Annotated in this window: 57 protein-coding genes (1 of these 57 cut by a window edge); 24 read left to right on the plus strand and 33 right to left on the minus strand. The window is 52.1% G+C overall.

From position 1 onward, the window contains the following. Window positions 1-83 precede the first annotated feature (83 nt). The gene (yniD, locus tag FDW97_RS01110) at window positions 84-191 is read left to right on the plus strand and encodes a small membrane protein YniD (RefSeq protein WP_087856702.1); all 108 of its coding nucleotides are present in this window, start codon (window positions 84-86) and stop codon (window positions 189-191) included. A gap of 165 nt (window positions 192-356) precedes the next feature. On the opposite strand, the gene FDW97_RS01115 is transcribed toward yniD, so the two are convergent. Then, entirely contained in the window at window positions 357-1115 is a 759-nt protein-coding gene (locus tag FDW97_RS01115; protein ID WP_038640176.1) for a YdiY family protein, read from the minus strand. Window positions 1116-1402: 287 nt separating this feature from the next. Here FDW97_RS01115 and pfkB point away from each other — a divergent pair, with 287 nt between their 5' ends. Next, window positions 1403-2332 carry a 6-phosphofructokinase II gene (pfkB, locus tag FDW97_RS01120; RefSeq protein WP_038640174.1) on the plus strand — a complete coding sequence of 310 codons (930 nt, stop codon included), beginning with the start codon at window positions 1403-1405 and terminating at the stop codon, window positions 2330-2332. 270 nt (window positions 2333-2602) lie between these two features. Then, window positions 2603-3463 carry a fructosamine kinase family protein gene (locus tag FDW97_RS01125; RefSeq protein WP_069324267.1) on the plus strand — a complete coding sequence of 287 codons (861 nt, stop codon included), beginning with the start codon at window positions 2603-2605 and terminating at the stop codon, window positions 3461-3463. Between the two features lie 56 nt (window positions 3464-3519). Here the strand turns inward: FDW97_RS01125 and FDW97_RS01130 are convergent, their stop codons facing one another. Continuing rightward, entirely contained in the window at window positions 3520-4056 is a 537-nt protein-coding gene (locus tag FDW97_RS01130) for a YniB family protein (RefSeq protein WP_087856703.1), read from the minus strand. A gap of 167 nt (window positions 4057-4223) precedes the next feature. Here FDW97_RS01130 and hxpB point away from each other — a divergent pair, with 167 nt between their 5' ends. The 4 genes from hxpB to tcyP all read left to right on the plus strand — a co-directional run bounded on the left by hxpB (window position 4224) and on the right by tcyP (window position 8003). Beyond that, the gene (hxpB, locus tag FDW97_RS01135) at window positions 4224-4892 is read left to right on the plus strand and encodes a hexitol phosphatase HxpB (RefSeq protein ID WP_069324269.1); all 669 of its coding nucleotides are present in this window, start codon (window positions 4224-4226) and stop codon (window positions 4890-4892) included. Between the two features lie 139 nt (window positions 4893-5031). Then, window positions 5032-5793 carry a 2-dehydro-3-deoxy-D-gluconate 5-dehydrogenase KduD gene (gene kduD, locus FDW97_RS01140; protein ID WP_137350535.1) on the plus strand — a complete coding sequence of 254 codons (762 nt, stop codon included), beginning with the start codon at window positions 5032-5034 and terminating at the stop codon, window positions 5791-5793. An 83-nt stretch (window positions 5794-5876) separates the two neighbouring features. Continuing rightward, entirely contained in the window at window positions 5877-6476 is a 600-nt protein-coding gene (locus FDW97_RS01145) for a metal-dependent hydrolase (protein ID WP_087050648.1), read from the plus strand. Between the two features lie 135 nt (window positions 6477-6611). After that, entirely contained in the window at window positions 6612-8003 is a 1392-nt protein-coding gene (gene tcyP / locus FDW97_RS01150) for a cystine/sulfocysteine:cation symporter (RefSeq protein ID WP_006684833.1), read from the plus strand. Between the two features lie 61 nt (window positions 8004-8064). Here the strand turns inward: tcyP and cedA are convergent, their stop codons facing one another. Continuing rightward, window positions 8065-8328: a cell division activator CedA gene (gene cedA / locus FDW97_RS01155; protein ID WP_071600734.1), complete on the minus strand. Its 264-nt coding sequence runs from the start codon at window positions 8326-8328 to the stop codon at window positions 8065-8067. Between the two features lie 192 nt (window positions 8329-8520). On the opposite strand from cedA, the gene katE reads away from it, so the two are divergent. After that, entirely contained in the window at window positions 8521-10779 is a 2259-nt protein-coding gene (gene katE, locus FDW97_RS01160) for a catalase HPII (RefSeq protein ID WP_137350536.1), read from the plus strand. 37 nt (window positions 10780-10816) lie between these two features. Here the strand turns inward: katE and chbG are convergent, their stop codons facing one another. The 7 genes from chbG to osmE form a co-directional block, all read right to left on the minus strand. Then, window positions 10817-11575 carry a chitin disaccharide deacetylase gene (gene chbG / locus FDW97_RS01165; protein WP_137350537.1) on the minus strand — a complete coding sequence of 253 codons (759 nt, stop codon included), beginning with the start codon at window positions 11573-11575 and terminating at the stop codon, window positions 10817-10819. Window positions 11576-11587: 12 nt separating this feature from the next. Further along, entirely contained in the window at window positions 11588-12943 is a 1356-nt protein-coding gene (locus FDW97_RS01170) for a 6-phospho-beta-glucosidase (protein ID WP_137350538.1), read from the minus strand. Window positions 12944-13066: 123 nt separating this feature from the next. Next, window positions 13067-13906 carry a transcriptional regulator ChbR gene (gene chbR, locus FDW97_RS01175; RefSeq protein WP_003030617.1) on the minus strand — a complete coding sequence of 280 codons (840 nt, stop codon included), beginning with the start codon at window positions 13904-13906 and terminating at the stop codon, window positions 13067-13069. Between the two features lie 13 nt (window positions 13907-13919). Further along, entirely contained in the window at window positions 13920-14267 is a 348-nt protein-coding gene (gene chbA, locus FDW97_RS01180) for a PTS N,N'-diacetylchitobiose transporter subunit IIA (protein WP_038640158.1), read from the minus strand. Window positions 14268-14321: 54 nt separating this feature from the next. Further along, a complete protein-coding gene (gene chbC, locus FDW97_RS01185) occupies window positions 14322-15680 on the minus strand; it encodes a PTS N,N'-diacetylchitobiose transporter subunit IIC (RefSeq protein ID WP_006684840.1) in 1359 nt (452 codons plus the stop codon). Window positions 15681-15762: 82 nt separating this feature from the next. Continuing rightward, window positions 15763-16083: a PTS N,N'-diacetylchitobiose transporter subunit IIB gene (chbB, locus tag FDW97_RS01190; protein WP_003030620.1), complete on the minus strand. Its 321-nt coding sequence runs from the start codon at window positions 16081-16083 to the stop codon at window positions 15763-15765. A gap of 301 nt (window positions 16084-16384) precedes the next feature. Further along, window positions 16385-16723 carry an osmotically-inducible lipoprotein OsmE gene (osmE, locus tag FDW97_RS01200; protein WP_006684842.1) on the minus strand — a complete coding sequence of 113 codons (339 nt, stop codon included), beginning with the start codon at window positions 16721-16723 and terminating at the stop codon, window positions 16385-16387. 199 nt (window positions 16724-16922) lie between these two features. Here osmE and nadE point away from each other — a divergent pair, with 199 nt between their 5' ends. Together nadE and cho are read left to right on the plus strand one after the other, a co-directional pair. Next, complete coding sequence (nadE, locus tag FDW97_RS01205; protein WP_137350539.1) at window positions 16923-17753, plus strand: ammonia-dependent NAD(+) synthetase; 831 nt, start codon at window positions 16923-16925, stop codon at window positions 17751-17753. Window positions 17754-17879: 126 nt separating this feature from the next. Beyond that, the gene (gene cho, locus FDW97_RS01210; protein WP_069324271.1) at window positions 17880-18767 is read left to right on the plus strand and encodes an excinuclease Cho; all 888 of its coding nucleotides are present in this window, start codon (window positions 17880-17882) and stop codon (window positions 18765-18767) included. On the opposite strand, the gene ves is transcribed toward cho, so the two are convergent. From ves to FDW97_RS01245, 7 genes are all read right to left on the minus strand, one after another. Continuing rightward, window positions 18727-19302, minus strand: a complete 576-nt coding sequence (ves, locus tag FDW97_RS01215) for an environmental stress-induced protein Ves (protein WP_069324272.1) — start codon at window positions 19300-19302, stop codon at window positions 18727-18729. The genes cho and ves overlap by 41 nt on opposite strands. 296 nt (window positions 19303-19598) lie before the next feature. Then, the gene (gene spy, locus FDW97_RS01220; protein ID WP_006684847.1) at window positions 19599-20084 is read right to left on the minus strand and encodes an ATP-independent periplasmic protein-refolding chaperone Spy; all 486 of its coding nucleotides are present in this window, start codon (window positions 20082-20084) and stop codon (window positions 19599-19601) included. 347 nt (window positions 20085-20431) lie between these two features. After that, window positions 20432-21397, minus strand: coding sequence for a succinylglutamate desuccinylase (gene astE / locus FDW97_RS01225; protein WP_137350540.1), 966 nt, complete (start codon window positions 21395-21397; stop codon window positions 20432-20434). Continuing rightward, window positions 21390-22733, minus strand: coding sequence for an N-succinylarginine dihydrolase (gene astB, locus FDW97_RS01230; RefSeq protein ID WP_137350541.1), 1344 nt, complete (start codon window positions 22731-22733; stop codon window positions 21390-21392). Before astB ends, astE begins: the two co-directional genes overlap by 8 nt. Further along, entirely contained in the window at window positions 22730-24208 is a 1479-nt protein-coding gene (astD, locus tag FDW97_RS01235) for a succinylglutamate-semialdehyde dehydrogenase (RefSeq protein ID WP_137350542.1), read from the minus strand. Before astD ends, astB begins: the two co-directional genes overlap by 4 nt. After that, window positions 24205-25239 carry an arginine N-succinyltransferase gene (gene astA / locus FDW97_RS01240; RefSeq protein WP_137350543.1) on the minus strand — a complete coding sequence of 345 codons (1035 nt, stop codon included), beginning with the start codon at window positions 25237-25239 and terminating at the stop codon, window positions 24205-24207. The genes astD and astA overlap by 4 nt, the downstream gene beginning before the upstream one ends. Continuing rightward, entirely contained in the window at window positions 25236-26456 is a 1221-nt protein-coding gene (locus tag FDW97_RS01245) for an aspartate aminotransferase family protein (protein ID WP_085049504.1), read from the minus strand. Before FDW97_RS01245 ends, astA begins: the two co-directional genes overlap by 4 nt. A 444-nt stretch (window positions 26457-26900) precedes the next feature. Between FDW97_RS01245 and xthA the strand changes: the two genes are divergently transcribed. The 7 genes from xthA to FDW97_RS01290 all read left to right on the plus strand — a co-directional run bounded on the left by xthA (window position 26901) and on the right by FDW97_RS01290 (window position 34030). Continuing rightward, entirely contained in the window at window positions 26901-27707 is an 807-nt protein-coding gene (xthA, locus tag FDW97_RS01260) for an exodeoxyribonuclease III (RefSeq protein WP_137350544.1), read from the plus strand. A gap of 223 nt (window positions 27708-27930) precedes the next feature. Further along, the gene (locus tag FDW97_RS01265) at window positions 27931-28587 is read left to right on the plus strand and encodes a TVP38/TMEM64 family protein (protein ID WP_170973240.1); all 657 of its coding nucleotides are present in this window, start codon (window positions 27931-27933) and stop codon (window positions 28585-28587) included. Continuing rightward, window positions 28584-29294: a TVP38/TMEM64 family protein gene (locus FDW97_RS01270; RefSeq protein WP_137350545.1), complete on the plus strand. Its 711-nt coding sequence runs from the start codon at window positions 28584-28586 to the stop codon at window positions 29292-29294. Before FDW97_RS01265 ends, FDW97_RS01270 begins: the two co-directional genes overlap by 4 nt. 31 nt (window positions 29295-29325) lie before the next feature. Further along, entirely contained in the window at window positions 29326-30495 is a 1170-nt protein-coding gene (locus tag FDW97_RS01275) for an ABC transporter substrate-binding protein (protein WP_137350546.1), read from the plus strand. After that, complete coding sequence (locus FDW97_RS01280) at window positions 30468-32003, plus strand: thiamine ABC transporter permease (RefSeq protein WP_137350547.1); 1536 nt, start codon at window positions 30468-30470, stop codon at window positions 32001-32003. Before FDW97_RS01275 ends, FDW97_RS01280 begins: the two co-directional genes overlap by 28 nt. Continuing rightward, window positions 32003-32635 (plus strand): ATP-binding cassette domain-containing protein, encoded by a 633-nt coding sequence (locus FDW97_RS01285; protein ID WP_085049508.1) that lies wholly within the window; start codon window positions 32003-32005, stop codon window positions 32633-32635. Before FDW97_RS01280 ends, FDW97_RS01285 begins: the two co-directional genes overlap by 1 nt. Window positions 32636-32722: 87 nt before the next feature. After that, complete coding sequence (locus tag FDW97_RS01290; protein WP_137350548.1) at window positions 32723-34030, plus strand: sulfurtransferase; 1308 nt, start codon at window positions 32723-32725, stop codon at window positions 34028-34030. Window positions 34031-34074: 44 nt separating this feature from the next. On the opposite strand, the gene FDW97_RS01295 is transcribed toward FDW97_RS01290, so the two are convergent. Together FDW97_RS01295 and FDW97_RS01300 are read right to left on the minus strand one after the other, a co-directional pair. After that, on the minus strand, window positions 34075-34698 hold the full coding sequence (locus FDW97_RS01295) for a CDP-alcohol phosphatidyltransferase family protein (protein ID WP_137350549.1): 624 nt from the start codon (window positions 34696-34698) through the stop codon (window positions 34075-34077). Further along, window positions 34691-35260: a carboxymuconolactone decarboxylase family protein gene (locus FDW97_RS01300; protein ID WP_137350550.1), complete on the minus strand. Its 570-nt coding sequence runs from the start codon at window positions 35258-35260 to the stop codon at window positions 34691-34693. The genes FDW97_RS01295 and FDW97_RS01300 overlap by 8 nt, the downstream gene beginning before the upstream one ends. 79 nt (window positions 35261-35339) lie before the next feature. Here FDW97_RS01300 and FDW97_RS01305 point away from each other — a divergent pair, with 79 nt between their 5' ends. Continuing rightward, on the plus strand, window positions 35340-35753 hold the full coding sequence (locus FDW97_RS01305) for a pyrimidine (deoxy)nucleoside triphosphate diphosphatase (RefSeq protein ID WP_162620741.1): 414 nt from the start codon (window positions 35340-35342) through the stop codon (window positions 35751-35753). Here the strand turns inward: FDW97_RS01305 and FDW97_RS01310 are convergent. Then, a complete protein-coding gene (locus FDW97_RS01310) occupies window positions 35713-35973 on the minus strand; it encodes a YnjH family protein (RefSeq protein ID WP_170973239.1) in 261 nt (86 codons plus the stop codon). The two genes, FDW97_RS01305 and FDW97_RS01310, sit on opposite strands and share 41 nt — an antisense overlap. Before the next feature lie 252 nt (window positions 35974-36225). On the opposite strand from FDW97_RS01310, the gene gdhA reads away from it, so the two are divergent. Beyond that, complete coding sequence (gene gdhA, locus FDW97_RS01315) at window positions 36226-37569, plus strand: NADP-specific glutamate dehydrogenase (RefSeq protein ID WP_038640089.1); 1344 nt, start codon at window positions 36226-36228, stop codon at window positions 37567-37569. A gap of 89 nt (window positions 37570-37658) precedes the next feature. Here the strand turns inward: gdhA and topB are convergent, their stop codons facing one another. The 3 genes from topB to FDW97_RS01330 all read right to left on the minus strand — a co-directional run bounded on the left by topB (window position 37659) and on the right by FDW97_RS01330 (window position 41321). Then, window positions 37659-39605: a DNA topoisomerase III gene (gene topB / locus FDW97_RS01320; protein ID WP_038640087.1), complete on the minus strand. Its 1947-nt coding sequence runs from the start codon at window positions 39603-39605 to the stop codon at window positions 37659-37661. Between the two features lie 4 nt (window positions 39606-39609). Continuing rightward, the gene (gene selD, locus FDW97_RS01325) at window positions 39610-40653 is read right to left on the minus strand and encodes a selenide, water dikinase SelD (RefSeq protein WP_038640086.1); all 1044 of its coding nucleotides are present in this window, start codon (window positions 40651-40653) and stop codon (window positions 39610-39612) included. A gap of 116 nt (window positions 40654-40769) precedes the next feature. Further along, on the minus strand, window positions 40770-41321 hold the full coding sequence (locus tag FDW97_RS01330; RefSeq protein WP_038640085.1) for an NAD(P)H nitroreductase: 552 nt from the start codon (window positions 41319-41321) through the stop codon (window positions 40770-40772). A gap of 174 nt (window positions 41322-41495) precedes the next feature. Here FDW97_RS01330 and sppA point away from each other — a divergent pair, with 174 nt between their 5' ends. Then, window positions 41496-43352 carry a signal peptide peptidase SppA gene (gene sppA, locus FDW97_RS01335; protein WP_121528952.1) on the plus strand — a complete coding sequence of 619 codons (1857 nt, stop codon included), beginning with the start codon at window positions 41496-41498 and terminating at the stop codon, window positions 43350-43352. On the opposite strand, the gene FDW97_RS01340 is transcribed toward sppA, so the two are convergent. Further along, complete coding sequence (locus tag FDW97_RS01340) at window positions 43349-44440, minus strand: GlxA family transcriptional regulator (RefSeq protein WP_038640083.1); 1092 nt, start codon at window positions 44438-44440, stop codon at window positions 43349-43351. The two genes, sppA and FDW97_RS01340, sit on opposite strands and share 4 nt — an antisense overlap. Beyond that, entirely contained in the window at window positions 44437-45372 is a 936-nt protein-coding gene (locus FDW97_RS01345) for a DMT family transporter (protein ID WP_226809221.1), read from the minus strand. The genes FDW97_RS01340 and FDW97_RS01345 overlap by 4 nt, the downstream gene beginning before the upstream one ends. A gap of 200 nt (window positions 45373-45572) precedes the next feature. Between FDW97_RS01345 and ansA the strand changes: the two genes are divergently transcribed. Beyond that, window positions 45573-46589 carry an asparaginase gene (gene ansA, locus FDW97_RS01350; RefSeq protein WP_038640081.1) on the plus strand — a complete coding sequence of 339 codons (1017 nt, stop codon included), beginning with the start codon at window positions 45573-45575 and terminating at the stop codon, window positions 46587-46589. A 14-nt stretch (window positions 46590-46603) separates the two neighbouring features. Further along, window positions 46604-47242, plus strand: a complete 639-nt coding sequence (gene pncA, locus FDW97_RS01355) for a bifunctional nicotinamidase/pyrazinamidase (RefSeq protein WP_371414779.1) — start codon at window positions 46604-46606, stop codon at window positions 47240-47242. A 37-nt stretch (window positions 47243-47279) separates the two neighbouring features. Here pncA and FDW97_RS01360 read toward each other — a convergent pair whose 3' ends face one another. From FDW97_RS01360 to FDW97_RS01395, 8 genes are all read right to left on the minus strand, one after another. Beyond that, a complete protein-coding gene (locus FDW97_RS01360; RefSeq protein WP_137350551.1) occupies window positions 47280-48638 on the minus strand; it encodes an MFS transporter in 1359 nt (452 codons plus the stop codon). Window positions 48639-48778: 140 nt separating this feature from the next. Beyond that, window positions 48779-49537: a DeoR/GlpR family DNA-binding transcription regulator gene (locus FDW97_RS01365; protein WP_032943120.1), complete on the minus strand. Its 759-nt coding sequence runs from the start codon at window positions 49535-49537 to the stop codon at window positions 48779-48781. 135 nt (window positions 49538-49672) lie between these two features. Continuing rightward, window positions 49673-50656 carry an aldo/keto reductase gene (locus tag FDW97_RS01370; RefSeq protein WP_137347181.1) on the minus strand — a complete coding sequence of 328 codons (984 nt, stop codon included), beginning with the start codon at window positions 50654-50656 and terminating at the stop codon, window positions 49673-49675. A gap of 9 nt (window positions 50657-50665) precedes the next feature. Continuing rightward, the gene (locus FDW97_RS01375) at window positions 50666-51613 is read right to left on the minus strand and encodes a carbohydrate kinase family protein (protein WP_137350552.1); all 948 of its coding nucleotides are present in this window, start codon (window positions 51611-51613) and stop codon (window positions 50666-50668) included. A 4-nt stretch (window positions 51614-51617) separates the two neighbouring features. Then, window positions 51618-52454, minus strand: coding sequence for a ketose-bisphosphate aldolase (locus FDW97_RS01380; RefSeq protein ID WP_038640077.1), 837 nt, complete (start codon window positions 52452-52454; stop codon window positions 51618-51620). A gap of 19 nt (window positions 52455-52473) precedes the next feature. Continuing rightward, the gene (locus FDW97_RS01385; protein WP_137350553.1) at window positions 52474-53517 is read right to left on the minus strand and encodes an NAD(P)-dependent alcohol dehydrogenase; all 1044 of its coding nucleotides are present in this window, start codon (window positions 53515-53517) and stop codon (window positions 52474-52476) included. Window positions 53518-53534: 17 nt separating this feature from the next. Further along, entirely contained in the window at window positions 53535-54914 is a 1380-nt protein-coding gene (locus FDW97_RS01390; protein WP_085049516.1) for an MFS transporter, read from the minus strand. Between the two features lie 26 nt (window positions 54915-54940). Further along, window positions 54941-56017: a zinc-binding dehydrogenase gene (locus tag FDW97_RS01395; protein ID WP_085049517.1), complete on the minus strand. Its 1077-nt coding sequence runs from the start codon at window positions 56015-56017 to the stop codon at window positions 54941-54943. A gap of 295 nt (window positions 56018-56312) precedes the next feature. Between FDW97_RS01395 and FDW97_RS01400 the strand changes: the two genes are divergently transcribed. Together FDW97_RS01400 and yajD are read left to right on the plus strand one after the other, a co-directional pair. After that, window positions 56313-57566, plus strand: coding sequence for a glycoside hydrolase family 18 protein (locus FDW97_RS01400; RefSeq protein WP_137350554.1), 1254 nt, complete (start codon window positions 56313-56315; stop codon window positions 57564-57566). A 94-nt stretch (window positions 57567-57660) separates the two neighbouring features. Further along, window positions 57661-57671, plus strand: the start of a protein-coding gene (gene yajD, locus FDW97_RS01405; protein WP_137350555.1) for an HNH nuclease YajD. It continues 334 nt past the right edge of the window; 11 of the gene's 345 nt are visible here — the first part of the coding sequence; it begins with the start codon at window positions 57661-57663; its stop codon lies beyond the right edge, outside the window.

Here is a 57671-nt window from a genome sequence, read left to right on the forward strand (position 1 = left end):
TGTATGATGTAAATCAATTCACTGACACCCTGACGTCTTTGTTACACTTGCCGAAAGTCATCGAATATGAGCGGGAAAGAACTATGCCAACAAATCGCTTTGCGAAGAAACACTGGAAAATAGTTGTGATTCTGCTTGTTATTTGTGCGGCCATGCTGATGCTGCGTTGGGCCGCAATGATCTGGGGTTAAATTATTGGCACCGGCAGTACGGTTCCGTTTATTTATCTATTAAATAGAATTTACCTGAAAAATAGCGCGTTATTGGTACGTGGTAAAAATAAAACGTAGATTAAATATTAAATAAACTTAACTTTAATTGGGAAAACCGGGCCAATTATTTGACCCGGCTTGTCATTACATACGATAACCGAGCGAAACAGTCGTTCGACGATCGGTATGCTCCGGCGCCGTTGCCGGCGGTTCAGAGTTCCAGGTCACGTTGTAAGCCACCTTTAACCCGAAGTGTTCATTGATGGCAACGTTCAAAGCCGTTTCAGAGTTGAGTGTCGTATCGTCAGCACCGAATACCGATACACCCTGAGTAAATTTGGTGTTATCCGTCATCTGCCACGCATACGCCCCGGACGCATAGCCCAACGGCTGCGTTTCGGTGGTGCCATCAGTGTGCTCGTCATAACGAACACCAGGACCGAATTCAAAACGGAAGCTGTGCACCGGCCCATTAAGGAACTGACGACCGTAACCTGCGGTCAGTACGTCACGCTCGCGATAACCGTTGTAGCGGTCGGTCAACCAGCTTGCCTGCCCAAAGAGATAGTCATAGTCGGTCATGTTGTAACGACTACGGCCCCCTACGGCATATTTCTCTGATGAACGCTCATCATTTGAGGAGGTGTTGCTGGCATTTCCCCACAGAGACCACGCTGTAGTTTGACCATACCAGGTCATGTTGGTGTCTGCAGTTAAAGAAGAACTTTTTGTGTTGCCTGACTGGGCGAGATATCCCGCGTTCAGGTTACCTTCAAAGGGTTTTTTCGCGCTGGAAGGATCATCCATGACAGTAAAAACGGAATCATCGGCGGCAGCATGCATTGACGCAAGCAGGCCTCCCATCAGCATGAATGCTGTGGGCACTGTCTTCAAAAGCTTCATTTATTAAGAGTCCGTACAACAAAAAAAGAGACCATAACGGTCTCGGAAACTTTCATATGGATCAATGACAAAAGACCCTTGAAAGGTAACAAATTATAAAAAGACTCGAATAACATAGCAATAAATTCTTATTTCATTTTTTGAATAAGAGCGTTCTTAAATCGATATTTTATTTATATAACTTTGACCCGATAATTTTAAATAAAGATATGAAAAATCATGTTGTTAATTACTTCACTTTCGGGATGTTAAGTGCCAGACTGAAGGCAGCCTAACAGGAGGTAAAGATGGTACGTATCTATACGTTAACACTTGCGCCCTCTCTCGATAGCGCAACAATTACTCCGCAAATCTACCCTGAGGGTAAACTTCGCTGTACCTCGCCGGTTTTTGAACCCGGTGGCGGCGGTATCAACGTCGCTCGTGCAATAGCGCATCTTGGCGGTACTGCGACGGCTATCTTCCCCGCGGGCGGGGCCACGGGTGAGCATCTTGTTGCATTGCTCGCCGACGAAAATGTTCCCGTCTCTACAGTCGAAGCCAAAGACTGGACCCGCCAAAATCTGCACGTCCACGTTGAGTCCAGCGGTGAGCAGTATCGCTTCGTTATGCCCGGGGCTGCGCTGACCGATGATGAGTTCTATCAGCTTCAGGATCAGGTGCTGGAAATTGAGTCCGGCGCGCTGCTGGTGATTAGCGGCAGTTTGCCGCCTGGCGTACAACTTGAGAAGCTGACCCGACTCGTTACCTCAGCACAAAAACAGGGTATTCGCTGCATCGTCGATAGCTCAGGCGAGGCGCTAACGGCGGCGTTAGCCATCGGCAATATCGAACTGGTCAAACCCAACCTTAAAGAACTGAGCGCGCTGGTGAACCGCGAACTCACCCAACCTGATGACGTGCGTAAAGCCGCGCAGGAGATTGTGCAATCGGGTAAAGCACATCGCGTCGTGGTCTCTCTTGGGCCACAAGGGGCGCTGGGCGTTGATCGCGACACCTGCGTCCAGGTGGTTCCACCACCGGTGAAAAGTCAAAGTACCGTAGGCGCAGGCGACAGCATGGTCGGCGCCATGACGCTTAAACTGGCTGACAACGCACCTTTTGACGATATTGTTCGTTTCGGGGTTGCCGCCGGTAGCGCAGCAACCCTGAATCAGGGGACGCGTCTGTGCGCTTTGGACGATACGCAAAAAATATATGCATACCTTGCGCAGTAATGCCACCGTCCCCCTTCTTACCAGGAAGGGGGATTTTCCGGTAAAACTGTCGGCATGGTTGTTATACGTCTATGATAAAAAATCACGTGATTACAAAGAAGTGAATCATGTGCAAACAGACGTCTCCACAACTGTGCGAGATGAAGAAGAACGACAAACATTAAGTGCCTTTCCAGCGATGACGCGTCCGTGGTGTGCGTCAGTTCGTGTTTTTTAACCGCATTCTTGCGCTAACCTTATGATCTGGCAGACAACATGGGGAGAGACATCATGTGGCAGGCTATCAGTCGTCTTTTAAGCGAGCAATTAGGTGAAGGCGAAATCGAACTGCGTAATGAACTGCCCGGCGGAGAGATCCACGCCGCATGGCATTTACGCTATGCGGGGCGCGATTTTTTCGTCAAATGCGATGAAAGAGAGCTGTTGACCGGCTTTACGGCGGAAGCCGATCAACTGGAGCTACTTTCCCGCAGTCAAACCGTATCTGTACCGAAAGTTTGGGCGGTAGGCGCAGACAGAGATTACAGTTTCCTGGTGATGGACTTCCTCCCTCCCCGTCCGCTTGACGCGCACAATGCATTTATCCTCGGCCAACAGCTTGCGCATTTGCATGAATGGAGCGATCAGCCGCAGTTCGGACTCGACTTTGACAATGCGCTCTCGACCACGCCGCAACCCAATGCCTGGCAACGTCGCTGGTCAACTTTTTTTGCCGAGCAGCGCATTGGCTGGCAACTGGAACTCGCCGCTGAAAAAGGTATTGCGTTTGGCAATATTGACGCCATTGTCGAGCATGTTCAGCAACGCCTCTCGTCCCATCAGCCGCAGCCGTCTCTCCTGCATGGGGATTTGTGGTCGGGAAACTGCGCGCTCGGCCCGAACGGTCCTTACATCTTCGACCCTGCCTGCTACTGGGGAGACAGAGAGTGCGATCTGGCAATGCTGCCGTTACATACCGAGCAGCCGCCGCAAATTTATGATGGTTATCAGTCCGTCTCGCCGCTCCCCCTGGATTTTCTTGACAGACAGCCTGTCTACCAGCTCTATACGCTGCTGAATCGGGCTATTCTGTTCGGAGGGCAGCATCTGGTTGTGGCGCAGAAAGCGATGGATAGGTTACTGGCGGCTTAACAACGCGCTTATCAGGCCTGACGTTACACAATGCGGCAGGCCTGATGTTTCAACGCTTACAAAAAGCCCAGTAATGAGAAGAAGAAGTAGCCGATGACGATAACGATCACCGGCAATATATACAGCGGAAAAATTTGTAAAAAGATCGTATGGTGCGGTACCACGATACGTGATTCAATTTGTGCGCGTGATAACCCTTCACTGCCTTTGGCCTGTTCCAGAATCAGTTGATCCTCAACACCTTCGCGTAAAAAACGCGCCTGACGGCTCATTCTTGCACCTGAATCCTGCAACGCTAAGCCGACAAAAATCAGGATGAAAATCAGCCAAAAAACGAAATTGAGTCCACTTTGAAAATCGGGTGTCGGCGAGTTATACCAAAATACGTTAAGAAAGGGGGTGTTCACCCGCATCATGTCGATCATTACATGGGCAAAATCGAGCATCACCGCATTAATCCCCTCCTGCTTTTCGCTGTGCGCATACATAAACTTCAGTACAGAAACCAGTGTTGAAATCAGCGCTGGAATGAAAATCACCCATCCCACCAGCCTTTTCAAGACGGCAATGCGTCCAGCTTGTTGATACGTCATGAGTTCCCCTTGATAAAGACGTGTCATTTTGGCCTAAGTTTACCCGTTGATAACCGTTTTCGCCTGATCTTTAAAGGCGGTATAATAGAGAATTAGCCATAATGAACGCTCAGAGCCTGTTATGACTGGCTCGAAATCCCTTTTATCACCCTAAAGGAGAGGTTGTGATGTCAACCCCGCGTCAAATTCTTGCTGCAATTTTCGATATGGATGGATTACTGGTCGATTCAGAACCGCTCTGGGATCAGGCCGAACTGGATGTGATGGCAAGTTTAGGCGTTGATATCACTCGCCGCCATGAGCTTCCCGATACCCTTGGCTTACGCATCGACATGGTGGTTGATTTGTGGTTTGCGCAGCAACCGTGGAATGGCCCCACACGTCAGGAAGTGACTGAACGTATCATCACGCGGGCTATTGCGTTAGTTGAAGAAACAAGACCGCTGCTGCCTGGCGTACGTGAAGCCGTGGCGTTGTGCAAATCGCAGGGACTTTTGGTCGGGCTGGCATCCGCATCACCGTTGCATATGCTGGAAAAAGTGCTGACCATGTTTGGTTTACGCGACAGCTTCGATGCACTGGCCTCCGCAGAGAAACTTCCCTACAGCAAACCGCACCCGCAGGTGTATCTCGATTGCGCAGCGAAACTGGGCATTGATCCTTTGAGTTGCGTTGCCCTGGAAGATTCAGTCAACGGCATGATCGCCTCGAAAGCGGCTCGCATGCGCTCTATCGTGGTGCCTGCACATGAAAATCAGGACGATCCTCGCTATGTACTGGCCGACGTAAAACTGTCCTCGCTCACCGAACTTACAGCCGTTCATCTGCGCGGCTAATCCTCTCACGGGCAATGCGAATCATTGCCCGTGAGATTGTTTTTTTAAAACGGTGTTTCATTTTAATTGTATTTCTGCTCAGCCTCTCCTATTCTTTCCGCATGGTAAAGTGTGAATGGAATGAATAATTGAGGTGAATATGATTCAGGACGCTTTTCGTCTCGCAGGTAAAGTTGCCATCGTCACCGGATGTGATACCGGCCTTGGACAAGGTATGGCACTGGCGCTGGCTGAAGCTGGCTGTGATGTGGTCGGAGTGAATCGTAAAACCCCGCATGAAACCGCAGAGAAAATTAACGCGCTCGGTCGACGTTTTATGGCGATTCAGGCCGATCTCAGCCAACAGGACGTACTCGCCAGCATTGTGACACAAACGGTGGAGGCATTTGGTCGGATCGATATTCTGGTCAATAATGCGGGCACCATACGTCGCCAGGATGCGCTGGACTTCAGCGAAAAAGACTGGGATGACGTGATGAACCTGAATCTCAAATCCGTGTTCTTTCTGTCGCAGGCCGTGGCGCGCCAGTTTGTGGTGCAGGGTAACGGTGGGAAAATAATTAATATTGCCTCAATGCTCTCATTTCAGGGCGGGATCCGCGTTCCTTCCTATACCGCATCGAAAAGCGGTGTACTGGGTATCACCCGCCTGCTGGCTAATGAATGGGCTGCACAAGGTATTAATGTCAACGCTATTGCGCCAGGCTATATGGCGACCAATAACACGCAGCAACTACGTGAAGACAGCGAGCGCAATCAGGAGATTATCGATCGTATTCCAGCCGGACGCTGGGGAAAGCCAGACGATCTGAAAGGCCCGGTCGTTTTCCTCGCAAGTTCAGCCTCTGACTATATTCATGGTTATACGCTGGCCGTGGATGGTGGTTGGCTGGCGCGGTAATGTCGCACTTGTGACAAAGGGTTACAACGTCACCTCTTCCGCCTACTGTATAAAACCCCTATACTGTATGAATCGACAGTTTATTGGGTTTTATCATGACGGCGGAAGGCCACCTTCTTTTTTCTATTGCCTGTGCGGTATTTGCCAAAAATGCCGAGCTAACGCCCGTTCTTGCGCAGGGTGACTGGTGGCATATTGTTCCTTCAGCCATTTTGACATGTCTGCTACCGGATATCGATCATCCAAAATCTCTGCTCGGACAGCGTCTGAAGTGGATATCGAAACCCATTGCCCGCGCATTTGGCCATCGCGGGTTTACGCATAGCCTGCTGGCAGTCTTTGCCCTGCTGGCCACGTTTTACCTGAAAGTCCCTGATACCTGGATAATTCCAGCTGATGCCTTACAGGGCATGGTTCTCGGTTATCTCAGCCACATTCTGGCCGACATGCTGACCCCGGCAGGCGTCCCCCTGCTTTGGCCCTGTCGCTGGCGCTTTCGCCTGCCGATCCTTGTGCCGCAAAAAGGGAATCAACTGGAGCGATTCCTGTGTATGGCGCTGTTTGCCTGGGCCATCTGGATGCCACAGACCGTACAAGAAAACAGTGCAGTACGCTGGTCATCGCAAATGATAAATACGCTACAAATGCAGTTTAATCGTTTCATAACGCACCAGGTTGACTAATAAATCAGCCGAAATGTCATTTTTGGCATAAACAATTCCATTTGAATATAAGAGGCATGTCACAGTTCTGCTAATCTTGCGCCAACTGAATCACCATCGTACGGTGATCCGCATAATAAGATCAGGAGAACGGGGATGAACTTTCCATTAATCGCGAACATTATCGTGTTCGTAGTGCTGCTGTTCGTGCTGGCGCAAGCCCGTCACAAACAGTGGAGTCTGGCAAAAAAAGTACTGGTCGGTCTGGTCATGGGTGTGGTGTTCGGCCTCGCGCTGCACACCATTTATGGCTCCGACAGCCAGGTTCTTAAAGATTCCGTACAGTGGTTCAACATTGTCGGCAACGGTTACGTCCAGTTGCTGCAAATGATTGTTATGCCGCTGGTCTTTGCCTCTATTCTCAGTGCCGTTGCGCGTCTGCACAACGCCTCTCAGTTAGGTAAAATTAGCTTCCTGACCATCGGCACGCTGCTGTTTACCACGCTGATTGCCGCGCTGGTAGGTGTTCTGGTGACCAACCTGTTCGGCCTGACCGCCGAAGGTCTGGTACAAGGCGGGGCTGAAACCGCACGCCTGAATGCCATTGAAACCAATTATGTTGGCAAAGTAGCCGACCTCAGCGTTCCGCAACTGGTGCTGTCGTTCATCCCGAAAAACCCGTTTGCCGATCTGACCGGAGCGAACCCGACGTCAATTATCAGCGTGGTTATCTTCGCAGCATTCCTCGGTGTAGCCGCACTGAAACTGCTGAAAGATGACGCCCCAAAAGGCGAGCGTGTTCTGGTCGCTATCGATACCCTGCAAAGCTGGGTGATGAAGCTGGTCCGTCTGGTTATGCAGTTAACGCCGTACGGTGTTCTGGCGCTGATGACTAAAGTGGTTGCAGGCTCCAACCTGCAGGACATCATCAAGCTTGGCAGCTTCGTCGTCGCTTCGTATCTCGGTCTGGGCATTATGTTTGTGGTACACGGGATCCTGCTGGGAGTTAACGGCGTTAGCCCGCTGAAATACTTCCGCAAAGTCTGGCCTGTCCTGACTTTCGCTTTCACCAGCCGTTCCAGCGCCGCGTCCATCCCGCTGAACGTTGAAGCACAAACCCGTCGTCTGGGTGTACCTGAATCCATTGCCAGTTTTGCCGCCTCTTTTGGCGCCACGATTGGTCAGAACGGCTGTGCCGGCCTGTACCCGGCCATGCTGGCGGTGATGGTCGCCCCAACTGTCGGTATTAACCCGCTGGATCCCATGTGGATTGCCACGCTGGTAGGTATCGTGACCGTGAGTTCCGCAGGCGTTGCGGGTGTGGGCGGCGGCGCGACCTTTGCCGCGCTGATCGTTCTGCCTGCCATGGGTCTGCCGGTAACGCTGGTCGCGCTGCTGATCTCCGTTGAACCGCTGATTGATATGGGTCGTACGGCGCTGAACGTTAGCGGCTCCATGACTGCCGGTACGCTGACCAGCCAGTGGCTGAAGCAGACCGACAAAACGATTCTGGACAGCGACGATAACGCCGAACTGGCGCATCGTTAAGCCTGTTTGCTGATAAAAAAACCACCGGCGTGTAATGCTCCGGCGGTTTTTTTATATCCAGTTAATCGCTCAGTTCATTTTCCTGGCGAATCTGATTAGCCCAGCGTTGCGCTGATTCCGGAACCGTAAATGCAGGCGAACGCTGAAACGACTCCCCCATTAAGACAAAAGCGACATATTTACCGCGCAGTATCCATACGTCACGAAACGCATCCATTTTAACCGCATGCTCTGGCGGAGCAGGCTCCACACGGGGCACGTAGCTAATAACCGGACGATTTTGTTGGCGAAGAGGTTTCATAATCAGTTGTTTCACTAAAGACAAATTCTAAAAATCAGAAAACCGTTATCTTAGCCGATTTTCCCCTCCCGCGTCCTGCCTTGCGTGCGCGGTTTGCCTGTCTCATCGCGCTTTACTTCCCCGGTATATTCCTGCAGGGCTGAGTGAGTGGTCTATAGTTAAAGCTTTTGACAGCAACAACGACCCTTTCAGCGATGAATACAGGAGACGAGTTTAATGTCACAGAAAGATAAGCATCCGCTCCATCACACTGCGCCGGTTCATGATGCCAGCGAGTCCAAACCCGGTCTTGATTCCCTGGCGCCAGCAGACGGTTCACATCGTCCAACGCCTGAACCCACGCCTCCGGGCATGCAACCCACCACGTCCGGCAGCTTAAAAGCGCCTGACATCAGAAGTGACAAACTCAACGCGCTGGACAGTTTTCGCAAAGGAAGCGAAGAATTTGCCCTGACCACCAATCAGGGCGTACGCATTGCAGACGATCAAAACTCGCTGCGCGCCGGAAATCGCGGGCCAACATTACTGGAAGATTTTATCCTGCGAGAAAAAATCACCCATTTTGATCACGAACGTATACCAGAACGTATCGTTCACGCCCGAGGGTCAGCCGCGCACGGTTACTTTCAGTCCTATACCGATTTAAGCGCAACGACAAAAGCCGATTTCTTGTCCGAAGAAAACAAGATAACACCCGTTTTTGTCCGTTTCTCAACAGTCCAGGGCGGCGCAGGCTCAGCGGATACGGTCAGGGATATTCGGGGATTTGCGACAAAATTTTATACTGAAGAGGGCATCTTTGATCTGGTAGGAAATAACACGCCGATCTTTTTTATTCAGGATGCACATAAATTCCCGGATTTCGTCCACGCCGTAAAACCGGAGCCACATTGGGCCATCCCACAGGGCCAAAGCGCGCACGATACCTTCTGGGATTATGTCTCATTGCAACCTGAAACCCTGCACAACGTGATGTGGGCGATGTCTGACCGGGGGATCCCGCGCAGTTATCGCACGATGGAAGGTTTTGGCATCCATACTTTTCGGCTGATTAATGCGCAGGGGAAAGCCACTTTCGTCCGCTTCCACTGGAAACCGCTGGCTGGCAAAGCTTCTTTGGTATGGGATGAAGCACAGAAACTAACGGGTCGCGATCCTGATTTCCATCGCCGCGATCTGTGGGAGGCAATTGAAGCCGGCGATTACCCGGAATACGAACTTGGCCTGCAGTTAATTCCGGAGGAAGATGAGTTTAAATTCGATTTTGACCTGCTCGACCCGACAAAACTCATCCCGGAAGAGCTGGTTCCGGTTCAGCGCGTCGGTAAAATGGTACTAAACCGCAACCCGGACAATTTCTTCGCGGAAAACGAACAGGCGGCATTTCATCCCGGTCACATCGTTCCGGGCATCGATTTTACCAATGACCCTCTGTTACAGGGCAGACTGTTCTCCTATACGGACACACAGATTAGTCGCCTGGGTGGGCCCAACTTCCATGAAATCCCGATCAATCGCCCTACCTGCCCGTACCATAACTTCCAGCGCGACGGTATGCATCGCATGGATATTGATACCAATCCCGCCAACTATGAACCTAACTCCATCAATGACAACTGGCCACGAGAAACGCCGCCGGGGCCAAAACGTGGTGGATTTGAGTCGTATCAGGAGCGCATTGACGGGAATAAAATTCGTGAGCGTAGCCCCTCTTTCGGCGAATACTATGCCCACCCTCGCCTGTTCTGGCTAAGCCAGACACCAATAGAGCAACAGCATATTATTGGCGGATTCAGTTTCGAACTCAGCAAAGTGACCCGGCCTTATATTCGCGAAAGAGTGGTCGATCATTTGGCGCATATTGATACCACTCTGGCGCAGTCCGTGGCCAGCAACCTCGGTTTTGAACTGACCGAAGAGCAAACCCAGATCTCCCCTCCACCGGACGTCAACGGGTTAACCAATGCGCCTTCGCTTAGTTTATATGCGGGATCAAAAGGTGATATCAAAGGCCGCGTGGTCGCCATTCTGCTCAATGATCAGGTAAAGGCAGACGATCTGCTCACCATTATGCAGGCCCTGCAGTCGAAAGGCGTTCATGCCAGGTTGCTCTATTCCAGAATGGGTAATGTGGTTGCCGACGATGGCTCCGTCCTGACGATCGCGGGTACCTTTGCCGGCTCGCCGTCGCTGACGGTCGATGCGGTTATCGTTCCGGGTGGGAATATCGCGGATATCGCCATGAATGGCGATGCGAAATATTACTTACTGGAAGCGTATAAGCACCTGAAACCAATCGCCCTGGCAGGAGATGCTCGCCAGCTTAAAGCTGCATTGAATATCACAAATCAGAGTGAGAAAGGCGTGGTAGAAGCGGACAGTGCAGACGCACAGTTTATGGATACCTTACTGACACTGATGACTGCGCATCGTGTCTGGTCGCGAGCCGGAAAAATCGACGCGATCCCTGCCTAAAAAAATGCGGCGCATAATTGCGCCGCAAACTCAGGAATTACACGTTCAGAAAACTGCCAAGACGATAACCGCGCTCCGCAATAGCATATTTCAGTGACGAAGACGTCAGTACGTCAAGCTCAGTTAAGCGGGGGTAACAGTAGGCACTTTGACGAATAGTGTCATCGATAAAGGCTGGATGGCACATGACTTCCAGTGAGGACTCTCCCCGGTCTGCTGAGGCATCCAGCGTTTGTAAAAACAGCGCCTCAGAAATCGCTTCGCCATAAAACTCGCTGCTGAATCCCTGGGAAGAACGCAACGTGTCGGGTAAATCAGACGACTGGCACACCGTCTGACGATCGATACGCAACGCAATCCCTCGTTCGGCTGCAAAGCTCGCGACAATGGGGAAAATCTGCGGGAACATATGCACATGGTGATGGCTATCCAGATGCGTCGGTTCCCGCCCAAACAGGTCTATAAAACGCTGATACTGCGCGGCCAGCTCTTGCGAAATTTCATCCAGCGGCAAAGCATCTTCTTCTGCCATTTGCCAGATCCATTTCCCCAGCAATCCGTCACGCGTAAGGCCTGGCATTGGCGTCAACGGTCTGCCCAGCGTCAGAACAAAGTGCATCCCGACGGCAAGTGCAGGTATGTCACGACTCAGTTGTACCGCATGGTCAATCGCCGCGCCATTTACCAACGCCGTCGTCGAGGTGACCACGCCATTGCGGCAGGCTTCAACAATGCCGTAGTTTTGGCCTTTACTCAGGCCAAAATCATCCGCATTCACAATCAGTACGCGTTCCATAGCCGACCTCAGTTAGTGTTGTTCGCTTTTCAGTTTCTCGATGCACCCGGCGAAATTTGGCAGCCATTGTTCATGCGCCAGAATCAATTCACGCGCCAGGACTTCAGCGTCGCGGTCAGAATGCACCAGCGGGCTCAGGTTCAGCGCCAGCAGCACATCATTTAGCTCTCCGCTCAATGCCGCATTGCTCGCCGCCACTTCAAAGCCTTTAATGGTATAGATAAGACCGAGGACTTTCTCATCAAAATGAGTAATACGTGGGTGTGGCGTGGCGCCGTTGCGTCCCAACGTGCAGGTCATTTCTACCGCCCAGTCCGCAGGAATGTTATCGACATGCCCATGGTGCGGAATGTTGACATAATGTTCGGTCTGCTTATCGTTGTAGATAGCGTTGATCACTTCACAGGCCGCGTCGGAGTAATAAGCGCCACCGCGCTGTTCCAGCTCCTTCGGCTTAACGTTCAGCTCAGGATTTTTATAGAGATCAAAAAGTTGTTTCTCAACTTTCTGTACCACCTGAGCGCGTGCCCCGCCCTTATAGTATTCGCCCATCTCAATCGCCAGCATCTCTTTTGGCTTGAAGTAGTAGAGCAAGTAAGAGCACGGCAGTAGTTTCAGCGAACGAATCAGTCCTTCACTAAACGGCAGGTCAAAGATGTTCTTCACGGTAGACGCTTTCAACTCGCCCGATGCGACGCCGTCCAGCAGTTCATCAAAACATGACACGCCGTTCACCAGCACATCTTTGATAAAGACCATATGGTTCAGACCGAACAGATCGATAGATAAATCATCGCTCTCTTTCAGCGCCAGCACATCGCTAATGAACATTTTCATGCCGACGGGAATATTACACACGCCGATGAATTTCTTAAAATTAGTATGGCGATAGACCGCTTCAGTCACCATCCCTGCCGGGTTAGTAAAGTTAATCACCCACGCATTCGGGCACAGTTCTTCCACATCTTTTACAATGTCAAAAATAACCGGAATGGTACGCAAACCTTTGAACAGGCCGCCCGCACCGTTCGTTTCCTGTCCCAGATAACCGTGGCTCAGCGGGATACGCTCATCCTTCTCACGGGCTTTAAGTTGTCCTACACGCAGTTGGGTGGTAACGAAATCAGCATCTTTCAACGCTTCGCGGCGATCCAGCGTTTTATACAACTTCATCGGAACGCCAGCTTTGTCGATCATCCGCTGGCAAAGGTCAAAAATAATGTCCAGCTTCTCTTTACCACCCTCTACATCAACCAGCCACAATTCAGAAACCGGTAATTCGTGATAGCGCTTAATAAAGCCTTCAAGTAACTCAGGGGTGTAGCTGCTCCCGCCACCGATAGTGACGACTTTTAATTTCTGGCTCATACGTTCTCCCTTCAGTGTCAAAACACTGACATGTATTATGCTCAACCCGTTTGTCAGGTATAGCGTGGCTGTCCCGACGCTATTTAGGGCAAGCTATAAAAATGAGTTATTGGAAAATAATATCTACTGATTAAATTCAGTTAATTTCTTACGATAGCTATTTGGCGTAAACGACGTCAGCTTTTTAAATGTTTTAATAAACAGGCTTGGACTACTGTAACCAGACTCATAAGCAATATCCGTTACAGAATAGTTAGTCATTTCCAGCTGTTTTTTAGCAAAATTAATGCGAATTTCATTAATGATCTGCATCGGCGTTTTGCTGTAATAACGCTGGGTCGCGCGGGTCAGATACTCCTGGGATTTCGCGGACAGGTGTACCATATTTTCCAGCGCATTCTCGCTAAACTGCCGTTTATCATGCATAGTCTCGACGGTGGTTTTGAGCCACTGAGGAATATCATCCAGCACCTGCTCTTCGCGATGATGGCGCAGCCGATTAATAATATAGAAGGTGACCACTTCTACAAATTCATCGAGTCCGCTCTCACGAAAGTTCAGTGATGCAATAACCGTTTCAATGTAGGTAAGAAACGAGTTATTCGCCCGATAGACCTGCGATGCAACGAAACAAAACGGCAGCAGCGGGTGGTAGTGCTGTTCAAAAAAACGTTTACTGATACCAACGTTAAGGATCCTTGTCGCACCGAAATCATAGAAACTCTGGTGATGCGATCCCAACGGGATAAAAACAAAGTCCCCGCGCTCAAGCAATACGCGTTTACCGTTGATTTCCTGATAATAGCGTCCGGTTAAAACCAGCGTAAATTCATAGTAGTCATGTTGATGCAGCCCACTGATGCTCTCAGTTTTGTTATAGATGAACACATGGAAATTTTTGCCATTAAACAGCTGCTGTTCATAGACGGTTTTGATTTCCGGTGCGTTAATCTGTAGCTGCATTTTGCACTCCTCGCTATTTCAGCTTCTCGTGAAGTTCAATCAGTTCAGTGACCAGCTCGCGCGCCAACATCGAGGTCATCAGATGATCCTGTGCGTGGACCAGCACCAGGCTGACTTTCATTTTACCTTCGCCCTGATCGCCTTCAATCAGTTTTGTTTGCACGAGGTGCGCTTCGTTCAGCGCCAGGCGAGACTGGTCCATCATGGTCTTCGCTGCTTCAAAATCCCCCTGCTTGGCCATTTTGAGTGCGCCGTATGCCAGGCTACGCGCCTGACCAGAATTAATGATGAGCCCCATCACCACTTCTTCAAGTTCTTCTGCTTCTGACTGCGTGTCGACGATATTCTCGATATCCAACATACTTTTTTCCTCTGGTTCAGTCCGGCATGACCGCGAAGCCACGCCGGATTAAATTTAGAATTTCAATGCGTTAGCGATATCTTCTTCGCTTTCTTCTTGATCAATAACGTTCTGAGCTTTGTTGGCTACTACCACGAACGGCAGGTAAACCAGCGTTGCAATACCGAGGTTGAACAGCGCGACCAGCAGAGCGGCGACGCTACCGTTGGTGTTAAAGAACGCGCCCAAACCGGTTGGCATAGTCCACGGTGCGATGTTGGTAATCGGTGGAATAATGCCTGAGTAGTAAGCTGCCAGCGTAATCGCCGCCAGAATCGGCTGAACCAGAATGAACGGAATAAACATAACCGGGTTCATGATGATCGGCAGACCGAACAGGATAGGTTCGTTAATCTGGAAGAGACCTGACGGCAGTGCCAGCTTAGCAACCTGACGATAGTCAGGACGACGCGATGCCAGGAAAATAGCGATAATCAGACCCAGCGTTGCCCCGCTCCCCCCAAGGAAAATATAGGAGTCGAGCATCGGTTTCGCCCAGACGTGGAACGTCTTACCGGCTTCCAGCGCAGCGTCTACGGAACCAAACTGTTGGTAGATAGAGATATTTTCCAGTGCCCATGGCGTCATGATTCCGCTGTCCAGCGCGGTCAGCGCCAAAGAACCGTGAATACCAAAGAACCACAGCAGCGGAACAAAAATCACATAGGCCCAACCCACTACGCTACCCAGTGATGCCAGCGGCGTTGAAATGGAATCCATAATGATCTGATGGAAGTTGGTACCCCAGGTGTTCAGCGCCCAGGCGATGATCCCCATAATGGAGAGAATAAGAAAGCCAGGAATCAGCGCAGAGAAGGAACGTGATACGGATGTCGGTACGCTATCAGGTAATTTGATCACCCAATTACGATGGACCACAAAAGTGAACATTTCCGCGACCACCAGGCCGATAATAATACCGGAAATAATATTCGCGCCGCCCAGCCAGTTAGCGCCAACCGCATAGGCTTCACCCACGCTGTACGGTGTGACGGTCATAAATGCGGCGACAGATAACAACCCGGCAGCCAGTGAGTCGACCTTGCGTTCTTCTGCCAGCGCCATGCCGATAAAGAACGGCGCCATCAATGACATGATACCCAGCGTACCGTTATAGACGTTTCCACCAATGCCTTTCAAGCTATTCAGCGTTTCAATAGTTGAAGCATCAAGTCGAATGCCCATCGAATAAAAAAACGACCCCTCCCCAAAGCTCAGGAAAACGTTATTAATTAATACAAACATTGCCCCTGCGAGGGTTAACGGCATTAAACGAATAAAACCGTTTTTGATTGCATTAACGTGCGGCTGCTTTCCAATTTTTACAGCAAAAGGAAGGAGTACCTTTTCAAGTGAAGCAATAGCGTTACTCATAGAAAAATACCCTTAAATACCGCAATTAATAATTGCGGTGAATGTTAATGAAATAACTCTTTGACGGGAAAAATTAAAATAATTAATTTGCTGCGGCTTTTTTAATTGCTGCAACAGCAGCCTTAAGCACGCCTAAACCATCGACTTTGCCATACAGCAGCGAGTCAATCACTTCCACAGGCTTGTTGGGTAACAAACGCTGAATTTCGGGCAACATATAAGCAATTTGCGGACCTAATAACACAACATCGGCCGCTGGGCCTTTTTCTCCGGCCAGCGTTTCAGGAAACGCTTCAATAATAACCGGCACTTCGTATTTTTCGGCCTGAGCACGCATCTTCGATACCAACAATGAAGTCGACATGCCCGCAGAACAAAACAGATAAATGTGTTTCTTTTCCATTAAAACGATCCTCATGTGCGATTATCTGTCAACCAGACACTCCGCAAGCCATAACCTGCATCCATGCTCTGGGTAACCTGCGTCAGCTAAATTACTTTTTTAGGTGGCTGAAACGAGTATACGGGATTGTACCGGTGGATGGTATTTCCTTGACCAACTAAATTGTCTCTCCTTGACCTGTCGTTATGACCCCCCTCACATTTTATGCAAATAATTCGCGGCAATAAATAAGATCGTACGGCACAAAAAAACCGGCGCGATGGCCGGTTGTTCAGAGTGCTCAGGCAATAAACAGTTGTTACTACTTCGCTGCCTGCGGGTCGGTGTCGTATTCTGCGCAGGTCTGGTAGCCAGAGTTAATCACATGACCAGTATCGTCTAAAGCAACGAAATAGGTTTCAGCTTTACCATCTCGTTGACCCAGGATGTAGGTCTGACAGGTCCCGCGCGCATGGATCATGCTCACTTCTGAAGAAGGCTTACCGGCAATCTGCGCGACCTGCGCCCTGCTCATCCCTTTCTTCACATCTTTCACTACGGGCTGAACAAATTGGTCTTTGGTACGATCATAGGCCGTACACCCCGCCAGCATAGTCAAAACAGCCGCTGCACCCAGAATTCCTGTTAGATTCTTGTTCATTTTTTCGTCCTCTTGTTTTTCAGCGTGTTATGTAAGCCTGGAGCACAACAACGCATTTTTCAAGCAATCAGATGATACTTAGGCCGTTTCGGAAAATTCTATTAAAACAAAATGATGTTATATCAGGCCTGCATCCCTTGTCGTTTGGGCCTCAACGCGTTAGCTTTAACATATCATTTTATTTTTCACAGGGGGTTGCATGACTCTGCAGCAAGAGATAATCAAAGCGCTTGGCGCAAAACCGCACATTAATGCAGAAGAGGAAATTCGTCGCAGCGTAGATTTCCTGAAATCATACCTGCAAACCTACCCCTTTCTGAAATCACTGGTGTTGGGCATTAGCGGCGGACAAGACTCCACCCTCGCCGGAAAACTCTGCCAAATGGCCGTTTCCGAGCTCCGCCAGGAAACGGGGAATGACGCGCTACAATTTATTGCGGTGCGTTTACCGTATGGCGTTCAGGCTGACGAGCAGGACTGCCAGGATGCCATCGCCTTTATACAACCGGACCGCGTACTCACCGTCAATATTAAAGGCGCAGTGCTGGCCAGCGAGCAGGCTTTGCGTGAGGCGGGAATTGAGCTGAGTGATTTTGTGCGCGGCAACGAAAAAGCCCGTGAACGTATGAAGGCGCAATACAGTATCGCGGGCATGACCAGCGGCGTTGTCGTGGGTACCGATCATGCAGCAGAAGCGATCACCGGTTTCTTCACTAAATATGGCGATGGCGGTACTGACATCAACCCAATATTCCGTCTGAACAAGCGCCAGGGTAAACAGCTGCTTGCTGCGCTGGGTTGCCCGGAGCATTTATATAAGAAAGCTCCCACCGCCGACCTTGAAGACGATCGCCCTTCTCTGCCGGATGAAGCCGCATTGGGCGTGAGCTATGACAACATCGACGATTATCTGGAAGGAAAAACGCTGGATGCTGAAATAGCTGAAAAAATCGAAGGTTGGTATCTGAAGACTGAGCACAAACGTCGCCCCCCCATCACCGTGTTTGATGATTTCTGGAAAAAAGCATAATTTTTTCTGCCTAAGGCCGGGTAGCGCCCCTATTGCTGCTCTCCGGCCTTAGCAGCCTGATCATGCCGCTTTTTTAATCGCCCCTCAGCTGTTATACTGGATGGATAACCAGCAGCGGAGTGAAAAGTGGTACGGCGTCAATCAGCCCCTCGCCTGACATTAGAGGCAGCAGCAATTTATGAATACCCCGAGCATCTGCGCCCATTTTTGAGTGCGCTTCCCGCGGTGCCCGGCGTCTATCTGTTTCATAGCGAAAGCGACACCCTGCCGCTTTATATAGGCAAAAGCGTCAATATTCGCAGTCGCGTGTTGTCACACCTGCGTACCACGGACGAAGCGGCAATGCTGCGCCAGTCCAAACGCATTAGCTGGATTTGTACGGCTGGAGAAATTGGCGCCCTACTGTTAGAAGCGCGGCTTATCAAAGAGCAGCAGCCTCTGTTTAATAAACGGTTGCGACGCAATCGTCAGCTTTGCGCCCTGCAGCTTACCGACCAGACTGTTCAGGTTGTTTACGCACGAGATATTGATTTCTCCCATGCCCCCAATCTGTTTGGTTTGTTTGCCAATCGCCGTGCCGCGCTACAAACATTGCAAAGCATCGCCGATGAACAGCAACTGTGCTACGGCCTGTTGGGGTTGGAACCCCTGAGTCGCGGGCGCGCCTGCTTTCGCTCAGCGCTAAAGCGCTGCGCCGGAGCGTGCTGTGGGAAAGAGAGCCCGCAGGCGCATCATTCGCGTCTGCTTGAGGCGCTGGAAAGAGTGCGCGTCATCTGCTGGCCATGGAACAATGCCATTGCGCTGCAAGAAACCCGCGCTGAAATGACTCAGTACCATATCATCAATAACTGGTTTTGGCTGGGCGCCGTTGCAACGCTGGATGAGGCGACAACCCTGGCGAGAATGCCGGCTGGCTTTGACCATGATGGTTACAAAATTCTCTGCCGGCCTGTTCTGTCTGGCAAATATGACATTATTGAACTGAATCCGGAGAGTATCCCGGCATCCAGTTAATCTCGCTGAACAGCAGTTTCCCCTCGCGCTCCAACAGGCGCAGGGTGTGTTTACCGTCGTGCCAGCTCGCGCCCTGATCGGCCGTCAGCAGCTTCTCACCCAATTGCCAGGCGCCACTGATAACAAACACGACGCCGCCACGAGAACCAAAGGTCGTAAAAGTGCGATCGGCAACTCTGACTTTCGCCTGGCAAACATCTCGTCGGGTCATGATATTAAAATCCATCGACATCCGTCCTTCCGTCAGCTTTGCTTTTACTACCTTGTCACCAGCAAAAGTAAAAGGTTGATGCTGCTTCAGGGTGTGAGTGAAGATGTTCGCCTCTTCCAGGGTCACTTCACCTCCTTCCAGCAAGGTAATCACGCGTTCTACGCCCGGGAAAAGAGAAAACTCTCCGTTTGCTGCAAGAGAGGCGATACTCGCCCGCCAGTGAAAATCGCGTGTTGCTGGCGGAAAACAGCAAATCTCTCGCGTTTCTCCCGCCCCATTGCGCCACAGACTGACCGGCATTTTGCGGATATCGAAATATTCCATCACCCCTCCAGAAAGGCGTAGCACGTCAACCTGCCGTGAACAGCCAGCCATAAATCATCATTGTGATATTTACCCTGCAGAGTATCGTTATCGGCAACAGGGTTGATTTGCCTTAGTGCTGAATAGGGTATTTTGCAAAAAAATTAACGCTTCTCCTGGCGGGAAAGAAAAAACCCCCGATCCTGCCCACATCGTTAAACGTGTTGTGGACAAGAGCGGCGGTCTTGAGTTTGTTGCACACTGTGCGGCGCTGAACGCCGACACAGCATGACTGATTTAGTGTAGACGACTGGCGATTACTCGGCAGCTTCTGGCATTTTACCTTTCTGCGCCGGACGTTCTGTCAGACGCTTCTCAAAATTGGCATTAAACTGCTTTTTCTGTTCCGGCGTCAGAATGTTGTAAATCTTGTTCTGCGTTTCCATGTGCGCCAGCATGTTGGCTTTACGCTGTTCTTCCATCTTCGCAATTTGCGCTTCGGCTTTCGCTTTATCGAAGCTATCGCTGGCGATGATATCGTGCATGGCGCGGCGTTCTTCCAGCGGCGGACGCTTCATCTGATCGCGCTGGCCTTTCATAATTTCGCGAATCTGCTGTTTCTGCGCGTCGGTCAGGTTCAGGTCTTTGAACATCATGTCGTGATGCGGGGCGAACTTCCCGTTGTGATGCATCATTGGTTTGGCATCCGCTGGCGCAGCTGTTGTGGTGTCAGCAGCATGGGCCAGGTTTGCAGCGCCCAGCGCCAGGGTAGAGGCAACAAACAGAGCAGTCAGTTTACGCATAATTTCTATCCTTTCTTTCAGTTATTTTTACGACATTCATGCGACTTTGTGCAATGTGATGTCGTGTTGACGAGATTAACTTTACCGGCTTAAGCGTCAATTAATCAGAGCAACGGTAAAACAATGAAAGTGTAAAAAACAAACATTCATCAATTATGGAGAAAAAAAGAATAAATTGCGCAGAGTTGAAATGAAAAATTACAACCAGATGATTTTGAATGGATTATGAAGAACTATACCTGAACTGTGATTATTAAGAAAGCAACTTACCAGGAATAATCTGTAATAAATCTAAAGCGCACGTAAAAATAAGCCCTCAGAAATAAATCTGAGGGCGATTATATTTATCAAAGTCTTTCTAGCATCAATCCGGCACGTAAACCACAGGCCACATTTGGGTTCGGAAAAAGAACGTATTCAACGTCATGGGTGACGATAAAACGTTCATTTCCGTCCTGCGCCAGTAACGTTCCCTCGGTAAAGGGGGTAAAATTGAGCGTCTGGTTATCCATGTGGAGAATAAAATCGTCGCTACGCCGCGTAATCTGCGAGACCACGCGGTAGCGCAACGGAGATGTTTCTGCCGTAGACACTCGCTCGCCCCGCAGCAGCTGCGCCATCGCATCTGCTGTGCGCGCAAACTGGGTCAGATCGTTTTGCCCGAACGGCAGCGCTTTACCCAGTTCCAGCGTACAGGCCAGCGCGCCAAAATGTTCAGCGCTAAAATGGGTGAACGTACCACCTGGGGTCTGATGGAAAACCAATGCCTCCAGCCCCGCATCCCCCAGCCAACCCAAAAAGTTTTCGTCCCAGGCAACATTGCGTTGTGGCAACACGCCAAAGCGCAAATGCTGTGAGCCGCGAATGGCGGTGTGAAGATCCAGATGCCAGCGCACAGGCTCTTTCGCGCGCGAGTAAAAATCTGCCAGACACAGTTCAAGCTCATGGGCTCTGTGCGTCTCTTCACTCTCGGCAAAACTCTGCCATCGGCCACCAAACATACGGTTCAGATCGCTATGACAATAACGTTTTCCCGCGGCCAGCGCCTGCGGGTTACCGAGAATGACCAGCAGCCGCCATGTTAGCGCCAGCTCACCGTTAAACAGCCTGGTCAGCAATGAATCAAGTATTTCTACCGGCGCGGTTTCATTGCCATGAATTCCCGCAGAAAGCACCAGCGACTGTTCAACCGGCGCAGTTGGTGTCAGTTCCAGTACCCCGTAACCAAGCCATTGCCAGACAAAACCGTGAATTGTGCCCTGCGTTTTCTCAGGTGCGCTACCTGCGAGCGTCAGGGCCAGAAAATTATCCATGGCTCGTTCTCTCCTGCTGGAAGGGATAAACAGAGCCGAGATTGAGCAATTGCGTCAGCGTATCCAACGCTTCACGCCCTTCGCGCAACAACTGCGGATCCGCGAGGTCCGTTGCGACAAGGCGATCGCGATAGTAGCGGTCAACCCAGTTATTCAGCGTATTGAACAGCGTGTCGTTCATGATAACCGCCGGATTCACGGCCTGCAGCTCCTGTGGGGTAAGCACCACTCGCAGGCGTAAACAGGCAGGGCCGCCGCCGTTGGACATGCTTTCGCGCAAATCAAAGACCCGCAGGTCATCGATCGGATTGTCATCTGCAAGCAAGCGGCTCAGATATCGCCACACGCCCGCATGCTCCCGACACTCCTGCGGTAAAACCAGCATCATCGAACCGTCGTCACGACTCAGTAATTGGCTGTTAAACAAATAGGTTGTTACCGCATCCTGCACCGACACCTCCGCGGCAGGGACTTCCAGCGCGGTAAAACCGTCCACCTGACGGCGTAGTTGCTCTAACAACGTTTGCTGTCTGACAAACGCCTGCTGATGACAAAACAGCACCTGACGATTCGACACCGCAATCACATCGTTATGAAACACGCCAAGATCGATAACGTCCGGGTTTTGCTGAGCAAAAACAAGCTGATGCGGATTGACCTGATTCAGTCGGGCTACAGCCTCGCTGGCTTCACGAGATTGTCTCGCCGGATAGCGCCTCGGCTGTGACGCATTCCCCTCTTCACGACCGTAAATAAACAGTTGTACGCCGGGATCGCCATAATCCCCACCAAGGCGGTTATGGTTTGCCGCCCCTTCATCACCGAATAACGCAACCTGAGGCAATGCGCCGTGAATCGCAAAGGTATTTTCATCACGAAAAATCGAGCGTAACAACGCTTCGGTCGTCGGCGCTTCCAGCGAACGGTGGAACTTATTATTCAGATTCGCCACCGTTAAATGCACTTTCCCGTCCAGTGAATCTGCCGAAGGACAGACCGTTGCCGCATTCGCCACCCACATAGGTGATGCGGAGCTGGCGCTGGAGAGCCAGTGCGGCGCCTGACGCGCCACCTTGTCCAGAATCTGCTCATCACTGCCGCAAAAGCCCAACTGACGCAGCGCCGGGATATAGGGACGTTCATGAGGCGGGATCACCGCCTGAGGGAATCCCGCATCCGCCAGCGCTTTCATTTTTAACAAACCCTGCTTTGCCGCCAGACGAGGGTTCGACACCTGAAAACGGTGGCTGGTCGAAGCCTCATTACCAAATGACAGTCCCGCATAGTGGTGGGTGAGTCCCACCAGACCATCGAAATTGACCTCACGCGCTTTCATCGTTTATCCCCGCAAGAGAAATCCAGACCGGGGCTGAGCGCCGACGGCAGGGTTAAGGCCGGAGATTCCAAGCTCGCCATCGGCCAGGCGCAATAATCCGCGGCATACCACGCGCTGGCGCGATGGTTACCGGACGCGCCCACACCACCAAACGGTGCGGTGCTTGCCGCGCCGGTTAACGGTTTATTCCAGTTAACAATCCCGGCCCGCGCCTCCAGCAGGAGCTGATCAAACTGGCTGCGATCGGGTGAAACCAGCCCGCATGACAACCCAAAGCGGGTGTTGTTCGCCATACGAATCGCGTCATCAAAGCTGTCATAGCGCCAGACGCCGAGCAGAGGACCAAAAACCTCTTCATCGGGTACGTTTGCCACGTCGGTCAGTTCAATAATACCGGGGGTCAGCAGCGACGTTCCGGCTTTCACCATGCGTGGCGCCAGCAGCGTGCGCCCCCCCAACGACGCCAGACGTTGCCAGGCATCACAAACGTGCTGCGCGGCCTGTTCAGAAATCAGCCCGCCTAAAAACGGCTGCGGTTCCGCATCCCAGTGACCTGGCATTAGTCGTTGGCTGACTTCCACCAGACGCGCGAGGAACGCGTCTCCCTGCGCGCCGTTTTTAATCAACAGGCGACGGGCGCAGGTACAACGCTGCCCGGCGGTAACAAATGCGGATTGAATGGTCAGATGTACTGCCGCATCAATATCTTCCGGGTTCTCAATGATCAGCGGGTTGTTGCCGCCCATCTCCAGCGCAAGGATTTTTTCCGGCTGGCCGGATAACTGTCGATGCAGCTGATAACCGGTATTGGCACTGCCGGTAAACAGCAGACCATCCAGATCATCCAACGCGCTCAGCGCCTGCCCCGTTTCGCGTCCGCCCTGCACCAGATTCAGCACGCCCGGCGGCAATCCCGCCTGTTCCCACAGCTTTGTCACGGCTTCACCGGTCCACGGCGTCAGCTCGCTGGGCTTGAAAATCAACGTGTTGCCCGCCAGCAGAGCCGGAACAATATGGCCATTGGGCAAATGGCCAGGGAAGTTATACGGGCCAAATACCACCAGCACGCCGTGCGGCCGATGGCGCAACGTCGCCGCGCCATCCGGTAGTTCGCTGTGCTGCTCTCCGGTACGGGCATGGTAAGCTTTCACGGAAATAGCAATTTTATTGATCATCGCCGTCAGTTCAGTGGCGGCTTCCCAGCGCGGCTTGCCGGTTTCCCGGGCGATAATCTGCGTTAGCTCGGCTTTATTGCTTTCCAGCAATGAAGCAAATTTTTCGACAATAGCCTGACGCGCGCTAAAGGGGTGTTTAGCCCAACCGGCAAAGGCGGTGCGCGCAGCACGGCAAGCCTGCATCACCTGAGTCGCGTCGGCATCATTACCTTGCCACAGCACATCACCGCTTACCGGATTCGTTTTCACCCGACGCTCGCCAAGCCCCGTCACCCAGTCGCCGTTTATCCATAATGTCATGCTGTTTTCTCCTCTGCACAAAGACGCACAAAACGTACATGGTCGCCCGCGTGGCATTTCAGGGCGTCCAGTTGCGCCGCCGTCAGTACCAGACGTTGGGTATCCGGGTCAGCGCGAACCAATATGACGCGGAAGTTTTGATAGTTTTCATTAGCGACCAGACAGGCCGGGTAATCGCCGATCGCTGGCTGACCTTCCGCCACTTCCACCAGCCTGCTTTTACGAATAGCGCGAACGCGGTCGATATCGCATTCCAGCGTCGGCCCGCCATCGAAAATGTCGACATAGTTACGGTAGCGAAATCCTTCTTTCTCCAGCACCGCCCGCGCCGGAGCGGTTTGCGGATGTACCTGACCAATTACGCTTTGCGCTTCCTCAGACAGAAAATGGGTATAAATAGGATGCTTGGGCATCAGTTCAGCAATAAAGGCTTTTTGTCCGGTGCCGCAGAGAAAATCCGCCCGGCTGAATTCCATGGAGAAAAAGCGTTTGCCGAGGCTTTCCCAGAAGGGAGAGTAACCGTGCTCATCGATTACGCCGCGCATCTCGGCCACGACCTTTTCATTAAACCGGTCACGAAATGCCGCCATAAACATAAAGCGCGATTTAGACAACAAATAGCCGTTGCCCTCTTTACGCCAGTCGGGATCGAGAAACAGAGAGCAAAGCTCGCTGCTGCCCGTGTGATCGTTACTCAGAAACAGCGTCGGCAGCGCGTTATATACGTTCAGCTCTTTCGAGGCGTGCACCAGCGTGCCAACCCGATAGTTGTACCAGGGATCGTTAAGCCCTACCGCCACCTCGATGGCGCAAATCCCTGCCACGGTTCCGCTGGCGCTGTCTTCAAGTACAAAAACATAGCCTTGCTCACTTTTCGGCAACTCACCACGCCAGGTTTGTAGCGAGCGTTCGATACGCGCCATCAGCGTGGCTTCATTGGCCGGTAGCGAAGTCAACCCACCGCCGGTCTTACCGGCCAGTTGCATCAGCGCGGTGATATCAGCACGTTCAATAGGACGAATCACCATCATGATGAACCTCCTGCTTTAATGCGTTCGCAGGCCAGCGCAAAGCGATCCAGTCCGCTAGCAACCTCTTCTTCGCTGACGTTTAACGCTGGCGCAAAGCGCACCACGTTAGCGCCAGCGATCAGCACCATCACTCCGGCATTGGCCGCCTCTTGCGAGATGAGTTTCGCTTTCCCGGCAAATTCCGCGTTCAGTACGCAGCCGATCAGCAGGCCGAGCCCACGAATTTCACTAAACAGTCCAAAACGTTCGTTAATAGCGTTAATACGCTCCACAAACCAGTCGTGACGCTGCTTAACACCGTTGAGCATATCCGGGGTGTTAACAATCTCCAGCAGTTTGCCCGCCACCGCCGTGGCCAGCGGGTTTCCGCCGTATGTTGTACCGTGCGTACCAACCGTCATCACGCTGGCACAGTCTGCTGTCGCCAATAACGCGCCGATGGGGAAACCGCCGCCCAACGCTTTGGCTGTCGTCAGCAGGTCTGGCGTAACGCCATAGTGCATATAGGCATACAGTTCGCCGGTACGACCCACACCGGTCTGGACTTCGTCAAAAATCAGCAGCGCATTGTGGCGATCGCATAATTCACGCAGCCCCTGTAAGAAGTCATTTGTTGCTGGTACGACGCCGCCTTCCCCCTGCACCGGTTCAACGATGACCGCACAGGTGGTGTCATCAATCAGTTGGCGGGCGGAGTCGAGATCGTTATAGACGGCATGGCGGATATCCGGCGGAAGCGGCGCGAAATCTTGTGAATAAGCGGGCTGCCCTCCGGCGCTGACGGTGAACAGTGTGCGGCCATGGAAAGCATTTTTAAACGCCACGATGCCGCTCTTCTGGCTGCCAAAACGATCGTGAGCATATTTACGCGCCAGCTTTAATGCCGCTTCGTTAGCCTCCGCGCCGGAGTTACAGAAGAAAACACGCTCGGCGAAGGTGGCATCAATCAGCTTTTTCGCCAGACGCAGCACCGGCTCGTTGGTGTAGCCATTTCCCGTGTGCCAGAATTTGCTCGCCTGGTCGTTTAATGCCTCGCGCAATGCCGGATGGGCGTGCCCCAGCGCGTTAACCGCAATGCCTCCCGCGAAATCGATATACTCTTTACCCTGCTGATCCCACAGACGTGAACCTTCACCACGCACCGGAATAAAAGGAGCCGGGGCATATACGGGCATCATCCATTCATCAAAATTTTCACGCGTAATTGACAGAGACATAGCGACCTCAATAGTAAATAAAAGGTTATTTATATGTTAATAAATATAGTGTTTGCGGTGTAAATGTAGATTGCAGGGTTCGTGCCAGCCAGCAAAAAAAGTGCATAAACAAAGGTCGGTGACGGAATATCAATAGGTTACAACGTGGCGATATTCACTTAATGTGCATATAAAGTGAATATGTTTGCGCATCAGGCGACTAAATAGAGGAAAAACCGCAGTTTTATTCAGTTGCCAAATATAATTCTGGAATTGTGATCGTATACGAAATTTATCGGAAATTATTGCTCTGTTCTGACGCGCTTCGCGCCAAAACGGTGCAGTTTTTGCTCCATCGTTAACACCATTGGCAATCATTGTTGGAATCAGGTGACAAGAAGCAGTCAGCCAGCGGAAATTCTGCTACCATCCTTGCACTATTCATCTTGCAAAACGGCAGCGACTATGAAATTTGTCTCTTTTAATATCAACGGCCTGCGTGCCCGTCCTCATCAACTGGCAGCCATTGTCGAAAAACACCAACCGGATGTGATTGGCTTACAGGAGACAAAAGTCCACGACGACATGTTCCCTCTCGAAGAGGTAGCAAAGCTGGGTTACAACGTCTTTTATCATGGTCAGAAAGGTCATTACGGCGTGGCGCTGCTAACGAAAGAAACGCCAATCGCAGTGCGTCGTGGCTTCCCGGACGATGGCGAAGAAGCGCAGCGTCGTATCATCATGGCGGAAATTCCCTCTCCTCTGGGCAGCATTACCGTGATCAACGGCTATTTCCCGCAGGGCGAAAGCCGTGACCACGAAACCAAATTTCCGGCCAAGGCCGCGTTTTACCAGAATCTACAAAACTATCTGGAGACTGAACTGAAACACGACAATCCGGTCTTGATCATGGGCGATATGAACATCAGCCCAACCGATCTCGATATCGGCATTGGCGAGGAAAACCGTAAACGCTGGCTGCGTACCGGTAAATGTTCCTTCCTGCCGGAAGAGCGTGAGTGGATGGAGCGCCTGCTGGGCTGGGGCCTGGTGGATACCTATCGTCATGCTTATCCTGAAAAAAATGACCAGTTCTCGTGGTTTGATTACCGCTCCAAAGGCTTTGATGATAACCGTGGCCTGCGTATCGATCTGCTGTTAGCGAGCAACCCACTGGCGGAGCGCTGCGAAGAAACCGGCATCGACTATGAGATCCGCAGCATGGAAAAACCGTCCGATCATGCGCCGGTATGGGCAAAATTCCGCGTCTGACCTCCTGCGATTTGTCACTCTCCGGGCCTCGCCTGGAGAGTCTGTTTATTCTGTGTAAAATCAATAAATCGACGGTAATACATTGTTGTGTCCGGGAATTTATTATATCTTCGCGCGCACTTTTCGCTGACGAAAACGCTGCATTACACTCGGTTTTACAGGAGAACCCCCATGAAAAAGAAGTTCGCATAACGCAGAATATCGACTGCTGATTGTCACAGTCCTGTTCTGCGTTCTGGCGGGAGTTTTCCATTATTTCGGCCTGACCGACCTGATAACCAATTTCCATCATTTACAAAACGTCATCCGCCAAAGCGGTATGTTCGGCTATACGCTTTACATCTTGCTGTTTATCATCGCTGCGCTGTGTCTGATCCCCGGCAGTATTCTGGTGATCGTCGGCGGTGTGCTGTTTGGCCCTGTGGCAGGGACGCTTGTCTCGTTAGTGGCGGCAACCGTCGCCTCGGCGCTGTCGTTTTTGCTGGCTCGCTGGCTTGGTCGGGAACTACTGCTGAAATACGTTGGGCACACGGCGACTTTTCAGGCAATCGAGAAAGGCATTGCCCATAGCGGATTGGACTTTCTGATCCTGACCCGACTCGTACCATTGTTCCCCTATAATATTCAAAATTACGCCTATGGACTGACGGCGATTCCGTTCTGGTCATTTACGGTGATATCTGCGGTAACCACCTTGCCCGGCATCTTTATCTATACGCTGATGTCGCACGAACTGGCCAGCGAAGGCATGACTCTGGCATTTATCGGCAAACTCAGCGTTGCGGGCCTGGCGTTATTCATTCTTATTCAGGCGGCAAAAGCCTGGGCCAGATATAAACATATCGATCCGTCGTCCAGCCACGAGTGTGCAGGTAAATGACAAAGCTGAACAAAGCGCGATTAACCCACTATTACCGGGCAGGATTGATAGTTGTGCTGCTGCTCGCGCTGATGGCATGGGCGTGGATACCTGGCGTCAGTGATTTTCTCCGGGGCAGCCTGGCGGCGTTTACTACGCTGGATCAACACGCGCTCGAGAACTTCATTCGTTCGTATGGGACCCAGGCTGCGGTTGTATCGTTCTTCCTGATGATCTTACAGGCCATCGTCGCGCCGCTTCCCGCCTTTGTGATTACGTTTGCCAATGCCTCGCTGTTTGGCGCGTTTTGGGGCGGTGTACTGTCCTGGAGCAGCGCGATGGTCGGCGCAGCGCTGTGTTTTTTTATTGCCCGCGTTTTGGGTCGCAGTGCGGTGGAAAAGCTGACCGGGAAAACGGTGCTGAACAACATGGACGCTTTTTTCGAACGTTATGGCAAGCACACTATTCTCATCTGTCGCCTGTTACCTTTTGTGCCCTTCGACCCGGTAAGCTATGCCGCGGGCCTGACCTCGATTCGTTTTCGCCACTTTCTCCTCGCCACCGGCTTCGGTCAGTTACCCGCCACGATTGTCTATTCGTGGGCCGGTAGCCTGTTAACCGGCGGTACATTTTGGTTTGTTACCGGCCTGTTCATCCTGTTTGCCCTGAGCGTGGTGATTGCAGGAGCAAGAAGCCTTTACCTTGAGCGTCAACGGAAGAAAACCTGAGACATACGCCATTTTTAGCAATGGAGATATTATGCGTTACTGCTTATTGTGCCTAAGTTTGCTGCTCTGCCCGCTGGCGGCTTTTTCCCAGGACGCCAGCTGGCAGCAAATCAAAAATGACGCCCGCGGTCAGACGGTATGGTTCAACGCCTGGGGTGGCGATAACGCCGTTAATCAGTATCTCGACTGGGTTAGCGGCGAGATGAAAACGCACTATGCCATTAACCTGAAAATTGTGCGGCTGGCGGATGCCGCCGACGCCGTTAAACGCATCCAGACCGAGGCGGCGTCCGGGCGAACAACCGGCGGATCTGTCGACTTATTATGGGTAAACGGTGAAAACTTCCGCACATTAAAAGAAGCGGGTCTGCTGCAAACCCAGTGGGCGCAGGCGTTACCTAACTGGCGCTATGTTGATACCCGGAAACCGGTCAGTGAAGACTTTGCCATCCCCACGGAAGGGGCAGAATCGCCATGGGGCGGCGCACAGCTAACCTTCATTGCCCGGCGCGATCTCACCGCCCAGCCGCCGCAATCCCCGCAGGCGTTGCTTGAATTTGCGCAGGCACACCCTGGCACAGTTACCTACCCGCGCCCGCCAGACTTTACCGGAACGGCTTTTCTCGAGCAGTTGCTGATTATGCTCACCACGGAACCGCAAGCATTGAAAGTTGCGCCCGATGCAGCCACATTCGCCAACGTTACCGCTCCGTTATGGCATTATCTTGACGCTCTACACCCTTCACTATGGCGTGAAGGCAAAGATTTTCCTCCCACGCCTGCGCGGATGGATGCGTTGCTGAATACCGGTACGTTGCGCTTATCATTGACCTTTAACCCAGCCCACGCGCAGCAAAAAATGGCCAGCGGCGAATTGCCTAAAACCAGCTATAGTTTTGGTTTCTCACAGGGCATGATCGGCAACGTGCATTTTGTCACTATTCCGGCAAATGCTCGCGCCAGCGCCGGAGCAAAAGTCGTGGCAAACTTCCTGCTTTCTCCCGAAGCGCAGTTGCGTAAAGCTGACCCTGCTATCTGGGGAGACCCTTCGGTGCTTGATCCGCAAAAACTGCCCAACCAACAGCGTAACGCACTGCTGGCGTATACCCCGCAAGGACTCCCTGCCGTACTGCCAGAACCACATGCTGCCTGGATAAATGCACTGGAACAAGAATGGCTACGCCGCTACGGTACGCATTAATTCTGTTGCTGTGGGGCATCATGACGGCAGTTTATCTGCCGCTGGTGCCAGCAACGTTCTCTCTGCTAGCCCCAGCGCTTCGCACCACGCACTGGCTGGCGCTCTTTGACGATCCTCAACTCTGGCAGGCGTTGCTGGCAACGCTGGTTTCCGTAAGCCTCGCGGCTCTGGGTGCCCTGACCATTACGCTGTTGGCGATCCTCTTTTTGTGGCCTGGCGCTGGCTGGGCGCGATTGTGCACGCGCCTGCCCTTGCTGCTGGCGATCCCGCACGTCGCATTCGCGACCAGCATGCTGTTGATTTTTGCCGAAGGCGGTATGCTTTGGCAGTGGCTGCCCTTTCTCAACGCGCAACCGGACCGCTATGGAGTTGGGCTTGGCATCACGCTGGCGGTGAAAGAGAGCGCCTTTTTGTTGTGGATCCTCTCAGCCCTGTTGAGTGAAAAACAACTTTCACAGCAGGTTATCGTCCTGGATTCGCTGGGTTACAGCCGTTTGCAATGCCTGAACTGGCTGGTTCTGCCCTCCATCGCCCCTGCGTTAGGCAAAGCCATGCTGGCCGTCGTGGCCTGGTCACTCTCCGTTGTGGATGTGGCCATCGTCCTTGGCCCCGGCAATCCGCCCACGCTTGCTGTGCTTAGCTGGCAATGGCTCAGCCAGGGCGATGCCGAACAACAGGCCAAAGGCGCACTCGCCAGCCTGCTGCTGGTGTTGCTGCTATTTATCTTCGCGCTGGTGGGCTATCTGTTCTGGCGTGGCTGGCAGCGCACAATTCCGGCAGTAAACGGAATACGCCTGCGTTTTACGTCCACAACAATCGCACAGCCGCTGGTACAACTTTTGCTCATCAGCGGAGTAGTATGCACCCTGGTGCTGGCGCTTTCCGCCAACTCTTCATCGCTCAACAGTGAGGCGCTCAGCAATAGTCTGCAACTGGGGCTCATCTCCAGCGTGCTGGGGTTACTGATGCTCTTTGCGTGGCTGGAATGGGGACCGCAAACCGGACACCGTTGGGTCTGGCTGCCCATTATCCTGCCCGCGCTGCCGCTGGTCACCGGACAGTATCTGTTGGCGTTATATACCGGACAAGATGGGCTGATGACGACCATCATCTGGGGCCACCTGCTGTGGGTGATGCCGTGGATGCTGTTTGTGCTCAAACCGGCGTGGCAACGCATTGACCCACGATTGATTTTGATTGCACAAACGCTGGGCTGGACACGAGGTCGCATATTTTGGCGGGTAAAATGCCCGCTGCTGTTACGCCCGGCACTGGTCGCCTTCGCGGTTGGCTTCTCGGTCAGTATTGCCCAATATATGCCAACGCTATGGTTAGGGGCCGGACGCTATCCCACCCTGACCACCGAGGCGGTGGCATTAAGCAGCGGCGGCAGCACGGCTGTTTTAGCGACACAGGCGCTATGGCAGCTTCTGTTACCGCTATTCGTTTTCGTACTGGCGGCGCTTTTCGCCGCGTGGCTTGGCCGCTTTCGACAAGGACTCCGTTAATGCTCATCGTTCAAAGCCTTTCAGTGTACCGGGGCGCGACAACGCTACTGAAAGATGTGAACTTCCAGGTTAGCAAAAGTGACATTGTCACTATTATGGGACCTTCCGGTAGCGGTAAGTCTTCGCTTTTTTCGTGGATGGTCGGCGCATTGTCTCCTCAGTTTCAGGCTTCAGGCGAACTGTGGCTCAACGAACGACGTATAGACACGCTGCCCACCGCGCAGCGCCAGATTGGCATTCTGTTCCAGGATGCGTTGTTGTTTGACCATTTCAGCGTTGGGCAGAATTTACTGCTAGCCTTACCCGCCAGCCTGCAAGGATCCGCCAGACGCCATACTGTTGAAAACGCCCTTACGCGCGCGGACCTGGCTGGATTTTATCATCGCGATCCGGCCTCGCTCTCCGGCGGCCAACGATCGCGTGTCGCCCTGCTGCGCGCCCTGCTGGCTCAGCCTCAAGCGCTACTGCTCGATGAACCCTTTAGCAGACTGGATGCGTCGCTACGCGATACCTTTCGCCAGTGGGTCTTTACCGAGGTGCGCAAGCTGAATATTCCGGTGGTACAAGTTACGCATGACGCGCAGGATGTCCCGTCAGCAGGCCGTGTATTACAGATGGAAAACTGGGCGTGAATGTGGCGATATGCTGCGTTAACGCAAGGTTTTTACTTAACCGGCGGCACAGAATGTCGTCTTCTTTTTTCAACGTCGGGCTATTCGATGAAACGTGTTTCTCAAATGACCGCGCTGGCACTGGCTTTAGGGCTCGCTTGCGCTTCTTCCTGGGCTGCTGAAACAGCACAGACGCTCACCCTCAACCAGTTACAGCAAAAGCAAGGCGCGGCGATCGATACCCGTCAGAGCGCTTTTTACAACGGCTGGCCACAATCGCTCAATGGTCCTTCCGGACACGAACCCTCCGCACTGAATCTGTCTGCCGCCTGGCTCGACAAAATGAATGATGAACAACTCAATGCGTGGGTGAAGGCGCATCAGCTAAAAACCGATACGCCGGTGGCGTTGTATGGTAGCGATAGCGAGATGCAGGCCGTTAAATCCCGCCTGCAGAAAGTCGGTTTTAGCCATATTTCAACCCTCAGCGACGCCCTTGCGGATCCTGGCCGCCTGCAACGTCTGCCGCACTTCGAACAACTGGTTTACCCGCAGTGGCTGCACGACCTGCAGCAGGGAAAAGAAGTGACCGCCAAACCTTCGGGTGACTGGAAAGTGATTGAAGCCGCCTGGGGCGCGCCGAAGCTGTATCTGCTCAGTCATATTCCCGGTGCAGGATACATTGATACCAACGAAGTCGAGAGCGAACCACTGTGGAATAAAGTTTCCGACGCGCAACTCAAAGCCATGCTGGCAAAACATGGTATTCGCCACGACACCACGGTGATTTTATACGGTCGTGATGTCTATGCCGCCGCGCGCGTGGCGCAAATCATGTTGTATGCAGGCGTGAAAGATGTGCGTCTGCTCGACGGCGGGTGGCAAACCTGGTCAGATTCAGGTTTACCGGTGGAACGCGGAACGCCGCCGACGGTGAAAGCGGCTCCTGATTTTGGCGTTGCTATCCCTGCCCAACCACAACTGATGCTGAATACGGAACAGGCTCGCGGCCTGCTGCATCGCCAGGATGCGTCGCTGGTCAGCATCCGCTCGTGGCCTGAGTTTATTGGTACCACCAGCGGCTATAGCTACATCAAGCCAAAAGGTGAGATCGCAGGCGCACGCTGGGGCCACGCGGGGAGTGATTCCACGCATATGGAAGATTTTCATAACCCGGACGGCACCATGCGCAGCGCGGATGATATCGCCGCCATGTGGAAACAGTGGAATATCACGCCAGACCAGCAGGTTTCTTTCTACTGCGGCACCGGCTGGCGTGCTTCAGAAACGTTTATGTATGCCCGCGCGATGGGCTGGAAAAACGTCTCTGTTTACGACGGTGGCTGGTATGAGTGGAGCAGCAATCCGAAAAACCCGGTCGCCAGCGGTGAACGGGGTCCGGACAGCAGCAAGTAATATGGTCACCCTTGCCGGATAAGCGCATCCGGCAACACAAGACGTTACGCCTGACGCTGAACCGCTTTCAGCGTCACATATCCGCTCCAGATCCGAGTGAACGTCGTCATCCAGCACAGCGCGCCAAAGACCCACGCCAGCACGGCAAAAGATTCCGGGAACAAACAGCCCAAAACAAACAGCAAAATAGTCTCAGTGCCTTCAGTTAGCCCCCCCAGATAATAAAACGATTTATGCGCGTAGCCTGGGTTATCAATATCGTGTTTCGCTGCCAGGGCCGCGAAGGCGAGGAAGCTGCTGCCAGTGCCAATAAACGCAAATAACAGCCAGCCCCCAGCCAGTGCATTCTGCGCAGGTGCGGCAAGAATAAAACCAAACGGTACCAGGGCGTAAAACAGAAAATCGAGTGAGATATCGAGAAATCCTCCCGCGTCGGTTAGCCCTCTGCGCCGCGCCAGCGCCCCGTCCAGTCCGTCAAACAAGCGATTAAGCACAATGACCACCAGCGCCGCCAGATACCAGCCTAACGCCAGAAATGGCAGGGCCAATACGCCAATAGCAAAACCGACCAGCGTCAGACCATCCGGGGTAATCGCAGGTTTATCAATAATGCCCACACAGCGATGCAACAGCGGTTTTAACCGTGGATGAAGATGACGGTCAAGCATGTGGGCGTCCTTTAAAACTGTCGCACAATCCTTGCGAAGGAATATCGAGGGCGGCATTAAAACGCGCCGAGAGATTTTGAAACGCAATCAGCGCGGTCATTTCAGTAATGACGTCATCGGTAAAATGCTGCTTCATTTGCGTTTTCAGCGCATCGTCAACCTGCGGTGGCGTGGCGGTCACCGCATCCGCATAGGCCAGCGCTATGCGCTCTTCTGCATTAAACAACGCTGATTCTTGCCAGTTGGCGACCTGCAAGACTTTATCCAGCGCGCCACAGCATTCCGCCAGCCGTAAGCTGTTGGCATCAACACAGAAGGCGCAATGACATACCTGAGAAACGCGGGTCATTAACAATGCGCGCATCACCGGCGTTAAGCGCGCCTTTTTACGCTCCAGAAACCCGACAAACAGCGCCACCAGCCAGAACAGAAACGGCATCCGCCCCCACCAGCGCGTGGGATGCAGCACATCGCCATAATGTTTTTTCTGCGTCGCGACGAGCGGTTGCAAACTGGAGGGAATACGCGTTAACGGACTTACCCACGAGTGAGGATCGTTCAACGATGACTCCTGAATACTTTAGATAACTCAAAGATAAATATAGTATGTCATTTTCTGCTGTTAGATCTTGATGAATATGATGAAAACCCTCGACGTGGTCGCCGCGATCATTGAACGTGATGGCAAAATTTTACTGGCTCAGCGTTCGCCGGATGCGGATCAGCCAGGCATGTGGGAATTTGCTGGCGGTAAAGTTGAGTCGGGCGAAAGTCAGTCTCAGGCTCTGGTGCGTGAACTGCGTGAAGAATTAGGCATCGACGCAGTCGTTGGGCGCTATATCGCCAGCCATCAACGTGAGGTTTCAGGCCGGCTGATTCATTTACATGCCTGGCATGTACCGTCTTTTCAGGGAGAACTGAATGCGTATGAACACCAGGATATGGTCTGGTGTTCACCCGAAGAGGCGCGGCGTTATCCGCTGGCGCCTGCCGATATCCCGCTGTTAGAAGCCTTTATTCTTTTACGCGCCGCCAGACCAGCGGATTCGTGCTGATCGTTTTATCATCGCGTTGGCACTGAAGCAGCACACCATCCGCTTTGATCACCGCCCCTTCGGAATAGTTTTGATCCTGATAAATACAGCACTGACTACAAGGCTGCGCTCGCTGCCCGCTGGAACTGAACACTTCCGGCGGCACATTCACCTGCACATCCGGGCGATAAAGCTGATTTGCCAGCGTCGCGCTGGACACCAGTACCAACGCTCCTGCCATGATTAAACGGCGCATATTCTTTCCTTTGTGACTGACAGTTATGCTCAGTATAACGGTATAAATCGGCAGAAACTTTAGTCCCGCCCGTCATCGTTTTTGGTTATGACCCACGCCGCGATATTAATTTACTTAGCGGGGTTAATTTTTTCTTGCGTCCCGTCACGCTGCTGGTGGTATAGTCAAAAACTGCAAAACACTTAACACAAATATCAAAAATATAACCATATCAATACATAAGAGGTTTTTATATCTATGGATCAGACATGTTCTCTGGAGTCGTTTCTTAACCATGTACAAAAGCGCGACCCAAACCAAACCGAGTTCGCGCAAGCCGTTCGTGAAGTGATGACGACGCTGTGGCCCTTCCTTGAGCAAAACCCACGTTATCGCCAGATGTCGCTGCTGGAGCGTCTGGTTGAGCCGGAGCGCGTGATCCAGTTCCGCGTAGTCTGGCTCGACGATCGTAATCAGGTGCAGGTTAACCGTGCGTGGCGCGTGCAGTTTAGCTCCGCCATTGGCCCATACAAAGGCGGTATGCGTTTCCACCCTTCCGTAAACCTGTCGATCCTGAAATTCCTCGGTTTCGAGCAGACCTTTAAAAATGCCCTCACCACGCTGCCGATGGGCGGGGGTAAAGGCGGGAGTGACTTCGACCCGAAAGGTAAAAGCGAAGGTGAAGTGATGCGTTTCTGCCAGGCGCTGATGACCGAGCTGTTCCGCCATTTAGGTCCCGATACCGACGTTCCGGCGGGCGATATCGGCGTGGGTGGTCGTGAAGTCGGCTTTATGGCCGGGATGATGAAAAAACTGTCCAACAACAGCGCCTGCGTCTTTACCGGTAAAGGTCTCTCTTTCGGCGGCAGCCTGATCCGCCCGGAAGCGACCGGCTATGGCCTGGTGTACTTCACCGAAGCGATGCTTAAACGTCATGGCCTCAGCTTTGAAGGCATGCGCGTGGCGGTCTCTGGCTCCGGTAACGTTGCACAATTCGCCATTGAGAAAGCCATGGAATTTGGCGCCCGGGTGGTGACCGCTTCCGACTCCAGCGGCACAGTGGTCGACGAAAGTGGATTTACCAAAGAAAAACTGGCGCGTCTGTGCGCGATCAAAGACAGCCGTGACGGTCGCGTGGCGGATTACGCCCGGGAGTTTGGCCTGACCTATCTCGAAGGCAAGCAGCCGTGGTCGGTTCCGGTCGATATCGCCCTGCCGTGCGCCACCCAGAACGAACTTGATGTCGACGCGGCGCGCGTACTGATCGCCAACGGCGTGAAAGCTGTCGCCGAAGGGGCCAACATGCCGACCACCATCGAAGCCACCGACCTGTTCCTCGAAGCGGGCGTTCTGTTCGCGCCGGGTAAAGCCGCCAACGCCGGTGGCGTAGCGACCTCCGGTCTGGAAATGGCGCAAAACGCCGCACGTCTGGGCTGGAAAGCGGAGAAAGTGGACGCGCGCCTGCACCACATCATGCTGGATATTCACCATGCCTGCGTTGAATACGGCGGCGAAAGCAAACAAACCAACTACGTACGTGGCGCCAATATCGCGGGCTTCGTGAAGGTTGCCGACGCGATGCTGGGCCAGGGTGTGATTTAATATTGTCTCTGTAGAACCGTAGGCCGGATAAGGCACGGGTGCCGCATCCGGCAAAGCCTGATGGCGCTACGCTTATCAGGCCTACAGACTTACACGCCTGCCTCTTCGGATGGCGGGCTTTTTTTCGCCGGGCGTTTACGCGGCGCGCTCTTTTTCTTATCGCCACCACTGCCACCCGGCGCGACAATTCCCCGGAAGCGCCGTACCGGCGTACTGCGCGCCTGATCGATAAGCTGATACAGCGTTCCCACCAGCGGCTGCATGAAATCCTGATAACGACACTGTTTTTCGCTGATTTGGGTCAGAATAGATTCCCAGTGCGCGGTCATATCCGGACGCGTCGCCATTTCCGGCAGAGAGTGAAACAACGCTTTTCCGGCATCGGTCGAATGGATATAGCGCCCTTTTTTCACCAGGAATCCGCGTTTAAACAGCAGCTCGATAATCCCGGCGCGCGTCGCTTCCGTACCTAATCCATCCGTGGCGCGCAGGATCTTTTTCAGATCTTTATCCTGCACAAAGCGCGCAATCCCGGTCATCGCTGACAGCAACGTCGCATCGGTAAAATGGCGTGGCGGCTGAGTCTGACGTTCAACCACTTCGCCTTTTTCGCACAGCAATTCATCGTCTTTAGCCACCACCGGCAACGGCGTCCCGTCGTTATCTTCATCGCGCTCCTTATTGCCAAGCAGCGTGCGCCATCCGGCCTCCGCCAGAAAACGCGCTTTGGCGACAAACTTGCCTTTGGCAATATCCAGCTCAATAACGCACTTGCGGAATACCGCATCCGCACAAAACTGCATCAGATACTGGCGCGCAATCAGGTTGTAAATTTTCGCTTCGTTGTCATTCAGGTTGATGGACGAACTGCGCGCGGTAGGAATGATGGCGTGGTGGGCATCCACCTTTTTATCGTCCCAGCAGCGGTTTCGCGTATCGGGATCCACCGCGGGTTGCGGAAGCAGATCCGGCGCATGAACGCTAATTGCGTTCATTACCGCATGACGTCCGGCAAAATGTTCTTCCGGCAGATAACGGCTATCCGAACGCGGATAGGTAATCAATTTATGGGTTTCATACAGTTTCTGGCAGATATCCAGAACGTTCTGCGCGCTCAAACCAAAGCGTTTCGCCGCTTCAATCTGCAACGCCGACAGCGAAAACGGCAGCGGCGCGGATTCTGATTCCCGTTTATCGTTATAGCTGGTAACGAGCGCCGGCTGCCCGCTAATACGGTTCACCACGTGTTCGGCCAGCGTACGATTCAGCAAGCGCCCTTCTTCGTCCTGATACGGCTCACATGCTTCGCTGGGCTGCCAGATAGCGGTAAACCGCTCATCGGCGGGCGTCACGATATGCGCTTTCACTTCAAAGAAATCTTTGGCGACGAAGTTTTCAATCTCTTCATCGCGACGCACAACCAGGCCGAGCACCGGCGTCTGTACGCGCCCGACCGAGAGCACACCCTGATAGCCTGCGTTTCGCCCAAGAATGGTGTAAGCACGGGTCATATTGATGCCGTACAGCCAGTCTGCCCGCGCCCGCGCCAGGGCCGACACGCACAGCGGGATGAACTCACTGTTGGCCCGCAGACGCTCAATAGCCCGTTCGACAGCCTGCGGGTTGAGGTCGTTGATCAGACAACGTTGCACCTGCTGGCGCTTTTCGGGAGCCAGTTGCAGGTAATCCAGCACTTCATCCACCAGCAGTTGTCCTTCACGATCGGGGTCTCCTGCGTGAATAACTTCGCTGGCTTCATGCAAAAAGCGCTTGATAACGTTGAGCTGTTTGGTCACCGAAGGACGCGGCTGCAGTTGCCACTTTTCCGGGACAATCGGCAGATCGACCAAACTCCAGCGCGCATAACGGCTGTCGTAGGCGTCTGGCTGCGCCTGTTCAAGCAGGTGACCAATACACCAGGTCACCACTTGTCCGTTTCCGCATTCAATAAAGCCGTCACCTTTGCGATGCGGCTTTGGCAGCACATCGGCGATAGCGCGCGCCAGACTCGGTTTTTCGGCAATAAACAACCGCATCGAGTTAACGGATCTCAACCATGGCGCGACCGCCACGAGCTTCCACTAACTCACCAATCGCAGTGAGATCGATACCAAACTGCGCCGCTGCCGCTTTCACTTCGGCTTCCGCTTCCGGCGTTACCGCCAGCAGCAAACCACCGGAAGTTTGCGGATCGCAGAGCAGGTCGCGAACCGGCTGCGGCATTTCACCCATCAGGTGTCCGTAGCTGGCAAAGTTACGCTGGGTACCGCCCGGCACCGCGCCCTGCGCGATGTACTCTTCAACGCCAGGAAGCTTAGGAATATCCTGGTAGACAATCTGCGCCTGAATGCCTGCGCCCTGACACATCTCGCTCAGATGTCCCAGCAGACCAAAACCGGTAACGTCGGTCATGGCTTTCACGCCCTCGATATCGGCAAATGCCGCACCGGCAATGTTCATCCGACACATCACTTCCGTCGCCAGCCCTTTGTGCTCCGGCTTCAGCAGCGATTTTTTCTCTGCGGTTGTCAGGACGCCAATGCCCAGAGGTTTGGTCAGGAACAGCTTGCATCCCGCCTCGGCGGTGCTGTTTTTCTTCACGCGTTCAGTCGGCACAACGCCGGTAACCGCAAGACCGAAGATAGGCTCCGGGGCATCGATAGAGTGACCGCCCGCCAGCGCGATACCCGCCTGACGGCAGGCAAAGCGTCCGCCTTCGGTCACTTCACGGGCGATTTCCGGCGCCAGCTTATCCAGCGGCCAGCCCAGAATAGCAATTGCCATAATCGGTTTGCCGCCCATAGCAAAAATATCGCTGATGGCGTTGGTGGCGGCAATACGGCCAAAATCAAACGGATTATCGACAATCGGCATAAAGAAATCGGTGGTGCTGATAACGCTGGTGCCATTACCCAAATCGTAGACAGCGGCGTCATCGCGGGTTTCATTACCCACGAGTAAGTTTGGATCAACGAACTTCGCCTGCTCGCTGTGCAGGATGGTTTCCAGCACTTTAGGGGAAATTTTACAACCGCAACCGGCTCCGTGGCTGTATTGCGTTAAACGAATAGCTTGCTCGCTCATGGACATCTCCTGTCATTGCAATTCGGATATGGTAGCGCTCATTCCATGATGTGGTAAGAGTGACTGTCTGAATTCAGGTGTCTTTGCTCATAATCCAGACAGTTTTGCCGTTGATATCAGAAATAACGAACAAAAGCGCTCGGATCGGCCAGGCTAATGGTCGTGGACGCTTTTAGCTGCGGTGTACCCAGATAGAGAAAACCGACGATCTTATCCTGCGGACGACAATCAAACGCTTCGCGAACTTCCGCGCTTTCCGTTAATGCGCCGCTACGCCAGATACCGCCAAAGCCCTGAGCAACAGCGGCCATCTGCATGGCCATTACCGCGCAACCGGCAGACATTTCCTGTTCCCACAGCGGAACCTTGTCGTTTTCTTCACATTTCGCGACGACGGTAATGATCAGCGGGGCGCGAAACGGCGCCGTCCGCGCTTTTTCCTGAGCTTTCTCGTCGCTGCCTGCGGCAATAGCGCCTTTTTCAAGCACGGCGCTAAAGCGCTCGCGCCCTTCGCCCTCAATGACAAAGAACTGCCACGGTTGCAGTGTTTTGTGGTCTGGCGCGCGCATTCCCGCCCGCAGAATGTTTTGCAGTTGCTCTCCCGCCGGTGCCGGTTCGACAAGACGAGAAGCGCTACGACGGGTGATGAGTAATTCGAGTGCATCCATTTGTTTAACTCCAACAATGAGATTTATTCACAAAATTAACACGTGAGCGGATTTTGTTACAGCACAGGCGGTGATTCCTGCTGACAAGTGCCCGTTGGGTCATTACGATAGCCACATCTTAACGCCTTTTTCGGGATAACCGGGTGGCGTGTTGTTAATCGGTAGGGAGAATACATGCGAACCCTGTGGCGATTTATTGCCGGATTTTTTAAATGGACATGGCGATTACTCAATTTCGTCCGTGAATTTGTGCTTAACCTGTTCTTTATCTTCTTGGTGCTGGTTGGCGTGGGGATCTGGATGCAGGTCAGTAGCAGCAACACCAGTGAACATGCTGAACGTGGCGCGCTGCTGTTGGATATCTCGGGCGTGATTGTCGACAAACCTTCGAGCACCAGCCGCTTAAGCGTCATTGGCCGTCAACTGTTTGGCGCCAGTTCCGACCGACTGCAGGAAAACTCCCTGTTTGATATCGTGAATACCATTCGCCAGGCGAAAGATGACCGCAACATCACCGGCATCGTGATGGATTTGAAAAACTTTGCCGGGGCCGACCAGCCGTCCATGCAGTACATCGGTAAAGCGCTGCGGGAATTCCGCGACAGCGGCAAACCGGTCTTTGCCGTGGGCGATAACTTCAGCCAGGGGCAATATTACCTCGCCAGTTTTGCCAACAAAATTTACCTTTCTCCGCAGGGTTCCGTTGATCTGCACGGTTTTGCCACTAACGGTCTGTACTACAAGTCCCTGCTGGATAAACTGAAAGTCTCAACGCACGTGTTCCGCGTCGGTACCTATAAGTCTGCGGTAGAACCCTTCATCCGCGATGATATGTCCCCTGCCGCGCGCGAGGCCGATAGCCGCTGGATCGGCGAGCTGTGGCAGAACTATCTTGATACGGTAGCCGCAAACCGTCAGATCCCAGCCCAGCAGGTGTTCCCCGGCGCGCAAGCGATGCTGGACGGTTTGACAAAAGTCGAGGGTGATACCGCAAAATACGCGCTCGACAACAAACTGGTGGATGCACTCGCCTCCAGCGCTGAAGTCGAAAAAATGCTGACCAAACAGTTCGGCTGGAGCAAAGCGGATAAAAACTTCCGCGCCGTCAGCTACTACGATTATTCGCTGAAAACCCCGGCGGATACCGGAGAGAGCATTGGCGTCATCTTCGCGAATGGCGCGATTATGGACGGTGAAGAAACCCCAGGGAATGTGGGCGGCGACACCACTGCCGCACAAATCCGCGAAGCGCGTCTTGATCCGAAGGTGAAAGCCATTGTTCTGCGAGTGAACAGTCCTGGCGGCAGCGTAAGCGCCTCCGAAGTGATCCGCGCTGAACTGGCTGCGGCCAAAGCAGCGGGCAAACCGGTCGTCGTGTCGATGGGCGGTATGGCGGCATCAGGCGGTTACTGGATCTCCACGCCAGCCAGTTACATTGTGGCTAACCCCAGCACACTGACCGGTTCAATCGGGATCTTTGGCGTGATCAACACCGTGGAAAACAGTCTGGATTCCATTGGCGTACATACCGACGGCGTAGCCACCTCCCCGCTGGCGGACATTTCCATCACTAAAGCGTTACCGCCTGAAGTACAGCAAATGATGCAACTGAGCATCGAGAACGGCTATAAGCGCTTTATCACGCTGGTCGCGAATGCACGTAAGACAACGCCAGAGCAGATTGACAAAATCGCTCAGGGCCACGTCTGGACCGGCCAGGATGCGAAAGCCAACGGTCTGGTCGACAGTCTGGGGGATTTTGACGACGCCGTCGCGAAAGCGGCTGAACTGGCCAAACTGAAACAATGGCACATTGAGTATTACCAGGACGAACCCACATTCGTGGATATGGTCATGGACAGTATGTCAGGTTCGGTTCGCGCCATGCTGCCCGCTGCCATTCAGGCAATGCTTCCGGCTCCGCTGGCTTCTGCGGCAAGTACGGTAAAAGCTGAAAGCGATAAGCTGGCCGCGTTTAACGATCCGCAAAACCGCTATGCGTTTTGCCTGACCTGCGCCAACGTTCGTTAACCGTCAAATGCTGCCCCGGATGGGGCAGCATTGATTCGGGTATTCCGACAATCCCCAGGCGTACAGCCAAATTCCCGACTAAACATGCGAATAAAGTGCGCGCAGTCGCTAAACCCCAGACGCAGCGCAATCTCCGTTACGCTCTCTCCAGAATTTATCAGTAGCCAATGGGCATAACGCAATCGGGCGCTACGGATAAACTCCCCCGGCGACTGAGAAAACTCAGCATTAAACAACCGGGTCAACTGCCGTGGACTCAGATTGACTTCTGCGGCAAGCCATTGGGTGGAGATAGGTTTAACCAACCCTTTCTCAATCAAAAATACGGCCTTACGTAAGCGGCTATCGCTCACATGCGTAAAGCCTATCGCTCTGGAAACCGCCACGGAAGTGCCGTCTATTCGGTTAGGCACTGACATCTGGAAAATGGCTTTTGTCGCTCTGTCGGGGCCACAGTGTCGGCGAATAAGCTCCGTCGCCAGTCCGATCGTTGAGATACCGCCCGGGCAAGTCAGTATCCCCTTTTCTTCATGGAAATCGACGCCGGTTCGGGCGGTCAACAGAGGAAATTGCGTCTTAAAATCGTTCAGATGCCAGGGATGAACCGCAGCAGTTAATCCCTGTAGAAAACCCTCCTGCGCCAGAACAAAGCTGCCCGTACAAACACCGACCAGCGGGATATTCCGCTGATGGGCAAGATGCAGATAACGCCGCGCGGCAGGGTCCGCTTTTGCCATACTGCGCAATAGCCCACCGATCACCACGATATAATCGAACTGCTCCGGGGTAACGAATGCGCTATCCGGCATCATCGCCATGCCCGAACTGCTTAAAACAGGCTGTTCTGGCGTAGCGCTCATCAGACGCCAGGAACAGCGGATCTTCTGGCTGTCATCCCCCATATCCGCCGCGTGACGCAGCGCATCCGTCAACCCCGCCAGTGCCAGTAAAGGAAATTCAGGCCATAGTACAATCCCGACATTTAATTGCGGCCTGAGGGGCATCGCTGTCTGGTTCGCATCAATGGCGGTGATAATATCGCGATCCGCTTTTCCACCTGGGGGCAACGCAATGTTGTTTTTCTTCACTTCAGGCTCCGGTTTAAACCCGGGCGATGGCGCAAAATTGCCCGGGACGGTAATGACACACAAAGCAATCCTGTCAGTATCAACAGCGCCCCTACGATAAACGCAGGCTGTAGCGATTCTCCCAGAAACATCACACCGGCGATAATCCCCATCGCAGGCGTCATCAGAACCAGCGTTCCCAGCGAAGCAACATGATAATTACGCAGCAGAGTAAACCAGATTAGATAGCTTGAAAATGCGACGACCAGCGTCTGGAAAGTCAGACTAGCCATCAATGTCGAGGTCATATGTATCGTCGTTTCACCCAGCATCAAACCAATAAGCAATAACACAATACCGGTGATAGCGAGTTGATAAAACAACGTACACGATGAAGGAATGGTAGCAAGACGACTGCAGCGAATCACAACGCTGGACGTTCCCCAGGCAATGCCCGCAAACAGCCCGCACAAATCGCCTGCCAGACTCCACTGCGTATTCCCGTCATGCGCAACCCACATCACGGCGACGGCAATCCCGAAAAAGGCGATGCCCAACCCGCACCACTGCAGGCGGCTCAGGCGTTCCTCAGGCAAAATAATATGTAACCCGACAGCGGAAAACAACGGCGCGGTGTACAGATAAAGCGCCATATGAGAGGCAGTCGTCAGCGTTATTCCGACAGAAACCAACACGAACTCAAGCGCAAAAAGCAGCCCAACGATAGTACCCATTCTGGCAATACTGCGCTCACGCAGGCGGCCAAATATATTATCCCGGCGGTGAAAAAGCAGTCCAATCAGCAGCGCGGCGATTGCAGAACGCAACCCCACCTGAAGAAACGGCGACATATCATCAGCCGCGGATTTAATCGCAACCTGTTGACTACCCCAGACACCGCAAATCACCACCATCAGCAAAATAGCGGCATTATCAATTCTCTTTCTGATCATTTCTCGATCCGTAAAAGTACGCGTAAAAGAAGGTCGATACTGTAGGACTGAGGGGGGAGAACCACACTGTATAATCGGGACAACGCACTGAACGTAAATGACATATTGATCAGACAACCGGTATGCGTCATTTGCGCTGTCTTTTTTCAGGAGGGACTTTATACTGCGCCTGTTCATGCACAACTTAATCTGTGACGCCCATGCAAAAGAAATCGATTTACGTTGCCTATACCGGCGGTACCATTGGTATGCAGCGCTCAGAACAGGGTTATATCCCCGTTTCTGGTCATCTTCAGCGCCAACTGGCATTGATGCCTGAATTCCACCGCCCTGAGATGCCAGACTTCACCATCCATGAATACGATCCGCTGATGGATTCTTCCGATATGACGCCGGAAGACTGGCAGCATATTGCGGAAGACATTAAATCGCACTATGACGATTACGATGGTTTTGTCATTCTCCACGGCACCGACACCATGGCGTTTACCGCTTCGGCACTCTCTTTCATGCTGGAGAATCTCGGCAAGCCGGTGATTGTGACAGGGTCACAAATACCACTGGCAGAATTACGCTCCGACGGACAAATTAATTTGCTGAATGCGCTCTACGTTGCAGCGAATTATCCGATAAACGAAGTGACCCTGTTCTTCAATAACCGACTGTTTCGCGGCAACCGTACCACCAAAGCGCATGCCGATGGTTTTGACGCCTTTGCCTCACCCAATCTTTCCCCTCTACTGGAAGCGGGTATCCATATCCGTCGACTGGGAACACCACCTGCGCCACACGGGACGGGCGAACTGATTGTTCACCCTATCACGCCACAACCGATTGGCGTGGTGACTATTTATCCTGGGATTTCTGCCGATGTGGTACGCAACTTCTTGCGCCAGCCGGTTAAAGCGTTAATTTTACGCTCTTACGGCGTGGGCAATGCGCCGCAAAATAAAGAGTTTCTGCAAGAGCTTGAAGATGCCAGCTCACGCGGCATCGTGGTGGTTAACCTTACGCAGTGTATGTCCGGCAAGGTGAACATGGGGGGTTACGCGACGGGGAACGCGCTGGCGCATGCTGGCGTTATCGGCGGTGCGGATATGACGGTCGAAGCAACGCTCACCAAACTGCACTATTTGCTGAGTCAGGGGCTGGACACGCAGAGCATTCGTCAAGCAATGTCGCAAAACCTGCGTGGCGAGCTCACGCCAGACGAATAAAGGAGTCAATGCCCATGGCCCGAGCCTTACTGTTGGTCGATTTACAGAATGACTTTTGTGCCGGCGGCGCCCTCGCCGTCCCGCAAGGCGACAGCACCATCGATATTGCTAACCGCCTGATCGACTGGTGCGCCCCACGCGGCGACACCGTCGTTGCCAGTCTGGACTGGCATCCGGCTAATCATGGTAGTTTTGCCAGCCAGCACCAGGTTGAACCTTACAGTCAGGGGCAACTGGACGGCCTGGCGCAGACGTTCTGGCCCGACCATTGCGTGCAAAACAGCGAAGGGGCAGCCCTGCATCCTTTGCTGAACCAGCGTGCGATTGCGCAAACCTTCACTAAGGGCGAAAACCCGCTGGTCGACAGTTATAGTGCGTTTTTTGATAATGGTCGTCGTCAGGCAACCGCACTGAACGCATGGCTGCTCGAACATCGCGTTGCCGAGCTCATCATCATGGGGCTGGCGACCGATTATTGCGTAAAATTTACCGTTCTGGATGCGCTCGATCTGGGTTACGCCGTCAGCGTCATTACCGACGGTTGTCGTGGCGTCAATATTCACCCCCAGGACAGTGCAAACGCCTTTATGGAAATGGCGGCGGCGGGTGCGACGTTGTATACGCTGGATGACTGGCTGGAAACCCAACCGTAAGCGACGCCGACAGGATCGCTCCTGTCGGCACGTTATTTCAGGCCAGGGTTGAAATCTCTTCCAGAGAAACTTTGCGTGTTTCGATGCCAAAGCACAACAGAATCAGTGCGCAGAGCACCAGCATAACGCCCAGCACGATAAAGACAGTGGTCGAGCCGTAGCGTGTCAACAGAATAGCGACGCCATAAGGCGTAAATACCGCGACAATCCTGCCCACCGCATTCACGAAACCCGAACCACGCAATCTCAGATGTGTCGGCCACAACTCCGGGACATATACCGCAGAGGCAAAGCAAACATACATATACAGAAAAAAGATCATCACCAACCCGTAGCTCAAAATGGCCCACTCTTCGGTTTGAATCGAATAGAAATATCCGAGCAGCGCGATAATAACGAGTAAGAATGAACCAAACAGCCTCCGTGGAAAACGATCGATAATCATCGCGGCAATAAATATTCCAACGGGCGCGCCAATCATAATTATCGCGGTCATAAAGATAGACTTCGTCACATCGATTCCCGAATTAACAAAAATCGTTGGGATCCATACTGTGATGGTATAGAGCGAAATATTCATCGCGATAAGCACAGTGATCGCCACCAGCGTATAGCGCAACATCGGCCCCTTGAACAGTAGCCAAAATGAACCACTTTCCACGCCAGAGTGCACCGCCAGGCACTGGCTCTGACAGGAGGGTAAGGTGATATTTTTCTCTGTCTCAATCTGCGACTCCACCAGTATCAGGTGTTTTTCAGCTTCACTTCTCTGTCCCTTACCAGCCAGCCAACGGGGAGATTCGATAAAGTACTTTCCGGACAGATACCAGGCCAACAGCATTGTCGCGCCACCGAGCAGAAACATCACCCGCCAGCTTAACCAGGCAATAACCACGACGCCAACAGCCGCGGACAGCATCGGCGACCAGTTACCAACAAATGACAGGCGGGCAGACCACTTTCCACGTACTGCAGGCGGAATAAATTCGGTAAACGAAGCATAGCCCACCATAATCAGCGCGCCCATTCCGATCCCCATCAGGCAACGGAAAAAAATAAGCCAGTACATGTTGGGCACAAACGTTGCCGCGCAAGCAGAGACCCCAACAATCAGCAAATTAATGCGGAATGCCTTGCGTCGACCGAGATAATCACCAATAAAGCCCCCGGTTAGCGAACCGACAAAATAGCCAAACATCAGCGCCGAGGTAAATGCTGCGTTGAGATAATTGTTAGACCAACCAGTACTGACTAATTTTGCCAATACCACATTCCCGGAATAACTGAGGAAACCGGTGACTAATAAACTAAAACTTATAATGCCAAAAATACGAAAATGAAATCGCGATAAGGGTAAACGATCTAATCTTGCACCGATAGGGTCACATTGTTCCATCTGGATGCCTCAAATTCAACTAAACAGAAAGTATGGCGATCGCGGCAGTAGTAATTTTGCCGCGCCATCCATCATCATTAGATTTTTATGGCATTATCCAGGTGCAAACTAAAATAATATCGACACGAGTAACGTTAAAATTAATAAACGAGTTGAATATTATTCTCTTTACAAAACGCAATCCACTCTGCACCCGGTGCCTTATTGGTTATAAGGTAGTTAATATGGCTAAAGTCCACGAGCTGGACGAAAGCTTTACGATCAAACTTTGAGTGATCAACCAACAGGGCCACCTCAGTCGCCTGGCGGATCATGGTTTTTTTGATTTCCGCTTCTGCTTCGTTAGAGTCAAGCGCCCCACTTTGCATATCCAGACCTTTGCAGCTCATCACCATAATATCAACATGATAGCGACTGATGATCTCCTTGGTGATCCTTCCCTGCAACGACAACGTATTCTTATTCAGCTCGCCGCCAGTAGAAACGACGTTAATTTCTGACTGCGCCAGTTCATGAAATGCTTCAGCCGAGTTGGTTAGCAGCGTCAGATCGTTTCTTTCCTTCAACAGCTTTAATAATTCCATCGCCGTACTGCTGGAGTCAGCGGCCATTGTGGTCTTATTTTTAATAAACGGTAATGCATTACGAGCAATGATCTGCTTCTCTTCAAAAAAAGACTTTGCACGTTTATAAAAATGAATATTGTCAGACAACGCGGTGGTATTAAGTACCGCACCACCATATGTTCGGGTCAAAAAACCTTCATCTTCCAGCTTCTCGAGATCGCGGCGAATTGTTTCCTCAGTTACCTGAAAGATGGAACTTAAATTAGATACCGCCACTTTCTTATCATTAGCCACCATTTGCTTAATGGCCTGAATCCTGTCTTTTGCCGCCACGATGACACCTCTGTTTCCTGCAAAGTAATAATAAGACCCTAGTATCTCACAGGCTATGTTTATTTTCAAAAGAACATGTCTGAATCACAGATTTAGTACTCTTTTACACAGAAACAGAGGTCATTGCCAGCTGGATTATTTTATATCCAACGCTTCTGCCATTTGTCTCATCAATGATGAATCGCCATCAGTCAGGGCAACGGTCAGCGCCTCGACGTTTTCGCGAACCTGTTCAGGCGCGGTCGCCCCGCTCAGTAAGGTGATTAAATCGCTTTGCTTCAAAATCCACGCCAACGCCAGCGCGGGGATCGTGCAACGGTATTTTTCACACAATGGCCGCCATTGCTCGAGCATATCAATCACCCGCAGCATATTTTCCCGTTGGAACCAGACTTTGTTGGCCCGTGCGCCGCCAGGAATATAATCCCGCGCGATTGTTCCAGTCAGTAAACCCTGTTCGAGCGGTGAATAAACCTGCACGACGATGCCATGCTGCTGACATAACGGCAACAATTCAGCTTCCAGTCCGCGATCAAGGATGCTGTACTTAGCCTGCACGATATCCAGCTCACCGTGTTTGAGATACTCCCTGATATGCCCTGCATCCACGTTGGCAGCACCGATAGATCGAATCTTGCCTTCTTTCTTAAGTGCGTTCAGCGTGTCTACGGTTTCCGCAATCGGTGTAAAACAGGGTTCGACCGATTGCCAGTGGGTCATATAGATATCAATGCTTTCTATACCCAACCTTTGCAAACTGGCATCGACTTCTTCACGAATCGACTCGGGCGTGAGGTTTTTATACAACTGGCGATCGCCCACTTTGTTAAAAAGGCTGCCTGTCCGCTCCCAGACAATGCCGCATTTAGTTTCAACCACGATATCTTTACGCGGTAACTTTTTCAGCGCCTGCCCAACAATGACTTCACTATTACCAAAGTTGTAGCCTGGAGCGGTATCAATCAGATTAATACCGCAGCGATGCGCCTCGACAATGGTATCGATACAAACCTGCAGATCGAGATCGCCGTTCCATGCCGGACCGCCACCAATGGCCCATGTCCCTAATCCCATGCGGGAAAGCATAATATCCGTACTGCCTAAAGGAATCTTTTTCATCTGCCGTTATTACCCTTCATATTCATCAAGAAGTTGTTCAACCAGCTTTCTGTTTTTTACGCCCGTTGTGGCGCCCACGCTCAGTACCGATATTGCTGCCGTTGCGTTAGCAAACAGTGCGCACTCGCGCAGCGACTTGCCTTCAAGTAACGCGGAGATAAATCCCGAGGCAAAATTATCTCCCGCGCCGATGGTGTCGATAGCGGTAATTCCTGAAACCGCCGGGACCTCCATTTTCATATCGGTACGCTTGATAAAGCAGCCTCTTTTACCGGTCTTAATCACTACCGTTTTTACGCCACAGCTCAGGAAACTGTCGGCAATTTCATCCAGCGTCTCTTTGCCGGTAAGCTGTTTTGCTTCCTCAAAATTAGGAAACAGATAGTCTACGTAGCTCAAAGCCTGGCGAATATCGTTCAGCGTTTCATTAAGTCGTGGCTTAATCATATCGGCACAAATAATTAACCGATGTGCTTTCGCCTGAGTGAAGATCGTCGTTAATGCTTCGCCGTCGAGTAGTGGGCTGTTAAAAATACTCGCCAGCGACAGCAGCTTTACCTGAGAGAAGCGGTCAAAATCAACATCGTTTATATTCAGCTTCCACAGGCTACCATTGCGGTTGGTGACGAAGGTGCGTTCGCCATCAGCCGTAACCAAACCCACGTTAATAGAAGTATCAATATCCGCATCCTGTTTCAGACTTTGAATATCAATGTTCTCCCGACGACAGTGGTCGAGAATAAAATGACCTGCCGCATCCTCCCCTACCCGACTAATTAACGCAGTACGATGCCCAAGGCGAGAAATAATAGTCGCTTCATTAATCGCGTCGCCCCCGATGGTCATCGTAATACGTTCTAACGGATAAGAATCTACATCAAAGATATTTTTACTCACTGGCTGTAAGGGGATATCAACAATTGCCGCCCCTATACAAATAACCTCGATATTATCCATATTATCATTCCGCTTTACCGTCAGAGCCAAACAGTTTGATTTTTTCCAACGCTCGCTCTTTTACTGCTTTACGAACTTCACGTTCAACATGCAGGAATGGCTGGTTCTGGTTCTCCTGCACCGCCACCATTGCCGCCTGACACAGTTCGGTATGAATATTGATTTTAGAGATGCCTAATGAGATGGCTTTTTTAATATCCGCATCGCTAATGCCGGATGCCCCGTGCAGCACCAGCGGAACAGAAACCGCTCGGCGTACGCGCTCAACCACCTCGAAATTAAGTTTCGGCTCGGAGGTATATACGCCATGCTGGTTGCCAATCGCCACCGCCAGAGAGTCACAGCCGGTACGCTCGACAAATTCCGCCGCCTGGCTCGGGTCGGTATAGTGATAACCCGCCAGCGCCTCTTCGTAGACCGTCTCATTGCCCACGTGGCCCAGCTCCGCTTCGACCGGAATGCCTAACGGATGAAAGAAGTCCACAGCCTCTTTGGTCAGACGAATATTCTCTTCAAAATCAAAGGCGGAGGCATCGCGCATCAGAGAGTTCATGCCATGAACCCAGGCGTTGTGAATAATCTCCATGCTACGTCCGTGATCCCAATGAGTAATAACCGGTACCGAGGCCTTTTTCGCCATCGAAACCATCATGTGCGAAAAATCTTCAAACGAGGTATTCCCCACAAATCCGGTGCCAAAAGAGATAATTACCGGCGATTTAGCCTCTTCTGCCGCATCAATGACCCCCATTAGCATTTCCGCATTCCACACGTTAAAGTGAGCAATCGCATAATGTTTATTCTGAGCATCGTTTTCCCAATATTTAATATCTGCCAGCATGGTGTTTCTCCCTATTTAATTAATGGTTAATTTTAATAACGCCTTTAATAATCTCGCGTTTGTTATTGACGGATTCGTCAAACGCGCGCTGAACATCTGCATAATCATAAATATGCGTCACCATCGACTTCACATCGAAACGCCCGGAGGAGATGGCTTCAATGGTGACCGGGTAGCGATTGGCATAGCGGAAAACAGTTTGTATTGAGACTTCACGATTAATTTTGAGGAAGTTAATCGCTGAATCGCCAGGCACCGTGCCCACGATCATGATTTTCCCACCGCGCATTACCAGATATGGCGCCTGCTTAACCGTGATGGCCGAACCGGCAGTTTCGAAAACAATGTCTGCCCCCATATCGCCGGAAAACTGTTGGCAGCAGGCAACGGTGTCCTCCTTCGCACCGTTAATCACGACCGTCGCGCCAAGCTGCCCGGCCATCGCCAGACGTTTATCCAGGACATCAACAACAGCGATGTCGGTAGCCCCCAAACATTTACAGGCTTGCAGGGTCATTAAACCAATACAGCCAGCCCCCAGAATGACGATTTTCTTGCCCGGCTTAACGTCCGCCAGCATTGCGGCATGCATCCCTACCGCCGCAGGCTCTACCAGAGCGCCTTCCATGGTGTCCATATTGTCCGGCAGCTTGTAAGTAAAGCTTTCCGGGTGGCACAGATAGTACGTTAGCGCACCGCGATAATTTGGCTGTGTGGCCATAAAATCGACGTCAGGACAGATGTTGTATTTCCCTTCCAGACAGTAGCGGCAGTGGCCACACGGCACGCCGGGTTCAATGTTGACCCGGTCGCCCGGTTTAAATTTACTAACGCTACTTCCCACTGCCACCACCGTACCGGCGCATTCATGCCCAAGACCTATTTCCTGATTGGGATCTTTCGGCGGAATAAAGGGGCCCGATTCAAAACCGTGAACATCTGAACCGCAAATACCAACATATTCAACTTTAATTAGCACTTCATGCTCTTTAGGTACCGGAATATCGGCGGCAATGATTTTCATCGTGCCCGGCGTTTTTAATATCGCTTTTGAATTTTTCATTTTATTTCCCGTCAATATTATTTGCTGGTAACGGCATCAATACCGAGACTCTCGACAGAGACGCCTTTTGTTTCAATTCCAATGGTGGCAATAGCAACAGCGACAATAATTGAGACTGCGCCCAGCAGTACAAATACGCCCGTCACGCCATAACTATTAAGTAATACAGCGACCGCATAAGGCGCGGCGATACCGCTGATACGCCCTATCGCGTTAGCAAGCCCAGACCCGCGCAGCTTCGCTTCAGTCGGCCATATCTCTGGAACATATACCGCGGAGGCATAGCAAACGTACATATACACAAAGGTAATCAGGAAGAAACCAATTAATGTGATTAGCAACATGCTGGTTTGCAGCGAATAGATATAACCCAGCACGGCAATTAACACTAATAACCCCACCCCCATCGTTTTCCTCGGAATTTTATCCATTACCAGCATGGCGATGAAAATCCCAAACGGCGCACCGAACATACTCATGGTATTTAAGACTATGGAGTCTTTCAGATTAATCCCCTGAGTCATAAATATTGTCGGTAACCAGTTAATTAAGGTGTACTGCACAACGTTCATGGCAATCAGAACAAAGGAGCCCAGAATCACCCGCTTTAATAATACTCCCGTTAATAAGGCGGAGTACGGCACTGAACGCGGTTGTTTGTCATCATCTTCTGTCACGACCGGCGGTAGTGGCTTACCTGTCTGTCGAATGACACCGTCTTCAATGGCCCGCATCACCTGTTCAGCTTCCTGATAGCGTCCACGAGACTCCAGCCAGCGGGGCGACTCCGGGAAACTGCGCCATGCAATAACGGTTGCAATGAGCGACAGCACAGCCGGAATCAACAACTGTACGCGCCAGTTCCATTCCGCGCTGATCAGTGGTGTTAACCCCATCGCAATCAGTGAACAGAGCGGATAAGACCAGTTGCCGATAAACGAGACCCGACTGGACCAGGTGCCACGATTCCGTCCTGGCATATATTCGGTAAACCCGGCAAAAAGGGTTACCAGCAACGCGCCTAAACCCACCCCCATAACAAAACGACAGGCGATCAGAAAGGTCATATTGGGTGAAAACGCGCCAATTACCATGGAAATAATATGAATCGCTTCATACAGGATAAACGCGTTTTTACGCCCGGTTTTATCACCGATAATTCCGCCACCCAGCGCACCAAGAAACATACCCGCCGTAGTAATGGCGGAAAACGTGGCGGTGGTAGAATTATCGGTCCAACCAAGTTCTTTTAGCTGCGCGAGAATTAATCCGCCAACGGCATTACTCCAGCAAACCAGTAATCCGAAGGCTACCATAGCGAACATCGACGTATGCCAGCGGCAGTCAGGCAGCCTGTCCAGCCTGGCGCCGCAGTGCGGTTTTGCAATCTGTTCCATGCGATAACGTCCCTTTAATAAACATGTTATTCATCAAAGTCGTAAGTCATGATGACTTTAATCGCGGTTTTATCGACCATGGCGTCAAAACCTTCGCGCCATTGCGATAAGCCGATACGGTGAGTGATCATCGGTTTGACTTTAATCGCACCGCTCGCAAGCAGACGAATGGCGTTACGCCAGGAAGTGGAGTCGTAAGCCATATGACCAATAATGCTTTTGTTCCACGCGGTAATATCATTAATGGAGAAGTCGAGTGGTTTGAAACCCATCCCTACGCGGACAACTTCACCGTTGGGACGCAGCATTTCAATAGCTTGTTTCAGGGCAATATTGGCGCCGGAACATTCGATAACTAATCCCAGATTGTCTTTGCCGCAGATTTCCTGACAACGGGCGACCACATCTTCGTTCGAACCGTTGACGACCGCCGTCGCCCCCAACTCTTTGGCGATAGGAAAGCGCACCGCGACATCCTCTTCCAGCCCGACCATGACGATATTAACGGCCCCCATAATGCGTGCCATTTGCACGGAAAAGAGACCTAGCGGGCCAGTACCGAAAACCACCACGTCCTGACCTGGGAGAAATTTGGACTGTTGGGCGATAGATTTGTAGGCATTACAGATGGGGTCCAGGACTGCCGCCTCTTCATAATCAACACCAGGCGGGATTTCCCACAGCGCATGGCGGTGAATTTTGAGGATTTCCCCAGGAACCAGACAATATTTCGAAAACCCACCGCCCCAGGTATTGTTGTCCAGGCCTAAATTCACCTTTTCTGTACAACAAAGAAAATCACCTTGTTCGCAGGCAGGACAGACACCGCAAACGTGCCCGCTGTTGTCAGAAACCACGCGCTGACCCACTTTCCAGTCCTTAACCTTGTCGCCGACCTGGACAATTCGACCGGCAAATTCGTGACCACGAATCGAATTAAACTGGTCGGAACCACTGTCAACGTTATAGTGCTTCATATCTGCGCCACAGATAGCAGCTGCCCTGATTTCAATCACAACGTCATCCGGACCACATACCGGCTCCGGAACATCAATCATCTTGTAGCCACCAAAGGCCTTGCCAAATCTTGCCAGTGCTTTCATTGAATTTTCCTTTGTGTTTAGTTTTGCATCAGTGGTCATCATACTTATCCATGTAATTTTTGAGGTCAACACAAAATCTTTAAAACACAGATTAAGATCTGCATTTCACAACTCAGATCACAAATAAGTGCAAAGATGTACTGAAACCTACAGAAACGTGGAGGCCGCTTCGCCTGTACGCCGTGAACCCCTTCGCATTTTTTCTGTTATGAAACGGTTAATCTGTAAGAGCTGTTTTTTTCGCCACGCCTTTCCGTGGCGTGTTTACTTGTTTAAATGTCAAAGAGGAACACCGATGAAACTATTGCCTTTGTTGGCAGCATTCCCCCTGCTCTGCGCCAGCGTTGTTTCCGCCAATTCACTGATGTCAGTTGGCTACTTTAATGGCGGTGGCGATGTCACTGCCGGTCCAGGCGGCGATATCAATAAACTGGATGTGCGCCAGATAACCCACCTCAACTATTCGTTTGGTCTTGTCTACAACAACGAGAAAGACGAAACCAATGACGCCCTAAAAGACGCCAGCAAGCTGCATCAGATTTGGCTTTCAGAGAAAGTGCAGGCTGATTTGCAGAAAATCCCGGAGCTGCGTAAGCAGAATCCGAATCTGAAAGTTCTGCTTTCTGTCGGGGGTTGGGGGGCGCGTGGATTCTCAGGCGCGGCAGCAACGAAAGAAACACGAGCGATATTCATTCAGTCTGCGCAGGAAATCATTGAGAAATACGGTCTGGATGGTATCGACCTCGACTGGGAATATCCGGTCAATGGCGCATGGGGACTGGTCGAAAGCCAACCAACCGATCGCGCTAACTTTACCGCGCTGTTAAAAGAGCTGCGGGCAGCATTAGGGCATAAAAAGCTACTGACCATTGCCGTGGGTGCGAATGCGGAAAGTCCGAAAAGCTGGGTGGATGTAAAAGCCATTGCGCCATCACTCGACTACATCAATTTGATGACCTATGACATGGCCTACGGCACTCAATATTTCAACTCAAACCTGTATGATTCGACGAAATGGCCGACCGTCGCCGCCGCAGATAAGTACAGTGCGGATTTTGTGGTCAATAACTATCTCGCCGCCGGGTTAAAACCGAGCCAGATGAATCTGGGTATTGGTTTTTATGGACGCGTACCAAAACGCGCCGTTGAACCGGGAATTGACTGGAGCAAACCTGACGCGCAGAAGAGCCCTGCCACCCAGCCCTATTTCGAAACAGCACAAATTGCGTTGTTCAAATCACTGGGCGTCGATCTGAGCAAAGATACCTATGTGAAGTACAACGATATCGTGGCGAAGCTGATCAACGATCCGCAGAAGCGCTTTAGCCAGCATTGGGATGATGAGGCGAAAGTACCGTGGCTGTCGGTACAGTCAGCAGACGGGAAAGCGCTCTTTGCCCTCTCCTATGAAAACCCGCGCTCGGTGGCGATCAAAGCCGACTACATCAAGAGTAAGGGGCTGGGAGGCGCCATGTTCTGGGAATACGGTGCGGATGACAACAATCAACTGGCTAAACAGTTAGCCGATTCATTGGGCATCAAACACTGATCCCAACGCCTGACACAATAGGTTATGATTACCGAATTACGCTGCGCCAATCTTTGGCGCAGCTATTCATTTTCTATTGGAGGCATGAGCTTTTATGGCTTTTAT

It is taken from the genome of Citrobacter sp. wls708, from assembly GCF_005281255.1.
GTDB classification, from domain to species: Bacteria; Pseudomonadota; Gammaproteobacteria; order Enterobacterales; family Enterobacteriaceae; genus Citrobacter; species Citrobacter werkmanii.

Excerpts from the sequence above, each read along its gene's own strand:
- yniD (WP_087856702.1), top strand. The coding sequence starts at position 84 with ATGCCAACAAATCGCTTTGCGAAGAAACACTGGAAAATAGTTGTGATT.
- FDW97_RS01115 (WP_038640176.1), bottom strand. The coding sequence starts at position 1,115 with ATGAAGCTTTTGAAGACAGTGCCCACAGCATTCATGCTGATGGGAGGC.
- pfkB (WP_038640174.1), top strand. The coding sequence starts at position 1,403 with ATGGTACGTATCTATACGTTAACACTTGCGCCCTCTCTCGATAGCGCA.
- FDW97_RS01125 (WP_069324267.1), top strand. The coding sequence starts at position 2,603 with ATGTGGCAGGCTATCAGTCGTCTTTTAAGCGAGCAATTAGGTGAAGGC.
- FDW97_RS01130 (WP_087856703.1), bottom strand. The coding sequence starts at position 4,056 with ATGACGTATCAACAAGCTGGACGCATTGCCGTCTTGAAAAGGCTGGTG.
- hxpB (WP_069324269.1), top strand. The coding sequence starts at position 4,224 with ATGTCAACCCCGCGTCAAATTCTTGCTGCAATTTTCGATATGGATGGA.
- kduD (WP_137350535.1), top strand. The coding sequence starts at position 5,032 with ATGATTCAGGACGCTTTTCGTCTCGCAGGTAAAGTTGCCATCGTCACC.
- tcyP (WP_006684833.1), top strand. The coding sequence starts at position 6,612 with ATGAACTTTCCATTAATCGCGAACATTATCGTGTTCGTAGTGCTGCTG.
- katE (WP_137350536.1), top strand. The coding sequence starts at position 8,521 with ATGTCACAGAAAGATAAGCATCCGCTCCATCACACTGCGCCGGTTCAT.
- chbG (WP_137350537.1), bottom strand. The coding sequence starts at position 11,575 with ATGGAACGCGTACTGATTGTGAATGCGGATGATTTTGGCCTGAGTAAA.
- FDW97_RS01170 (WP_137350538.1), bottom strand. The coding sequence starts at position 12,943 with ATGAGCCAGAAATTAAAAGTCGTCACTATCGGTGGCGGGAGCAGCTAC.
- chbR (WP_003030617.1), bottom strand. The coding sequence starts at position 13,906 with ATGCAGCTACAGATTAACGCACCGGAAATCAAAACCGTCTATGAACAG.
- chbA (WP_038640158.1), bottom strand. The coding sequence starts at position 14,267 with ATGTTGGATATCGAGAATATCGTCGACACGCAGTCAGAAGCAGAAGAA.
- chbC (WP_006684840.1), bottom strand. The coding sequence starts at position 15,680 with ATGAGTAACGCTATTGCTTCACTTGAAAAGGTACTCCTTCCTTTTGCT.
- chbB (WP_003030620.1), bottom strand. The coding sequence starts at position 16,083 with ATGGAAAAGAAACACATTTATCTGTTTTGTTCTGCGGGCATGTCGACT.
- osmE (WP_006684842.1), bottom strand. The coding sequence starts at position 16,723 with ATGAACAAGAATCTAACAGGAATTCTGGGTGCAGCGGCTGTTTTGACT.
- nadE (WP_137350539.1), top strand. The coding sequence starts at position 16,923 with ATGACTCTGCAGCAAGAGATAATCAAAGCGCTTGGCGCAAAACCGCAC.
- ves (WP_069324272.1), bottom strand. The coding sequence starts at position 19,302 with ATGGAATATTTCGATATCCGCAAAATGCCGGTCAGTCTGTGGCGCAAT.
- spy (WP_006684847.1), bottom strand. The coding sequence starts at position 20,084 with ATGCGTAAACTGACTGCTCTGTTTGTTGCCTCTACCCTGGCGCTGGGC.
- astE (WP_137350540.1), bottom strand. The coding sequence starts at position 21,397 with ATGGATAATTTTCTGGCCCTGACGCTCGCAGGTAGCGCACCTGAGAAA.
- astB (WP_137350541.1), bottom strand. The coding sequence starts at position 22,733 with ATGAAAGCGCGTGAGGTCAATTTCGATGGTCTGGTGGGACTCACCCAC.
- astD (WP_137350542.1), bottom strand. The coding sequence starts at position 24,208 with ATGACATTATGGATAAACGGCGACTGGGTGACGGGGCTTGGCGAGCGT.
- astA (WP_137350543.1), bottom strand. The coding sequence starts at position 25,239 with ATGATGGTGATTCGTCCTATTGAACGTGCTGATATCACCGCGCTGATG.
- FDW97_RS01245 (WP_085049504.1), bottom strand. The coding sequence starts at position 26,456 with ATGTCTCTGTCAATTACGCGTGAAAATTTTGATGAATGGATGATGCCC.
- xthA (WP_137350544.1), top strand. The coding sequence starts at position 26,901 with ATGAAATTTGTCTCTTTTAATATCAACGGCCTGCGTGCCCGTCCTCAT.
- FDW97_RS01270 (WP_137350545.1), top strand. The coding sequence starts at position 28,584 with ATGACAAAGCTGAACAAAGCGCGATTAACCCACTATTACCGGGCAGGA.
- FDW97_RS01275 (WP_137350546.1), top strand. The coding sequence starts at position 29,326 with ATGCGTTACTGCTTATTGTGCCTAAGTTTGCTGCTCTGCCCGCTGGCG.
- FDW97_RS01280 (WP_137350547.1), top strand. The coding sequence starts at position 30,468 with ATGGCTACGCCGCTACGGTACGCATTAATTCTGTTGCTGTGGGGCATC.
- FDW97_RS01285 (WP_085049508.1), top strand. The coding sequence starts at position 32,003 with ATGCTCATCGTTCAAAGCCTTTCAGTGTACCGGGGCGCGACAACGCTA.
- FDW97_RS01290 (WP_137350548.1), top strand. The coding sequence starts at position 32,723 with ATGAAACGTGTTTCTCAAATGACCGCGCTGGCACTGGCTTTAGGGCTC.
- FDW97_RS01295 (WP_137350549.1), bottom strand. The coding sequence starts at position 34,698 with ATGCTTGACCGTCATCTTCATCCACGGTTAAAACCGCTGTTGCATCGC.
- FDW97_RS01305 (WP_162620741.1), top strand. The coding sequence starts at position 35,340 with ATGAAAACCCTCGACGTGGTCGCCGCGATCATTGAACGTGATGGCAAA.
- FDW97_RS01310 (WP_170973239.1), bottom strand. The coding sequence starts at position 35,973 with ATGGCAGGAGCGTTGGTACTGGTGTCCAGCGCGACGCTGGCAAATCAG.
- gdhA (WP_038640089.1), top strand. The coding sequence starts at position 36,226 with ATGGATCAGACATGTTCTCTGGAGTCGTTTCTTAACCATGTACAAAAG.
- topB (WP_038640087.1), bottom strand. The coding sequence starts at position 39,605 with ATGCGGTTGTTTATTGCCGAAAAACCGAGTCTGGCGCGCGCTATCGCC.
- selD (WP_038640086.1), bottom strand. The coding sequence starts at position 40,653 with ATGAGCGAGCAAGCTATTCGTTTAACGCAATACAGCCACGGAGCCGGT.
- FDW97_RS01330 (WP_038640085.1), bottom strand. The coding sequence starts at position 41,321 with ATGGATGCACTCGAATTACTCATCACCCGTCGTAGCGCTTCTCGTCTT.
- sppA (WP_121528952.1), top strand. The coding sequence starts at position 41,496 with ATGCGAACCCTGTGGCGATTTATTGCCGGATTTTTTAAATGGACATGG.
- FDW97_RS01345 (WP_226809221.1), bottom strand. The coding sequence starts at position 45,372 with ATGATCAGAAAGAGAATTGATAATGCCGCTATTTTGCTGATGGTGGTG.
- ansA (WP_038640081.1), top strand. The coding sequence starts at position 45,573 with ATGCAAAAGAAATCGATTTACGTTGCCTATACCGGCGGTACCATTGGT.
- pncA (WP_371414779.1), top strand. The coding sequence starts at position 46,604 with ATGGCCCGAGCCTTACTGTTGGTCGATTTACAGAATGACTTTTGTGCC.
- FDW97_RS01360 (WP_137350551.1), bottom strand. The coding sequence starts at position 48,638 with ATGGAACAATGTGACCCTATCGGTGCAAGATTAGATCGTTTACCCTTA.
- FDW97_RS01370 (WP_137347181.1), bottom strand. The coding sequence starts at position 50,656 with ATGAAAAAGATTCCTTTAGGCAGTACGGATATTATGCTTTCCCGCATG.
- FDW97_RS01375 (WP_137350552.1), bottom strand. The coding sequence starts at position 51,613 with ATGGATAATATCGAGGTTATTTGTATAGGGGCGGCAATTGTTGATATC.
- FDW97_RS01380 (WP_038640077.1), bottom strand. The coding sequence starts at position 52,454 with ATGCTGGCAGATATTAAATATTGGGAAAACGATGCTCAGAATAAACAT.
- FDW97_RS01385 (WP_137350553.1), bottom strand. The coding sequence starts at position 53,517 with ATGAAAAATTCAAAAGCGATATTAAAAACGCCGGGCACGATGAAAATC.
- FDW97_RS01390 (WP_085049516.1), bottom strand. The coding sequence starts at position 54,914 with ATGGAACAGATTGCAAAACCGCACTGCGGCGCCAGGCTGGACAGGCTG.
- FDW97_RS01395 (WP_085049517.1), bottom strand. The coding sequence starts at position 56,017 with ATGAAAGCACTGGCAAGATTTGGCAAGGCCTTTGGTGGCTACAAGATG.
- FDW97_RS01400 (WP_137350554.1), top strand. The coding sequence starts at position 56,313 with ATGAAACTATTGCCTTTGTTGGCAGCATTCCCCCTGCTCTGCGCCAGC.